At 72.5% G+C, this 55,391-nt stretch carries 55 protein-coding genes, 1 pseudogene and 1 riboswitch; of the genes and pseudogenes, 29 read left to right on the top strand and 27 right to left on the bottom strand.

Annotated elements, in window-relative coordinates:
- Nucleotides 1-72: 72 nt before the first annotated feature.
- Nucleotides 73-678, top strand: a complete 606-nt coding sequence (locus O7620_RS10975; RefSeq protein ID WP_151488450.1) for a class I SAM-dependent methyltransferase — start codon at nt 73-75, stop codon at nt 676-678.
- Nucleotides 679-690: 12 nt separating this feature from the next.
- Here O7620_RS10975 and eccB read toward each other — a convergent pair whose 3' ends face one another.
- Nucleotides 691-2,076, bottom strand: a complete 1,386-nt coding sequence (gene eccB, locus O7620_RS10980) for a type VII secretion protein EccB (RefSeq protein ID WP_278122955.1) — start codon at nt 2,074-2,076, stop codon at nt 691-693.
- Between the two features lie 127 nt (nt 2,077-2,203).
- Between eccB and O7620_RS10985 the strand changes: the two genes are divergently transcribed.
- Together O7620_RS10985 and O7620_RS10990 are read left to right on the top strand one after the other, a co-directional pair.
- Complete coding sequence (locus O7620_RS10985) at nt 2,204-2,917, top strand: spermidine synthase (RefSeq protein WP_278122956.1); 714 nt, start codon at nt 2,204-2,206, stop codon at nt 2,915-2,917.
- 404 nt (nt 2,918-3,321) lie between these two features.
- Nucleotides 3,322-3,498 carry a hypothetical protein gene (locus O7620_RS10990; RefSeq protein WP_192580455.1) on the top strand — a complete coding sequence of 59 codons (177 nt, stop codon included), beginning with the start codon at nt 3,322-3,324 and terminating at the stop codon, nt 3,496-3,498.
- A 13-nt stretch (nt 3,499-3,511) separates the two neighbouring features.
- On the opposite strand, the gene O7620_RS10995 is transcribed toward O7620_RS10990, so the two are convergent.
- On the bottom strand, nt 3,512-5,314 hold the full coding sequence (locus O7620_RS10995; RefSeq protein ID WP_278122957.1) for an acyl-CoA dehydrogenase: 1,803 nt from the start codon (nt 5,312-5,314) through the stop codon (nt 3,512-3,514).
- Nucleotides 5,315-5,456: 142 nt separating this feature from the next.
- Between O7620_RS10995 and O7620_RS11000 the strand changes: the two genes are divergently transcribed.
- Nucleotides 5,457-5,867 (top strand): MmcQ/YjbR family DNA-binding protein, encoded by a 411-nt coding sequence (locus O7620_RS11000; protein ID WP_278122958.1) that lies wholly within the window; start codon nt 5,457-5,459, stop codon nt 5,865-5,867.
- 347 nt (nt 5,868-6,214) lie between these two features.
- On the opposite strand, the gene O7620_RS11005 is transcribed toward O7620_RS11000, so the two are convergent.
- Nucleotides 6,215-6,400, bottom strand: coding sequence for a hypothetical protein (locus tag O7620_RS11005; protein ID WP_278122959.1), 186 nt, complete (start codon nt 6,398-6,400; stop codon nt 6,215-6,217).
- A 56-nt stretch (nt 6,401-6,456) separates the two neighbouring features.
- Between O7620_RS11005 and O7620_RS11010 the strand changes: the two genes are divergently transcribed.
- The 4 genes from O7620_RS11010 (at nt 6,457) to O7620_RS11025 (ending at nt 8,659) form a co-directional block, all read left to right on the top strand.
- Nucleotides 6,457-6,837: a hypothetical protein gene (locus O7620_RS11010; protein ID WP_278122960.1), complete on the top strand. Its 381-nt coding sequence runs from the start codon at nt 6,457-6,459 to the stop codon at nt 6,835-6,837.
- A 77-nt stretch (nt 6,838-6,914) separates the two neighbouring features.
- Nucleotides 6,915-7,520 (top strand): DUF4291 domain-containing protein, encoded by a 606-nt coding sequence (locus tag O7620_RS11015; RefSeq protein ID WP_278122961.1) that lies wholly within the window; start codon nt 6,915-6,917, stop codon nt 7,518-7,520.
- A gap of 23 nt (nt 7,521-7,543) precedes the next feature.
- A complete protein-coding gene (locus O7620_RS11020) occupies nt 7,544-7,924 on the top strand; it encodes a VOC family protein (RefSeq protein ID WP_278122962.1) in 381 nt (126 codons plus the stop codon).
- Nucleotides 7,925-7,963: 39 nt separating this feature from the next.
- A complete protein-coding gene (locus O7620_RS11025; protein WP_278122963.1) occupies nt 7,964-8,659 on the top strand; it encodes an alpha/beta hydrolase in 696 nt (231 codons plus the stop codon).
- A gap of 19 nt (nt 8,660-8,678) precedes the next feature.
- Here O7620_RS11025 and O7620_RS11030 read toward each other — a convergent pair whose 3' ends face one another.
- The 3 genes from O7620_RS11030 to O7620_RS11040 are packed head-to-tail and all read right to left on the bottom strand — an operon-like array spanning nt 8,679 to nt 12,170.
- Nucleotides 8,679-9,935 carry an MFS transporter gene (locus O7620_RS11030; RefSeq protein ID WP_278122964.1) on the bottom strand — a complete coding sequence of 419 codons (1,257 nt, stop codon included), beginning with the start codon at nt 9,933-9,935 and terminating at the stop codon, nt 8,679-8,681.
- Entirely contained in the window at nt 9,932-10,528 is a 597-nt protein-coding gene (locus O7620_RS11035; protein ID WP_151492423.1) for a helix-turn-helix domain-containing protein, read from the bottom strand. The genes O7620_RS11030 and O7620_RS11035 overlap by 4 nt, the downstream gene beginning before the upstream one ends.
- Before the next feature lie 49 nt (nt 10,529-10,577).
- Entirely contained in the window at nt 10,578-12,170 is a 1,593-nt protein-coding gene (locus O7620_RS11040) for an LLM class flavin-dependent oxidoreductase (RefSeq protein ID WP_278122965.1), read from the bottom strand.
- Nucleotides 12,171-12,272: 102 nt separating this feature from the next.
- Here O7620_RS11040 and O7620_RS11045 point away from each other — a divergent pair, with 102 nt between their 5' ends.
- Nucleotides 12,273-12,833 carry a MarR family winged helix-turn-helix transcriptional regulator gene (locus tag O7620_RS11045; RefSeq protein ID WP_278122966.1) on the top strand — a complete coding sequence of 187 codons (561 nt, stop codon included), beginning with the start codon at nt 12,273-12,275 and terminating at the stop codon, nt 12,831-12,833.
- 110 nt (nt 12,834-12,943) lie between these two features.
- On the opposite strand, the gene O7620_RS11050 is transcribed toward O7620_RS11045, so the two are convergent.
- Both O7620_RS11050 and O7620_RS11055 read right to left on the bottom strand, forming a co-directional pair.
- Nucleotides 12,944-14,452 carry a phosphoesterase gene (locus O7620_RS11050; protein ID WP_151492425.1) on the bottom strand — a complete coding sequence of 503 codons (1,509 nt, stop codon included), beginning with the start codon at nt 14,450-14,452 and terminating at the stop codon, nt 12,944-12,946.
- 214 nt (nt 14,453-14,666) lie between these two features.
- Nucleotides 14,667-15,329 carry a hypothetical protein gene (locus O7620_RS11055; RefSeq protein ID WP_278122967.1) on the bottom strand — a complete coding sequence of 221 codons (663 nt, stop codon included), beginning with the start codon at nt 15,327-15,329 and terminating at the stop codon, nt 14,667-14,669.
- Nucleotides 15,330-15,706: 377 nt separating this feature from the next.
- On the opposite strand from O7620_RS11055, the gene O7620_RS11060 reads away from it, so the two are divergent.
- A complete protein-coding gene (locus O7620_RS11060; RefSeq protein WP_278122968.1) occupies nt 15,707-16,669 on the top strand; it encodes a helix-turn-helix transcriptional regulator in 963 nt (320 codons plus the stop codon).
- Between the two features lie 57 nt (nt 16,670-16,726).
- Entirely contained in the window at nt 16,727-17,389 is a 663-nt protein-coding gene (locus tag O7620_RS11065; RefSeq protein WP_278122969.1) for a DUF6624 domain-containing protein, read from the top strand.
- A 12-nt stretch (nt 17,390-17,401) separates the two neighbouring features.
- Here O7620_RS11065 and O7620_RS11070 read toward each other — a convergent pair whose 3' ends face one another.
- On the bottom strand, nt 17,402-18,790 hold the full coding sequence (locus tag O7620_RS11070; protein ID WP_278122970.1) for a PLP-dependent aminotransferase family protein: 1,389 nt from the start codon (nt 18,788-18,790) through the stop codon (nt 17,402-17,404).
- On the opposite strand from O7620_RS11070, the gene O7620_RS11075 reads away from it, so the two are divergent.
- Entirely contained in the window at nt 18,789-19,742 is a 954-nt protein-coding gene (locus O7620_RS11075) for a DMT family transporter (protein ID WP_278122971.1), read from the top strand. The genes O7620_RS11070 and O7620_RS11075 overlap by 2 nt on opposite strands.
- Here O7620_RS11075 and O7620_RS11080 read toward each other — a convergent pair.
- The gene (locus O7620_RS11080) at nt 19,739-20,125 is read right to left on the bottom strand and encodes a helix-turn-helix domain-containing protein (protein WP_151487897.1); all 387 of its coding nucleotides are present in this window, start codon (nt 20,123-20,125) and stop codon (nt 19,739-19,741) included. The two genes, O7620_RS11075 and O7620_RS11080, sit on opposite strands and share 4 nt — an antisense overlap.
- Before the next feature lie 96 nt (nt 20,126-20,221).
- Between O7620_RS11080 and O7620_RS11085 the strand changes: the two genes are divergently transcribed.
- Nucleotides 20,222-21,079 (top strand): SDR family oxidoreductase, encoded by an 858-nt coding sequence (locus tag O7620_RS11085; protein ID WP_278122972.1) that lies wholly within the window; start codon nt 20,222-20,224, stop codon nt 21,077-21,079.
- Between the two features lie 241 nt (nt 21,080-21,320).
- Here O7620_RS11085 and O7620_RS11090 read toward each other — a convergent pair whose 3' ends face one another.
- Nucleotides 21,321-22,019, bottom strand: a complete 699-nt coding sequence (locus O7620_RS11090; RefSeq protein ID WP_278122973.1) for a helix-turn-helix domain-containing protein — start codon at nt 22,017-22,019, stop codon at nt 21,321-21,323.
- Nucleotides 22,020-22,097: 78 nt separating this feature from the next.
- Between O7620_RS11090 and O7620_RS11095 the strand changes: the two genes are divergently transcribed.
- Nucleotides 22,098-23,003: an ion transporter gene (locus tag O7620_RS11095; protein WP_278122974.1), complete on the top strand. Its 906-nt coding sequence runs from the start codon at nt 22,098-22,100 to the stop codon at nt 23,001-23,003.
- A 35-nt stretch (nt 23,004-23,038) separates the two neighbouring features.
- The gene (locus O7620_RS11100; protein ID WP_278122975.1) at nt 23,039-23,392 is read left to right on the top strand and encodes a TraR/DksA C4-type zinc finger protein; all 354 of its coding nucleotides are present in this window, start codon (nt 23,039-23,041) and stop codon (nt 23,390-23,392) included.
- 45 nt (nt 23,393-23,437) lie between these two features.
- Here the strand turns inward: O7620_RS11100 and O7620_RS11105 are convergent, their stop codons facing one another.
- Together O7620_RS11105 and O7620_RS11110 are read right to left on the bottom strand one after the other, a co-directional pair.
- Nucleotides 23,438-24,832 (bottom strand): NAD(P)-binding domain-containing protein, encoded by a 1,395-nt coding sequence (locus tag O7620_RS11105; protein ID WP_278122977.1) that lies wholly within the window; start codon nt 24,830-24,832, stop codon nt 23,438-23,440.
- Between the two features lie 14 nt (nt 24,833-24,846).
- Entirely contained in the window at nt 24,847-25,344 is a 498-nt protein-coding gene (locus O7620_RS11110; RefSeq protein ID WP_278122978.1) for a GNAT family N-acetyltransferase, read from the bottom strand.
- Nucleotides 25,345-25,445: 101 nt separating this feature from the next.
- On the opposite strand from O7620_RS11110, the gene O7620_RS11115 reads away from it, so the two are divergent.
- The 3 genes and pseudogenes from O7620_RS11115 (at nt 25,446) to O7620_RS11125 (ending at nt 27,340) form a co-directional block, all read left to right on the top strand.
- Nucleotides 25,446-25,844 (top strand): metalloregulator ArsR/SmtB family transcription factor, encoded by a 399-nt coding sequence (locus tag O7620_RS11115; protein ID WP_225854110.1) that lies wholly within the window; start codon nt 25,446-25,448, stop codon nt 25,842-25,844.
- A pseudogene (arsB, locus tag O7620_RS11120) lies at nt 25,841-26,905 on the top strand (ACR3 family arsenite efflux transporter); the annotation flags it as partial. The gene O7620_RS11115 and the pseudogene arsB, both read left to right, overlap by 4 nt.
- 33 nt (nt 26,906-26,938) lie before the next feature.
- Nucleotides 26,939-27,340 carry an arsenate reductase ArsC gene (locus O7620_RS11125; protein WP_151487878.1) on the top strand — a complete coding sequence of 134 codons (402 nt, stop codon included), beginning with the start codon at nt 26,939-26,941 and terminating at the stop codon, nt 27,338-27,340.
- A gap of 33 nt (nt 27,341-27,373) precedes the next feature.
- Here O7620_RS11125 and O7620_RS11130 read toward each other — a convergent pair whose 3' ends face one another.
- The 3 genes from O7620_RS11130 to O7620_RS11140 all read right to left on the bottom strand — a co-directional run bounded on the left by O7620_RS11130 (nt 27,374) and on the right by O7620_RS11140 (nt 31,684).
- Nucleotides 27,374-28,834, bottom strand: a complete 1,461-nt coding sequence (locus O7620_RS11130; protein ID WP_278122979.1) for a hypothetical protein — start codon at nt 28,832-28,834, stop codon at nt 27,374-27,376.
- A complete protein-coding gene (locus O7620_RS11135) occupies nt 28,831-30,687 on the bottom strand; it encodes a dynamin family protein (protein ID WP_278126949.1) in 1,857 nt (618 codons plus the stop codon). The genes O7620_RS11130 and O7620_RS11135 overlap by 4 nt, the downstream gene beginning before the upstream one ends.
- A 115-nt stretch (nt 30,688-30,802) precedes the next feature.
- Nucleotides 30,803-31,684, bottom strand: a complete 882-nt coding sequence (locus O7620_RS11140; RefSeq protein ID WP_225854109.1) for an IniB N-terminal domain-containing protein — start codon at nt 31,682-31,684, stop codon at nt 30,803-30,805.
- Between the two features lie 289 nt (nt 31,685-31,973).
- On the opposite strand from O7620_RS11140, the gene O7620_RS11145 reads away from it, so the two are divergent.
- Genes O7620_RS11145 through O7620_RS11170 form a run of 6 tightly spaced genes read left to right on the top strand, consistent with a single transcriptional unit; the run spans nt 31,974 to nt 39,335 of the window.
- Nucleotides 31,974-33,251: an Hsp70 family protein gene (locus O7620_RS11145; RefSeq protein ID WP_278122981.1), complete on the top strand. Its 1,278-nt coding sequence runs from the start codon at nt 31,974-31,976 to the stop codon at nt 33,249-33,251.
- A 5-nt stretch (nt 33,252-33,256) separates the two neighbouring features.
- Entirely contained in the window at nt 33,257-35,821 is a 2,565-nt protein-coding gene (locus O7620_RS11150; protein WP_278122982.1) for a LuxR C-terminal-related transcriptional regulator, read from the top strand.
- Nucleotides 35,818-37,743, top strand: coding sequence for a nitrate- and nitrite sensing domain-containing protein (locus tag O7620_RS11155; protein ID WP_278122983.1), 1,926 nt, complete (start codon nt 35,818-35,820; stop codon nt 37,741-37,743). Before O7620_RS11150 ends, O7620_RS11155 begins: the two co-directional genes overlap by 4 nt.
- The gene (locus O7620_RS11160) at nt 37,740-38,189 is read left to right on the top strand and encodes a roadblock/LC7 domain-containing protein (protein WP_278122984.1); all 450 of its coding nucleotides are present in this window, start codon (nt 37,740-37,742) and stop codon (nt 38,187-38,189) included. The genes O7620_RS11155 and O7620_RS11160 overlap by 4 nt, the downstream gene beginning before the upstream one ends.
- A complete protein-coding gene (locus O7620_RS11165; protein WP_278122985.1) occupies nt 38,167-38,547 on the top strand; it encodes a DUF742 domain-containing protein in 381 nt (126 codons plus the stop codon). Before O7620_RS11160 ends, O7620_RS11165 begins: the two co-directional genes overlap by 23 nt.
- 56 nt (nt 38,548-38,603) lie before the next feature.
- Entirely contained in the window at nt 38,604-39,335 is a 732-nt protein-coding gene (locus tag O7620_RS11170) for a cellulose binding domain-containing protein (RefSeq protein WP_278122986.1), read from the top strand.
- Between the two features lie 22 nt (nt 39,336-39,357).
- Here O7620_RS11170 and O7620_RS11175 read toward each other — a convergent pair whose 3' ends face one another.
- From O7620_RS11175 to O7620_RS11185, 3 genes are all read right to left on the bottom strand, one after another.
- Nucleotides 39,358-39,954: a hypothetical protein gene (locus O7620_RS11175; RefSeq protein WP_278122987.1), complete on the bottom strand. Its 597-nt coding sequence runs from the start codon at nt 39,952-39,954 to the stop codon at nt 39,358-39,360.
- 115 nt (nt 39,955-40,069) lie between these two features.
- Nucleotides 40,070-40,423: a hypothetical protein gene (locus O7620_RS11180; protein WP_278122988.1), complete on the bottom strand. Its 354-nt coding sequence runs from the start codon at nt 40,421-40,423 to the stop codon at nt 40,070-40,072.
- Between the two features lie 209 nt (nt 40,424-40,632).
- Nucleotides 40,633-40,965, bottom strand: coding sequence for a hypothetical protein (locus tag O7620_RS11185; RefSeq protein WP_278122989.1), 333 nt, complete (start codon nt 40,963-40,965; stop codon nt 40,633-40,635).
- A 123-nt stretch (nt 40,966-41,088) separates the two neighbouring features.
- Between O7620_RS11185 and O7620_RS11190 the strand changes: the two genes are divergently transcribed.
- Nucleotides 41,089-41,928 carry a helix-turn-helix domain-containing protein gene (locus O7620_RS11190; protein WP_278122990.1) on the top strand — a complete coding sequence of 280 codons (840 nt, stop codon included), beginning with the start codon at nt 41,089-41,091 and terminating at the stop codon, nt 41,926-41,928.
- Nucleotides 41,929-41,992: 64 nt separating this feature from the next.
- Nucleotides 41,993-42,574, top strand: coding sequence for a dihydrofolate reductase family protein (locus O7620_RS11195; RefSeq protein WP_278122991.1), 582 nt, complete (start codon nt 41,993-41,995; stop codon nt 42,572-42,574).
- Nucleotides 42,575-42,706: 132 nt separating this feature from the next.
- Here O7620_RS11195 and O7620_RS11200 read toward each other — a convergent pair whose 3' ends face one another.
- The 3 genes from O7620_RS11200 to O7620_RS11210 all read right to left on the bottom strand — a co-directional run bounded on the left by O7620_RS11200 (nt 42,707) and on the right by O7620_RS11210 (nt 47,807).
- On the bottom strand, nt 42,707-43,702 hold the full coding sequence (locus tag O7620_RS11200) for a ribonucleotide-diphosphate reductase subunit beta (protein ID WP_278126951.1): 996 nt from the start codon (nt 43,700-43,702) through the stop codon (nt 42,707-42,709).
- A gap of 38 nt (nt 43,703-43,740) precedes the next feature.
- Nucleotides 43,741-46,095 carry a ribonucleoside-diphosphate reductase subunit alpha gene (locus O7620_RS11205; RefSeq protein ID WP_278126953.1) on the bottom strand — a complete coding sequence of 785 codons (2,355 nt, stop codon included), beginning with the start codon at nt 46,093-46,095 and terminating at the stop codon, nt 43,741-43,743.
- 191 nt (nt 46,096-46,286) lie between these two features.
- Nucleotides 46,287-46,504, bottom strand: a riboswitch (cobalamin riboswitch).
- A gap of 76 nt (nt 46,505-46,580) precedes the next feature.
- The gene (locus O7620_RS11210) at nt 46,581-47,807 is read right to left on the bottom strand and encodes an MFS transporter (RefSeq protein ID WP_278122992.1); all 1,227 of its coding nucleotides are present in this window, start codon (nt 47,805-47,807) and stop codon (nt 46,581-46,583) included.
- A gap of 41 nt (nt 47,808-47,848) precedes the next feature.
- On the opposite strand from O7620_RS11210, the gene O7620_RS11215 reads away from it, so the two are divergent.
- From O7620_RS11215 to O7620_RS11225, 3 genes are all read left to right on the top strand, one after another.
- The gene (locus tag O7620_RS11215) at nt 47,849-48,949 is read left to right on the top strand and encodes an ROK family protein (RefSeq protein ID WP_278122993.1); all 1,101 of its coding nucleotides are present in this window, start codon (nt 47,849-47,851) and stop codon (nt 48,947-48,949) included.
- 172 nt (nt 48,950-49,121) lie between these two features.
- The gene (locus O7620_RS11220) at nt 49,122-50,516 is read left to right on the top strand and encodes an L-fuconate dehydratase (RefSeq protein ID WP_151487861.1); all 1,395 of its coding nucleotides are present in this window, start codon (nt 49,122-49,124) and stop codon (nt 50,514-50,516) included.
- A gap of 8 nt (nt 50,517-50,524) precedes the next feature.
- Nucleotides 50,525-51,247, top strand: coding sequence for a FadR/GntR family transcriptional regulator (locus tag O7620_RS11225; RefSeq protein WP_151487860.1), 723 nt, complete (start codon nt 50,525-50,527; stop codon nt 51,245-51,247).
- Between the two features lie 10 nt (nt 51,248-51,257).
- On the opposite strand, the gene O7620_RS11230 is transcribed toward O7620_RS11225, so the two are convergent.
- Genes O7620_RS11230 through O7620_RS11250 form a run of 5 tightly spaced genes read right to left on the bottom strand, consistent with a single transcriptional unit; the run spans nt 51,258 to nt 55,284 of the window.
- Nucleotides 51,258-52,220, bottom strand: a complete 963-nt coding sequence (locus tag O7620_RS11230; RefSeq protein ID WP_225854107.1) for an aldo/keto reductase — start codon at nt 52,218-52,220, stop codon at nt 51,258-51,260.
- Nucleotides 52,217-52,369 carry a hypothetical protein gene (locus O7620_RS11235; RefSeq protein ID WP_278122994.1) on the bottom strand — a complete coding sequence of 51 codons (153 nt, stop codon included), beginning with the start codon at nt 52,367-52,369 and terminating at the stop codon, nt 52,217-52,219. Before O7620_RS11235 ends, O7620_RS11230 begins: the two co-directional genes overlap by 4 nt.
- Nucleotides 52,366-53,184: an ATP-binding cassette domain-containing protein gene (locus O7620_RS11240; RefSeq protein ID WP_278122995.1), complete on the bottom strand. Its 819-nt coding sequence runs from the start codon at nt 53,182-53,184 to the stop codon at nt 52,366-52,368. The genes O7620_RS11235 and O7620_RS11240 overlap by 4 nt, the downstream gene beginning before the upstream one ends.
- Entirely contained in the window at nt 53,184-54,236 is a 1,053-nt protein-coding gene (locus O7620_RS11245; RefSeq protein ID WP_278122996.1) for an ABC transporter substrate-binding protein, read from the bottom strand. The genes O7620_RS11240 and O7620_RS11245 overlap by 1 nt, the downstream gene beginning before the upstream one ends.
- 40 nt (nt 54,237-54,276) lie before the next feature.
- Nucleotides 54,277-55,284 (bottom strand): ABC transporter permease, encoded by a 1,008-nt coding sequence (locus O7620_RS11250; protein ID WP_278122997.1) that lies wholly within the window; start codon nt 55,282-55,284, stop codon nt 54,277-54,279.
- Nucleotides 55,285-55,391: the final 107 nt, after the last annotated feature.

A 55,391-nucleotide genomic window follows, 5' to 3' on the forward strand; every position in this document is an offset into this window, starting at 1 on the left:
GAGCTGCCACCGATCGGTGCGCCCGACCGGCCTCACCCGTCGCGCCCCGTCCGGCGCGGTTACCGTGGCCGTATGGCCAACCCGACCCGCTGGGCGACCGACACCGGTCCGGAGCACTCGCAGTGGTACATCGACCGGTTCCGCAAGCTCGCCGCCGAGGGTGCGGACCTGGCCGGCGAGGCCCGTCTGGTGGACACCCTGGTCGCGCCGGGGTCGCGGATCCTCGACGCCGGCAGCGGCACCGGCCGGGTCGGCGCCGCGCTGGCCCAACGCGGGCACACCGTGATCGGGGTGGACGCCGACCCCGCGCTGGTGGAGGCCGCCCGCGCCGATCATCCCGGCCCGCGCTGGCTGGTCGCCGACCTGGCCGAGTTGGACCTGCCGGCGATGGGCGAGGCGGAGCCGTTCGACGCCGCCGTGCTCGCCGGCAACGTCCTCGCGTTCGTCGCGGCCGGCACCGAGCCGGAGGTGCTGCGCCGGCTGGCCGGGCACCTGCGCCCGGACGGCGTCCTGGCGGTCGGCTTCGGCACCGAGCGCGGGTACCCGCTGACCGCGTTCGACGCCGACGCGGTCGCCGCCGGCCTGCGCCTGGAACACCGCTTCGCCACCTGGGACCTGCGTCCGTGGCGGGACGACGCGGCCTTCGCGGTCAGCGTCCTGCGCCGCCCGGCCGACTGACCCGCCACGTCCTCACCCGGGGGCGGCGACGGCCCGCGCGGCGGCCGGATCCAGGGTCGCACCGGCCGGCACGAGGCTCACCAGGCCGGCCGGCAGCCGCACCGGACGCACACCGCGGTAGCCGAGCATGGTGAGCACACCGCGGTCGGCCAGCACGTACCGCCGGCCCAGGTCGGTCACCACGGACACCGCGCCGCCGGACGCACCCGGCGCCGCGGCGGCCTCGACCACCGCGCCGCGACCCGGCTCCACCACCACGTGGTCGGCCAGGACCGCGCCGCCGGCCGGCGCGGTCCGTGGCACGGCCGCCAGGTCCGGCAGCGGTACGCCCCACCGCACCTCGCCCACCCCGCCGTCGTCGCCGACGCGCGTGCACAGGCCCGCGCCATCGGCCGCCGCGAGGCGGGGCGGGGCCGTCGGTGGGGCCGTCGGCCCGCTCGGAGCCAGGTCGGGCACCGTGGGAAGCGCGGCGAACTGACCGAGTGTCATGGGCGCGGGCTCGCCCTGCGCGGTGCTGGCCAGCAACAGCCCGGCCTGCAACTCGGTGATCCCGGCCAGCCCGGCGTCGAGCACCACCGCGTACTGCCGGCCGCCGCCGGAGTTGCGCACGAGGTAGACCTGACCGACCGTGGCACCCGGCACCCGGGTGCTGGGTCTGCCCAGGTCGGGCAGGGCGAGCGGGGCCAGGTCGACGCCCGCGGGCAACGAGTTGAGCAGCGCGGGCGCCACCGGCACCGCGCGCGTGCGGGTGGTGGCCAGGGCCGCCAGCACCCGGTTGGGATCGCGGATCAGATAGCGCCGCTGGTGCCAGACCAGGTGCAGCCCACCGTCGGGATGACGCAGCAGCAGCGCGTCCTCGCCCAGCGGCTGCCCGCCGCCGGGTTCGGCGCCGATCAACAACGCGGAGTGGGGCTCCGCACCGCCCGCGCCGGCCGGGACCGCCGAGCACACCGTCCACGCCGTGGTCGCGAGGCGGCCCGGAGCTGGCAGCGAGTCCGGGGCGTCGGCGATGCCCAGCGGCAGACCGCGCGGCACGCCGTCGATCGAGCGTCGGGAGACGAGCACGGTCTTCGCGGAGTCCGCGCCGACGATCAGCAGCGCCGAGGCGTAGTTGAGCACCGGGTGCAGCTTCTCCTCGCGGTAGACGAACCGGGCGCCGGACTCCTTCTCCACGATCACCGCGCCCGGGTCACGCCACCCCTTGCCGCCGCCGGCGAACAGGCCGTAGAGCGCGAAGCCACCCAACCCGATCGCCGCGACCAGGACGCTGGCCAGGCCGGCGCCCGCCAGCCGCCGAAACGGCGACTGCGCGGGGTCGGTCTCGCGCATGACCAGGGCGGCGACCGCCCGCTGGACGCTGAACTGGTAGGAGTGCAGCTGGTCCTGCCGCGACGGCATGAGGTCCCTTCCCGCTGGATCGGCCGGGCACAGGATATGCGTTGCGTCGATGTCCCGTGGACCCTGCGTGGCCGGGCCGATCCCGACGGGTACCATCCGGGGACGAATCCGGCGGCGAGAGGGCACCGTGGGCGCGCGTTTCGAAGAGCTGGCCTGGCGGGAAACTCCGATCGGCGAGATCAGCCTGCGCCGGCGTCTCGACCCGGCGCTCCAGGTCGAGGTGTACGAGGTCAAGCTCGACGACGAGTACCTGATGTCCAGCCTCTTCCCGGTCGCGGAGATCGAGCTGGCCCGACTGGGCCTCGCCGAGCTGGCCGGCGACGCCCTGGACGTGGTGGTCGGCGGCCTCGGCCTGGGCTACACGGCCAAGGCCGCGCTGGACGACCCGAGGGTACGGTCGTTGCTGGTGGTCGAGGCGATCGAGGATGTCATCGACTGGCACCGGCGAGGGCTGTTGCCGTTCACCGCTGGGCTCGCGGAGGATCCGCGGACCCGGTTCGTCCGGGCCGACTTCTTCGCGGCGGTCGCCGGCGACACCGGCTTCGACGCCGACGCGCCCGGCCGGCGGTTCGACGCCGTACTGCTCGACGTCGACCACTCCCCGCGCAACGTGTTGCACCCCAGCCACGCCTCCTTCTACACGCCGGTCGGGCTGCGCCGGCTGGCCGCGCTCCTGCGCCCGGAGGGCGTCTTCGCGCTGTGGTCGGACGATCCGCCGGACGCCGAGTTCACCGCGACCCTCAGCCAGGTGTTCACGACGGCGCAGGCCCACGTGGTCCCGTTCGCCAACCCCCTGACCGGCGGCCAGTCCGCCAACACGGTCTACGTAGCCCGCCCCTAACCTCCCACCCCACCCCACCCCCTCCCCGGCGTCACCCGCCCACGCCTCGCCCGCGCCCCCGCACCGCTCCCCCGCACCCCGCCCGCTCCCCCGCACCGCTCCCCCGCGTCGATCTTGCACATTCTGTCGCCGTTCTGCCCCGTAGGTACCTTCTGTCGGGACAGGAAGTGCAAGATCGGCCGCGGGTCGGGCGAGGCCCGCGTCGATCATGGAGTCGTGGTGGGCAAAATGTTCATCTATGCCCCATTTGTGAGGCACCACAACTCCATGATCGACGCGGGCGAGCGTGGGGCGCGAGGGCGCGTGGGGCGCGAGGGCGCGGGCTTGTGTTTTGGGGGGGCGGGATCGGGAAGGGGAGCCCTGGAGTCGCCGCATCGCGCCGCGGCTGGTCACTGGAGGTTCTGATGCGTGCCATGCTCTGGGTCGTCGGCGTTGTCGCCGGCGTGCTTATCCTGCTCGGGCTGCTCCTCGAAGCGGTCCGTTGGCTCATCATCATCGGGTTGATCGCGCTGGTCGTGGTGATCGTGCTGGGCGTCGTCAAGGGACGGCAGGCGATGCACCACCAGACCCGGCGACGCTGAGGCGCGGGTCGGCTCAGAACCAGTCCGCGCGCATGTCGAGGGCGGTCCGGTCCCGGCTGTCCAACAGGTCGAACTGCGGGCCGGTGCGGGCCAGCTCGACTGTGAGGAAGTAGCGCGCCGCCTGCCGCTTGCCGGCGTGGAACGCGTCCCCGGTGTCCGCCGAGGGCAGCGCCAGCGCCTGCTCCAGCCACATCCACGCCACCACCACGTGCCCGACGGCCTCCAGGTAGACGCTGGCGTTGGCCAGCGCCAGCACCGGGTCACCGTCGGCCCAGAGCCGGCGGGTGACCGCGACCACGCGGTCCACCGCGTCGGTGATCCGGTCGGCCCACTCGTCGGCCTCACCGCCGACCCGCCGGGCCCGCTCGATCGTGTCCCGGATCGTCCCGGTCAGCAGGTCGAGACCTGCGCCGCCGCCCATGGTCATCTTGCGGCCCAGCAGGTCCAGCGCCTGGATGCCGTGGGTGCCCTCGTGGATCGGGTTGAGCCGGTTGTCCCGGTAGTGCTGTTCCACGTCGTGGTCGCGGGTGTAGCCGGCACCGCCGAGCACCTGGATCGCCAGGTCGTTGGCGACCAGGCACCACTGCGACGGCCAACTCTTGGTGATCGGGGTGAGCACCTCCAGCAGCAGGTGCGCCCGTTCACGGTCGGCGTCGGCCGGAGCGGTCTTCTCCTCGTCGAGCAGCCGCGCGCAGTAGAGCACCAGCGCCAGCGCCCCCTCCACGTAGCTCTTCTGGGCCAGCAGCATCCGCCGGACGTCGGGGTGGTCGATGATCGGCACCTGCGGTGCGGCGGGGTCCTTGGCGCCGACCGGCCGGCCCTGCGGCCGTTCCCGGGCGTACGCCAGGCTCTTGAGGTAACCCGTGTAGCCGAGTGCGGTCGCGCCGGCCCCCACGCCGATCCGCGCCTCGTTCATCATGTGGAACATCTGGGCCAGCCCCTGGTGCGCGGCCCCGACGAGGTGGCCCACCGCACCGGGGCGGCCGCCCGGGGTGTGCCCGCCGTCGCCGAAGGTGAGCAGGGTGTTGGTGGTGCCCCGGAAGCCCATCTTGTGGTTGAGCCCGGCCAGCACCACGTCGTTGCGCTCGCCGAGCGACCCGTCCGGGGCCAGTAGCACCTTCGGCACGATGAACAGCGAGATCCCCTTCACCCCGGGCGGGCCGCCGGGGATCCGCGCCAGCACCAGGTGGACGATGTTCTCGGCCAGCTCGTGGTCACCACCGGAGATCCACATTTTGGTGCCGAAGAGCCGGTACGTGCCGTCGTCCTGCGGCTCGGCGCGAGTGGTGATGTCGGCCAGCGAGCTGCCCGCATGCGGCTCGGACAGGCACATGGTGCCGAAGAACCGACCGTCCAGCATGGGCCGGACGTACGCGTCGACCTGTGCGGCGCTGCCGTACGTGAGCAGCAGGTTGGCGTTGCCGAGGGTGAGCATCGGGTACGCGGAGGTGGCCACGTTGGCGGCCTGGAACCAGGCGAAGCAGGCTGCCGCGACGGCGTGGGGCAGTTGCAGGCCGCCGACCGACTCGTCCAGCCCGGCCGTGAGCAGGCCGGTGCCGGCGAAGCTGTCCAGCGCCTCGCGGATCTGGGGGATCAGCCGCACCCGCGGCCCGTCGAAGGTGGGTTCGGTGAGGTCGGCGGCCCGGTTGTGCGGGGCGAACTGTTCGGTGGCCACCCGCTCGGCGAGGTCCAGCGCGTCGTCGAAGGTCTCCCGGGAGTGCTCGGCGTAGCGGGGACGCTCGACGAGGTCAGACACCCGCAGCCAGTCGTACAGCAGGAAGTTCAGGTCGCGGCGGGAGAGCAGGTTGGACGGCACGGTACTCCTCAGCGGGCACGGGGTGTGTCGGTTCCGGGCGGCGGCCCGCGTCGCCACGGCCCATCCTGACGGATCTCTCGGGCGCACACCACCGCCCGCGGAGGCGGTGACGTGTCGTACCGGCCCGCTAGGGTCCCTGGCCGTGACCGCACCCGGAGACGTCGACCCCGAGGTCCTCGACCGGCTGCGCCCGGTCTGCCTCGGGCTGCCGGAGACCTACGAGGAGCCAGCCTGGGTGGGCACCCGCTGGCGGATCCGCAAGCGGACCTTCGCCCACGTGCTCACCGTCGACCCCGCCCGCCAGCCGGCGCACGCGCGCGCCGCCGCGCTGGACCGGCCGTCCTGTCTGCTGATCTTCCGGTCGCCGCCCGACGAGATCGCCGGTCTCCTGGGTTGCGGGTACCCCTTCTACAAGCCGGAGTGGGGTCCGAACGTGATGGGCATGGTCCTGGACGACGACACCGACTGGGGCGAGGTCGGCGAGCTGCTCACCGAGAGCTACTGCGTCCTGGCGCCGAAGCGGCTCGCCGCCCTGGTCGACCGACCCGACTGAGCGCTGGCGGTGCCCGTCGGCCGGCGTTCGCGGTGTCCGGCCCCGGGGATACCGCGCGGGCGGCGGCCGGGCCGACCGGCGCCGGCGTCGGCGACGTGAGGAGCGGGCCCGTGTCCATGCATCCCACCGAGGAGGATCCTCGGTGGACGCCGGTGCTCACCGAGGACCGGGTGTGCACGGGTGTGACCACGCTGCGGGGGCGCGTCTTCCTGAGCTACCCGTCGGCGGAGGGGCCGGGTGTGCAGGTGGTGGAGGCCCTGCCCGACGGTGGCCGGATCCCGTACCCGGACGCGACGTGGAATCGGGCGGACCAGTCGCCGGACGCGGCGTTCGTGCACGTCAACGGGCTACGGGCCGGCCCGGACGGCCGACTGTGGATCATCGACTCGGGGGCGCCGCAGATCGGCGGCCAGCAGGTTGCCGGCGGCGCGCGGCTGATCGTGGTCGACGTGGACGACGACCGGGTGGACCGCGTATACCGCCTCGATGCGGCGGTACGTCCGAGCAGCTACGTCGACGACGTCCGGTTTCACGGCGACACCGCGTACCCGACGGGCGGTGGCTGTACTACCAACCGGCGTCCGGCGGCATGTCCCGGATCGGCACGCGCTGGTTGGACGACCCGACGGTGCCCGCCGACGAACTGGCCCGCCAGGTGCAGCCGTGGTGCGAGACGCCCAGCACCGGCGGCACGGCGATCGACGCCACCGGCACCGTCTATCTCAGCGATGTGGAACGCCGACGAGTCCTCGCCGTGGCACCGGACCGCAGTGTGCGGACGGTCGTCGCCGACCCTCGCCTGGCGTGGGTGGACACGATGTGGCTCGACGCCGACGCACAGCTCTGGATGCCGGCGGCACAACTGCACCTCACCGCGGGGCTCAACGGCGGGCGGTCGGCGGTCGACTATCCGATCCGGATCTACCGGATGCCGGTGGAAGCTGGCCCACCTCCGGTGGACCATTCCTGAGCGTACGGTCCGGGCGCGCACCCCAGGGGTGCCGAATCTCGGTGGAGCGGTCGGGCCCGATCGGTGACCATCGGGGTGTGTCCGTACCCGTCCGTCAGATCCGTGCGCGCCACTCGGCCGACACGATCACCGTGTACCAGGCGTACCCCCCGGAGGTCGCGCTGCCGGCGGTCGCCGCCGGCCGATTCGTGGCGCCCTTCAAGCGGGACCGGATGACCTGGATCAAGCCGTCCTTCCGGTGGATGTTGTACCGCTGTGGCTGGGCCACGAAGCCCGGCCAGGAACGCGTGCTGTCCATCGACATCACGCGGGAGGGCTTCGAGTGGGCGCTGGCGCGAGCCTGCCTGAGTCACTACGACCGGGAGGTGCACGGCGACCGGGCGACCTGGTCGCGGCAGCTGAGGAGCAGCCCGGTGCGGGTGCAGTGGGATCCGGAACGGACACTGCACCTGCGTGCCCTGCCGTACCGGTCGTTGCAGGTCGGGTTGTCCGGCGAGGCTGTCGCGCGCTACGTCGACGACTGGGTCGTCGCCGTCACCGACATCACCCCGACCGTGCACCGCGTCCGCGATCTTCTGCGCGCCAGTGAGGAGCGGGCGGCCCGGGACCTGCTGCCGGTCGAGCATCCCTATCCCCTGCCGGCGCAGGTCGCTGCCCGCCTCGACGTGACGAGCGACGGGTAGGCGTCGTCGGTACCCTGTCCCGCATGCATCGAAGCCGCGTGTACGCGTTGCTGATCGACGCTCCCGAGGCGGAGGCCGCCCGCTCGGCGGAGTTCTGGTCGGCGGCCCTGGGCGTGCCCACCCGCACCCATCCCAGCGAACCGCAGTTCGTCGGCCTGCACGAGGCGCTGCCGGGGCTGGTCACGGCGGTCCAGGCGGTCGACGACGCCGCGCGCTATCACCTCGACATCGAGACCGACGACGTGGCGGCCGAGACCACGCGGCTGATCGGCCTGGGCGCCACCGAGGTGACGCGGTGGCTGGAGTGCCGGATCCTGCGGGCACCCGGTGGCCACCTGCTGTGCGTGCTGCCGGTGGAGAGCCCACCGGAGGTCTTCGCGGCGCAGGCCCGCACCTGGCCGTGAGACGCCGGGGTTGTCACCGGTCGACGCTAGGGTCGCGGCATGGCCGAATTCGTGTTGGTGGCGGGGGCGTGGTTGGGGTCGTGGGCATGGGACGAGGTGGTGCCGTCGCTGCGCGCGGCGGGCCACGGTGCCCATCCGCTGACCCTTTCCGGCCTGGCCGAGAGGCGGGACGCGCCCGCTGGGCAGCAGACCCACGTGCAGGACATCGTCGGTGAGATCGAGCGACGGGGCCTGCGCGATGTGGTGCTGGTCGGGCACAGCTACTCGGGCATTCCGGTGGGTCAGGCCGCCGAGCGGATCGGCGACCGGCTGGCCCGGGTGGTCTTCGTCGACTCGGAGGTGCCGGTCGACGGCGGGTCGTTCGCGTCCGGCTGGTGGCAGGGCCGGGAGGTGTTCGAGGCGCTGCTCGCCGACAACGGCGGCTACTGGCCGCCGGCGGGCCCGGCCGATTTCGACGGCCAGGGGCTCACCGACGGGCAGGTCGCCCGATTCCTTGAGGGTGCCACCCCGCACCCGGGAGCGACGCTGACCGAGCCGGCGGTGCTCGATCGTCCGCTGGGCGGGTTGCCGGCGACGTATATCAAGTGCCTGCTCGACGGCCCGGAGCCCAACGACACCGTGGCCGAGCTGTTGACCAGCGAGCACTGGCGGCTGGTCACCATGGCCACCGGCCACTGGCCGATGTTCTCCCAGCCCACCGAGCTGGCCGAGCTGCTGGTGGCGCAGGCCAGCTGACCAGCGGCGGCCGGTGTGGTCAGGTCGCCGGGTCGTCGAGGGTCCTGATGTGGCGTACCGGTGACGCGAGCAGCCAGAGCACGGCGACGGTGCCGCCCAGCCCGGCGACGGCCAGGGTCGGTCGCAGCCCGATGGTGGTGCCCAGCGCGCCGCCGAGCAGCGCGCCCAGCGGCCGGATGCCGTAGTTGACGGCGCTGTACGCACCGGCCCGACGGCCTCGCGCGTCGTCGGGCGTGACGGCGGCGATCAGGGCGTTGAGGTTGACGTCCATCAGCATCACCCCGATGCTGGAGACCAGCTCGATGGCCGCCAGCATGGCCACCTTCGCCCAGGTGGGGCCGGTGATCAGGGCGGTCAGCGCCAGCGGCGCGGGAAACAGCACCACACCGATCATCGCGGTGCGGCCGAGCCCGATGGCGCGCGAGATCCGTGGGGCGAGCGCGGCGCCGGCCAGCCCGCCGAGCGCGCCGACACCGAAGGCGACGCCGATGGCGCCGGGCGACAGGTGCAGGTCGTTGCTGGCGTACAGCACGAGCAGCGCGGCGGTGATGAAGGTGAAGAAGTTGACCGTGCTGGTGCAGCCGAGCGCGGCGCGCAGCACCGGGTGGCGCAGCACCAGCACGAGCCCTTCGCGGACCAGGCGGAGTGTGGACGGCTGGCTCGGCGGTGGAGGCGGCTCGGTGACCGGGATGCGACCGAGCAGCAGTGCGGAGCCGAGGAAGGAGACCGCGTCGGCGACGATCGCGACCGGCGCGCTGAGCGCCTGGACCAGCCCACCGCCGACCGCCGGGCCGGCGATGAAGGACAGTGACCGGCTCATGCTCAGCTTGCTGTTCGCGTCCACGTACGACGATCGCGGCACCAGGGCGACGAAGAACGCCTGGTGCGCCATGGCGAACAGCACCGCTCCGATGCCGGTGAGCAGCGCCACCAGGTAGAGCTGGGTGAGGGTGACCGCACCGAACAGGTAGGCCACCGGCAGGCTGAGCAGCACCCCCGCGCGGATCAGGTCCGCGATGATCAGGAGTCGGCGCTTGTGGGTGCGCTGGTCCACCCACGCGCCGAGGAACAGGCCCAGCAGGTTGGGCAGCCAGATCAGCGCGGTGAGGACGCTGACCTGCGCGGGTGTCGCGGCGAGCAGGGTGACGGCGATCAGCGGCAGGGCCAGTTCGCTGATCCGGTCACCGAACTGGGAGATCGTCTCGCCGGTCCAGAAGGTGCGGAACCGCCGGTCGCGGTGCAGGGCCGGTGGTGGCGCGGTGTCGACGGTGGTCATGACGCGGGCCGGTCGTCGCCGGGATCGGGCAGCAGGTAGCGCAGCATCCGCACGAGTTGGGCACCGGCCGGTGGCGTGTCGTCGTCCTTGCGTAGCACGTACGGGGCGAGCAGCTCCTCGATCGCGGTCTCCAGGTGCCGCAGCTCGTCGGGGGTGGCAAGGAACTGCGTGTCGGCCAGTCCGGCCAGCCCGCGCCACTCGTCGTTCAGCCGGGGTTCGTCGTGCAGCATCCACTGTTGTGGTGTCTCGGCGTACCGGGCGAACATCTCGCCGCGCAGCTGCCGGCCGGCGGCCTGCCCCTCGGCGTCGTCGGGCGGCGTGAAGCGGAAACCGCGGGAGGCCGCCCGCCACCAGCGTTCCCGCTTGTTGGCGGTGCCCTGGGCGTCGAGGACCAGGCCGAACGTGGCGAGGTGCCGCAGGTGCCAGCTGACCACCGACGGTGTGGCGCCGACGTGCGGCGAGAGCCCGGTGGCGGTGGCCGGGCCGTGCCGCTGGAGCCGGTCGAGGATGGCCAGCCGGACCGGATGGGCCAGTGCGCGCAGGGCCTGCGGCTCGGTGATCTCGAAATCCCCGTACGGATTCTTGAGAGACATGTTTCGAAAGTAGTCTCTCAGATCAGTCGGGGCAACCCCGGCACCGTCGTCAGCTCACCCCCAGTCGAGCCAGCGGCTCGACCAGCTCGCGCTCCTCGTAGCTCAGGTGCGACAGCAGGGTGTCGGTCAGCAGGTTCACCGCGGCGCGCAGCGCGGCCAGACCGTCCGGCGCTCCGACGTACGCGACCAGTGCCTGATCGACCCCCTCCAGCACATCGTGGATGACGTGGTGCTCCTGCTCCAGCCGGTCGATGACCGGACGCAACCGCGGGTCGGCCTGCCGCAGCCGCGGAAAGAGCGCCTGGTCCTCGATCGTGTGGTGGGTGGTGACGATGCGGCAGTACGACTCGCAGTAGGCACCGAGCGTCCACCGGTTCTGCCGCATGGTCATCGTGTTGATGTGGGAGCGGGCGGCACAGGCGTCGATCTCACCGGCGGCGACCTGCTCGATGAGGTCGTGGATCTGGGCCAACTCGCCGCGCAGGCCGTCGTGCACCTGTACCAGGTGCTGACCGTTGGCCTGCTCGTGCGCGGTGTAGGTGCGCGTCGGATCGGGCGCCGGCCCGGTCGGGCGGGCCGACTCGTCCCAGACCTGGCGGTCGCTGAGCCGCCGGCCGTCGTCGGGCGTCGGCACCACCGCGAAGGCCCCCGCGGTCACCCTCGCGCGGGCCGGCCGCGCGGGAGGCGCGACGACCGCCGCCGGCTGCGTCGCCGCGACAGGTTCGGCGGGGGTACGCGCCAAAGCGCCGCCACGATCGCGTTCGGCCGCCACCAGTTCGCGCACGGCGGGGGCCACCTCGCCGGCGAACCGGCGCAGGGCGTCGGGGTCGTCGCTGGCGAGGACGAACGTGCCGACGCCGTCGCCCAGCGCCAGCTCGGTCAGCTCCCGCACCCACTGCTCGGCCGGCCCGTCGAGCGGGCCGCGGCCGACGGTCGAGAACGTGCCGGAGATGTTGAGCAGCCGGCGGACGTCCCGGGGCGAGCGACCCGCCTCCCGCGCTGCCTCGTCGATGATCGCGTTGCCCTTGGCCAGGTCACCCGGCTGGAGGTAGCCCAGCGAGGGCAGCCAGCCGTCGGCCCGACGTCCGGTGAGCTGGAGCATGCGCGGCTTGTACGCGCCCAGCCAGATCGGCACCGCGTGGGCGGGGGCGGGACCGCGCTTGGCGCCGACGACCCGGTGGAACTCGCCGTCGACACGAACGCCACCGCGCGCCTCGGCGTCCCACATCTGCCGGATGACCTCAATGGCCTCCTCCAGCGCCCGTACACCCTCACCCGGGGTCAGCCGTCGACCGCCCATCGCCTCGATGGCGTCCCAGAACGCCCCCGCGCCGAGACCCAACGCGACCCGACCGCCGGTGAGCAGGTCGAGGCTGGCGATGCTGCGGGCGAGCACCGCCGGCGGGCGCAGCGGCAGGTTCGTGACGTTCGCGGACACGTGCACCCGACTGGTTCGCGCCGCGACGAAGCTCAGCAGCGTCCAGGTGTCCAGGAACCGCGGCTGGTACGGGTGATCCTGGAAGGTCACCAGGTCCAGGCCGGCCTGCTCGGCCAGGATGGCGAGGCCGACGGTGCGGTCCGGATCATCCGTGCCGGGTGTGGTGAACGAGCCGAAGAGCAGGTCGTGGCCGTAGTCGCTCATCTGCGAGCCTCCCGTTCCGGGTAACGCGTCATAACCTCAACCTTATGTCATACAGAACATCTGCTTCCAACAAGGTATGCCGAACTGCGGTATTGTCGGGGTATGACGGGTACCACTGACCGGCGGGACCGGCCCGATCCGCTCGACGACGACCTGGGCTGGATGCTCGGGATCGTCTTCCGGGGCTACGTCCGGGCGGCCGAGCACGCCCTGGCCGACTTTCCCAGCGGCCCGCGCGGCTACCAGGTGCTCACCGCCGCGGTCAACGGACCGGCCCGCAACCAGGGTGCGATCGCCGAGGAACTCGGCATCGACCGTACGGTGCTCACCTACCTGATCGACGACCTGGAGCGTCCCGGGTTCGTCGCCCGTCGCGCGGACCCGGCCGACCGGCGCAGCCGGCTGGTCGACGTCACCGACGCCGGGCGGGCGGCCTGGGAGCAGCGGCAGCGGGCGCTGCGGCAGGTCGAGTCGCACCTGCTGGGGGCGCTCACCCCAGCCGAGTCGGCGACGCTGCGGGCCCTGCTGCAACGGGTCGCCTGTTCGACCCAGGCGATCGACCCGCTACGCGACCTCTGCCAGGTGGTGGAGCAGGTGCAGCCCGAGCCGGCCGCGACCGGGGCCGGTGAGCGCAGGGCCGGACGCCGCCGCGGCACCACCTGAACCTCAGCGTCCGAGGGCGGCCGGCGGTCGGGACGGAGACGGCGGGGCCTGCCGGCGCCACCCGACCGTCGTACGGCGGGTGGCGCTGACGGGCCCCCTGGTGTGCCGGGTCAGCGAACGTGCACGAACACCGGGTTCGAGTAGAACCACAGGTCGTCCCACGGGCTCTCCAGCCCGTCGGCGAGCGGCTCGGCCTCGTCCGTGCTGGTGCCGCGCACCCGCGCGTACGTGTCGGCCTCGACGTCGCGCAGGGTGTGCCGGATGACGTAGTCCGCGCCCTGCCGACGCCAGTCGCGCGGACCGAACCGGGCCACCACCTTCGTGGTGGGGTTGGTGTCGGCGTCCAGGTTGGCGCTCGGCCCGGTGATCTGACCGACGATCAGGTCGACCCGGCGGACCTCGGGGCGGTCCCCGTTGGCGTTCACGCCGTCCAGCGGACGGAACCGGATCTCGATCTCGACATCGGTGCGGCTGCGGCGGCTGACCGTGATGGTCTCGCCCACCTCGGCCGTCCGCCCCTGCGACCTGGCGGTCACGTCGAGGCTGCGGATCAGGTCACCGGTGGTCACCCAGATCCGGCCGTTGCGCAGGCCGTCCATGATGTCGCCGTAGTCCTGGCGGGCGTGCACGTAGGTCTTGCTGTACTCGCCCGGCCAGAAGTCCGAGCCACCGCGCGTCCAGTGCACGTGCGAGTCCGAGGTCGCGGTGATCCACCAGCGCCGGCCCTCACCGAGCAGCGAGTCCCAGAGCCCACCGACCCGGGCCGTCATCTGGTCGAAGCCACCGTAGGTGGGGTGGTTGCCGTACCCGCCGCGCTTGCCGCCGTTGAGCGGACCGGCCTGGTGCCCGGGCGCGCCCTCGAAGCCGATGTAGACGTCCGGGGCGGCGTTGTTGCCGTTGCGGAACTCGCGCGGGGTGTCCTGGCCGTATACGCCGAGACCGGGCGCCGAGCGGGACGCGTGGTGGGCGATGACCAGCGGCTTGTGCGGCATCCCCCGCGCGACCTTGAGGAACTCCACCATCTTGGCCTCGGTGTCACGGGCCGGGTCGGTGGGGAACGCGTCGTACTTGGCGAACCGGCTCTCCAGCTCGAAGAGCTGCTTCGCCTCGTCGTCGTGGCGCGGGATCATCAGCGTGTGGTGGTCCAGCGAGGGCGCGTCGAACTCCATGCCCCAGAACTGGAGCACCTCGGGGACCAGCTTGCGCGAGCGCAGCAGGTCCGGGTACGCCTGCTCGATGTTCACCTTCGAGTGGGTCGGTCCACCGTGGTCGGTGCACATGGCCCAGGTCAGGCCGAAGTTCTTGGCCATGATGGCGTTCGTGACGATCGGGTAGACCGCGTCCGCGCCCTTGTGGAAGACGATCGGGCTCTTCGTGGTGTCGAACTCGCCGCTGTACTCGGAGTGGACGTGGTGGTCGCCGGCACGCCACGTCCGGTTGCGGGAGCCGCCCCGGTCGTTCGCCTCGTCGGCCGGCCGGCGCTCCTCGTCGGCCCACGCCGCACCGGCGCCCACCAGCGGGCTGGCGGCGGCCAGCGTCGCGCCGACGCCCGCGTACTTGACCAGCTTGCGCCGGGACAGCTGCGCGTGCTCGGTCTCTTCGGACTGCTTGTCTCTCACGTGAGAGCCTCTCCTCGATCAAGCGGATGCTCTTTCGATCAAGAAGCCTTGAAGAGGCCGATGAACAGCCGTTGTACGCGACGCGGGGCCACGATGAACACCCTGCTCCGGCCCCGGGTCAGGGCACCTGCCGGACGCCCTGGGCCGTACGGGCGGCCGACGGGTCATCACATCGATTTCCTTTTTGCCTGGTACCGACTGCGGCGCGTCGTGGTCAGATCCGGGCGCGCGGCAGCCAGCCCAGGAATCGGAGCCGCGCCCGGGGCAGGGGCAGCGTCGGCAGATCCTGGGCGGCGGCGACGAGGCAGGAGCCGAGATAGACGGCGAGGGAGGCCCGCGCGCCCCCGAACTCGGCGAGCAGTTGACTCTGCTTGGTCGCGCAGGGCCACTCCCGCCCACATCCGGTGCACGTCCAGCTTGGCGGGCTGGGCAGGTGTTCGGGCAGCGTCGTGCGCCGGTACCGGCCCACGACGCTGTTGTCCGCCCGCACGTCCCGCCGCCGGGGCTCGGGGCCCGTGTTGCGATGCGTCGCCGACCGTGGGGCGGGCAGATAGCGCCGGACGGTGCCGAGCAGCACCCCGACGCGGATCAGCGCGTCCGGCCCCACGTGGTGGGCCAGCAGCGCCGTGAGCAGGTAGTGCCCCAGCAGGTCGAACGAGTCACGGTTCAGCCGCAGGTCGCGGCACAGGTCCACGAAGTCGGGCGTGGTCAGTGGCACCCGGTCGTCGAGCGCGCGGCGGAGCACCGCGCGCAGGGCCGCTCCCAGGCTCTCCAGCGCCTCTCCCTCGCCCAGTCCCAGGCTGTCCTCGTCCGCCACCCGCGCCAACGCCTCGGCCACCGCCAGCCGTACGACGCGGTCCGGATCGGTACTGTCCAACGTTTACCCCCGCCAGTTGGCCGGCTTCCCCCCGGCAGCGTCCCGGGCGACGTATGACGTCCGGGAGATCGTGAACAAGATTTCGCTGCGCCGGGGCGGGTCGACTAGGACAGCAGGCGCAGGATCGCCTCGCGCGGTAGCCGAAAAGCGAAGCCGACTCACCGATTCTCCAAATTCGAGCGACAGGCCGACGGCTGTCGTATGGTGAAATTCCCATCAATAGATATTTGGATAGTTGGGATTCTTTACCGTCCAGCCCAGCTCATCCAGCCCGACGACGCTCGACCGCTACCGCCGCCGCGCGCCCCGACACGTCCCGACAACGCCGCCGGCCGATCCAACCACCCGGCGGAACCCTCACCGGACGGAGACAGCGGATGACGTCACCAGTGCAGACCCAACGGTTCGACAGCCGCGATCCGGCGGCCATCCACCGTTTCCTGGCCAGCACGTACGACACGGATCTGCGGATCCGTGCCGGAGAGACCGGATACCACCTCGTCCACCAGCGCGTCGACACCGGCCCGTTCGCCCTCGCCACCGCCAGTCAGACCGCACACCTCGACATCGAGGTGGAAGACCTCGGCGGGTTGGCCGTCTGTCGCGCCCGCACCGCCCTGATCGACCGCACCTGCGAAGGGTCGGCCCACCGGTTCGGCCCCGGCGACGTCTTCCTCGCCACCCGGCCGGGCCGGCCGTTCAACCTCCACTGGGAGCCCGGCCAGGTGGAACTGTGCGTCCTGGACCTCGGGGTGCTGACGCAGGTGGCGACCGCCGCACCGGCCCGGCGGCCCGGCCGGATCCGGTTCACCGACCTCGGTCCCGCCAACGCGCTCCTCGCGCGACAGTGGCGAAAGACCACCAGCTACGTCAGCGACGTGGTGCTGGGCAACCCGAGCGCCAGTGTCCAGCCCCTGGTGGTCGGCAACGCCGCGCGGATGCTCGCCGCGGCGGCACTCGCGATCTTTCCCAACACGGCGTTCACCGACGAGACCGCCGAGGACCGGCACGACGCCAGCACCGCCACCCTGCGCCGCGCCATCGCCTTCCTGGAGGAGAACGCCGACCGGGACATCAGCGCGGCCGACATCGCCGGTGCCGCCGCCGTCTCCCTGCGGGCGGTGCAGCTCGCCTTCCGTCGCCATCTCGGCACCACCCCGATGGCGTACCTACGCAGGATCCGGCTCGACCGGGCCCACCACGACCTGGTACGCGCCGACCCTCGACAGGAGACGGTGTCGGCGATCGCCAGTCGATGGGGGTTCGCCAGCCACAGCAGGTTCACCGCCCGCTACCACGCCAGTTACGGCGTGCCGCCCCGCGAGACGCTCCATGCCTGAGGTCACGCCCGGACGCACGCCTTGTGAGGCGACCCCGCACCGGCGAGAATCGGCGTCGTGAAGCTCCCGCCGCGGGTCGCGCTGCCGCTGGTGAGCCTGATGATCCTCGCCGCGTGCGACACCTCACCCGGGTCCGGGGCGACGGGCAGCACGCCCTCGGCATCCCCCGCGACCTCCTCGCCGACGACCCCGCCGACGACCCCGTCCGCCGTGCCGGCCTCTCCCGTCGCCTTCGACAAGGCGCTGCACGACGAGTTGATCGCGATGCTGGAGCGCGACCAGGCCGACCGCGAGGGCACCCCGCAGACCGAATCCGACCAGGACCGCACCGCCCGCCTCAAGGACATCCTGCGCACACACGGCTGGCCGACCTTCGCTCTCGTCGGCGCGGACGGCGGCAACGCCGCCTGGGCCATCGCCCAGCACTCCGACCTGGATCCCGCCTTCCAACAGGAGGCGCTGGGCCTGCTGCGCGCGGCCGTCGCCGCCCGCCAGGCGTCGCCGGGCAACCTGGCGTACCTGGAGGACCGGGTCGCGGCCGGCAGGGGCGAGCCCCAGGTGTACGGCACACAGATCCGCTGTGGACCCGACGGCCCCGTGCCGGCGACCCCGATCCGGGACGAGGCGGGTGTCGAGCGGCGCCGGGCCGACGCCGGCCTGCCGACGCTGGCGAGCTACCTGGCCGAGATGACCACGATCTGCGCCCAGGACACCAACTAGACCCGTGCCGGCTCAGCGCAGGGCGCGGGCGAGGCGGCGGACCGCCTCGTCCATGAGGTCGGGTGCGGCGGCCGCGTAGGTGAGGCGCAGGTGCGCGGCCGGGGGTTCGGCGGCGTACCAGGGGCGGCCCGGAAAGACGATGACGCCCTCGGCGGCAGCCGCTGCGGCCACCGCCGCGTCGTCGGCGCCGTCGGGCAGGCCGACCCAGAGATGCAGGCCCCCGCGCGGGATCGACCGCGGGTACACGTGGGGAAGGTGTCGACGCAGCGCGGCCAGCAACGCCTCGCGGCGGGCCCGGAGCGCCGTGCTCAGGGCCCGGCGGTGCCGCGGCCACGCCGGGGAGGTGAGGAACTCCAGCGCCGCCTGTTGCAGTGGACCGGCCACGAAGAAGTCGTCGAGCAGGCGGGCCGCCCGCAGGCGGGCACCGGCCGGGCCGCGGGCGCCGATCGCGGCGACGCGCAGCCCGGGCGCGGTCGACTTGGTCAACGAGCGCAGGTAGATGACGTGCCCGTCGGGGTCGTCGGCGGCCAGCGGCGGTGGGGCCGGACCGTCGATGGTGAGGTCGCGCGCGTAGTCGTCCTCGATCAGGAACGCCCCGGCGTCGCGGACCGCGTCGGCGACCTGCGCCCGACGGTCGCCCGCCAGGGTCGCGCCGTGCGGGTTGGCGTGCAGTGGCTGGCAGTAGAAGAGCCGCGCCCCGGTGCGGGCGAACGCCGCGACGAGCTGGTCGGGGCGTACCCCGTCGGCCTCCGCCGGCACCGGCACCACCCGGAGTCCGGCCGCCCGGGCCACGGCCAGCGCGCCCAGGTAGGTCGGCGACTCGACGAGCAGGGCGTCGCCGGGGGCGGCGAGCGCCCGCAGCGCCGACGACAGCGCGGCCTGCCCGCCGGGGCAGATCACCATGTCCTCGGCCCGCAGGCCGGCCCCGGCCTCGCGGGCGAACCAGGCGCGCAGGTCCTCGCGCCCCTCGACCGGCCCGCGCTGCCAGGTCGCGGGCTGACGGGCGGCACGGGTGAGGGCGGCGCCGAGCGCGGCGGCCGGCTGGAGATCCGCGTCCAGGTAACCACCGGAGAGCGGGATCGCACCGGCGCGGGGTAGCGCCAGTAGCGCCTGCATCTCGTCCTCACCGGCCGGGCGGGGGCCGAGCGCGACGGTCTGCCAGGACAGGTCGGGTACGCGCCGCTCGTCCGGCGGGGCGGCCACGAAGGTGCCCCTGCCGGGTCGCGCCTCGATCAGCCCCTGGGCCACCAACCGGCGGACGGCCTCGGCGACGGTGACCGGCGAGGCCTGGTGCCGGGCGGTCAGCTCCCGGACCGAGGGCAGCCGGGTGCCGGGTGCGGCGGCGGCCACCAGCCGGCGTAGATCTTGGATAACGCGCTGCGCTGCGTTATCGTTCTCCATGAGGGACAAGAGTAGCGCTACTGCAGCCGCCACGATAACAACGGATCGGGCCGGCGGCCTCGCCCTCGGCGCGCTGGGCGTGCTCGGTTTCAGCCTCTCGCTGCCCGCCACCCGCCTCGCCGTGCAGCAGCTCGATCCGTGGTTCGTCGCGTTCGGTCGGGCCGTCGGCGCGGGGCTGCTGGCGTGGGCGTACCTCCGGCTCACCGGCGCGCCGCGGCCCACCCGGGGGCAGTGGTGGCGACTGGTGGTCGTCGCCCTCGGCGTCGTGGTCGGCTTTCCGTTGTTCACCTCACTGGCGCTTCTCACGCAGACCGCGGCGCACGGCGCGGTCGTCATCGCCGCGCTGCCCGCCATGACGGCCGTGTTCGCGGTGCTGCGCGCCGGCGAACGTCCGCCACCGCTGTTCTGGGTCGCCAGCGCCGGCGGACTGCTGGCGGTGCTCATCTTCCTCGGTGCCAGTGGTGCGGTACGCGGCGCGCTCACCCGGCCCGACGCGTTCCTGCTCGCGGCGGTCGTGCTCTGCGGGCTGGGCTACGCCGAGGGTGGCGCGCTCGCCCGCGAGATGGGCGGCGCCCGGACGATCTGCTGGGCGTTGCTGCTCGCGCTGCCCGCGACGGTGCCCATCACGGTCGTCGCCGCGGTGGCCGACCGGCCGCACGCCGACGCCGTCGGGTGGTCGGCGTTCGGCTACCTGACCGTCGTCTCGATGTTCCTGGGCTTCTTCGCCTGGTACGCGGGCCTGGGCCGGGGCGGCATCGCACAGGTCGGCCAGGTCCAGCTCGCGCAGCCGGTGCTCACCCTCGGGTGGTCGGCGCTGCTGCTCGGCGAGAGCGTCACCCCCGCCTCGATCGGGGCGGCGCTGGTGGTGCTGGGATGCGTCGTGGTGATCCAGCGCACCCGCCGGTCGGCGCGCCCGGCGGGTGCGGACCGACCCAGTCCCGCTCGGGTCTAGTCCCGCTCGCGCTCGCGGGCCGTCTGCAACTCGGGAACCGCCGCCTCCAGCAGGTCGGCGAGGCCGCGTAGCTGCTCGGCGACCCGCGTGCCGAGGGGGGTCAGCGAGTATTCGACGCGCGGCGGGATCGCGGTGAGCACCTCGCGGGTGAGCATGCCGTCGCGTTCGAGGGTCTGCAGGGTCTGGGAGAGCATCCGCTCGCTGACCCCGTCGATGCGCCGGCGTAGCGCGTTGAACCGGTACCGGCCCTCGCCGAGCGCGAGCAGGGCGAGCGAGGCCCACTTCGAGGTGACGTCCTCGAAGGCGGCGCGGGAGGTGCAACCCCGCGCGAAGACATCGCTGACGAGTTCCTGGGTAGGCCCCGCCGGGTCCTGGGCCGGCATGTCGTTCACCTCACCAGCCTACCCGACGCTTACCAACCAATAGTGCTGTAGATTCGTAAGTGCTTGCAGATCATCATCGCCCTACCGGAGGTTTCCATGCCCACCTATGCCGTCACCGGCGCCACCGGCCGGCTCGGCCGCCTGGTGATCGAGCAGCTGCTCGACACCGGCGCGCCCGCCAGCGAGATCGCCGCCATCGTCCGCACCCCGGAGAAGGCCGCCGACCTGGCCGCACGCGGGGTCGAGGTCCGCCGGGCCGACTACGACGACCCGTCGACGCTGCCCGGCGCCGTGGCCGGCGTCCGCCGCCTGCTGCTGATCTCCGGTGACACGCCCGGCCAACGGGTCGCCCAGCACACCGCGGTCATCGACGCGGCCAAGCTCGCCGGCGTCGAGCGCCTGGTCTACACCAGCATCCTGAAGGCCGACACCACCACGAACCCGCTCGCGCCGGAGCACAAGGCCACCGAGGAGGTCCTCGCCGCGTCGGGCCTGCCGTACACGGCGCTGCGCAACGGCTGGTACACCGAGAACTACACCGACCAGCTCCCGCAGTACCTGCAGACCGGCGCGATCCTCGGCGCCACCGGCGGCAGCAAGGTCTCCGCCGCGCCCCGGGTCGACTACGCGGCCGCCGCGGCGGCGGCGCTGACCCGCGAGGAGGACGGCAACGCCGTCTACGAGCTGGGCGGCACCGCGTTCACCTTCGACGAGCTGGCCGACGCCGTCAGCGAGGTCACCGGCACCACGGTCGTCCACCGCGACCTGTCGGCCACCGAGCTGGCGTCAACCCTGCAGAACGTCGGGCTCGACGCCGGCACCGCCGGGTTCGTCGCCGCGCTCGACCACTCGATCGCCCTCGGTGAGCTGGCGACCGACAGCGACGACCTCAGCCGGCTGATCGGCCGGCCGAGCACTCCGCTGCGCGACGCCATCCGGGCCGCGCGGGCCTGACCCGGCCGCGGTTCGTCCGGGCGGGCCACGGGGGTACGCCCTCGTCGCCCGCCCGTCGCGCGGTCACTCCGCCTCGTCGTCCGGTTCGGTGAGGTCGGCCAGCATGTCGGCCGCGTCCCGGTTGCCGCTGTCGGCGAGCCGTCGAAGTTCGCCGACATCGGCCCTCTCGGCCGCCAGCTCGACGAGCTGGTCGACCGCGTCCCGGTCGCCCCGGACGGTGGAACGCCCGACCGCGCTCGGCTCAGGTCGCTTCCGGTTCCGGGGATGCGGTGAGCAACCCGGTCAGCAGGCTGCGCAGCGCCCGCTCGAAGAGGTCCGTGCGGGGCGGTGCCGCCGGGAGTTGGCGGAACGCCGCGACCAGATGCGGGTACGCCGCGAGGTCCGCGCCGGCGAAGCCGGGCGGCTCGGCCGCCTCGCTGCGGGCGAAGAGGCTCACCACACCGGTCATCATGGCGATCGCCTCGAACTTGGCGGTGACGGCGCACCCCGCGGGTTCCAGGATCCGGATGCAGGTGTCGAACCAGGCCAGGCTCTCGGGGCCGACGCCGGACGGCCGGTGAATCACGTCCAGCAGCCACGGGTGGGCGCGGAACAGTGCCAACTGCCGGCGGGCCAGCAGCAGCATCGTGTCCAGCCAGTCGACCTCCGCCCGCGGGTACGGCCGCAGCTCCCCCACGACCCGGTCCGTCATCAGGTCCAGGAGGTCGTCGCGGGACGACAGGTACCGGTAGAGCGAGCCGGCGCCGGTGCCGAGCACGTTGGCGACGGCGCGCATGGACACCGCGGCGATCCCCTCGGCGTCGGCCAGGATGATGGCGGCCGCGACGATGGCCTCGCGGCTGTGCGTCGGGGCGGGGCCACGGCTGCCCCGTTCGGGTCTGGCCCAGATCGGCTGCCGGTCGGTGTCGCGGTCGCCGGGTCTCCGGGGTGCGTCGGTCACCGACCACTCTAAATTGCGAACGATGTTCGCAGTTAACGGGTCCGTCCGCGTTCCCTGATCTTGGCTAGGCTGGCGGCCATGCCCCCGCACCGCCGGCCCGCGCTGGCCGACGCCTGCGCGCGGCTCGCCCGATCACGTCCCTTCGAGATCGGCATCGTCGTCGTCATCCTCGCCAACGGGATCGTCCTCGGCCTGGAGACGTACGACGGGCTGATCCCCGCGGGCACCGCGCTGCACGGACTGGAGCTGCTGTTCCGCGCCGTCTTCGTCGTGGAGATCGGCATCCGGCTGGCGGCCTACGGCCGACGTCCGCAGGACTTCTTCCGGCACGGCTGGAACGTCTTCGACTGCGTCGTGATCGCGGCCATCTTCATCCCGGGCCTGCACGGCGACTCGGCGCTCCTGCGCGTCGTGCGGGTCGCCCGGATGGTCCGGCTGGTGCGGTTCTCGCCGGGCCTACGCACCATCGTCTCCGCGCTGTGGCGCAGCCTGCCGGGTGTCACCGGGTTCCTCGCGCTGGCCGTGGTGACGCTCTACGTGTACGGGATGGCCGGCTGGCTGATCTTCGGCAACCGCTACCCCGACGAGTACGGCGACATCGGACGGTCGCTGCTGACGTTGTTCGTGCTGCTGTCGCTGGAGACACTGCCCGACCTCATCGAGCAGGGCCTGGCCATCTCACCGTGGACGGTGTTCTACTACGTCAGCTACGTGGTGATCACCGTCAACCTGCTGCTCAACATCCTCATCGCGGTCATCGTCAACTCGATGGAGGAGGCACGCCGGCTGGAGATGACCGAACGGCTGGCCCCCGGCTACGACGAGGACGGCGACGGCGTACCCGACGAGGTGGACCGCATCGCGCTCACCCAGCGACTGGACGACCTGCGGGCGGTCATCGCCGAGCTGGAACGGGAGCTGCGCATCGACCGGGAGGACGGGCACGGCCGGGCGCACCGCGAGGACGCCCACTCCAGGCGGTGATCCGGCGCCGTCCTGCGGCGTACCGTGGAAGCGCCATGACCTCCGAATCCAGCGCCATCCGTGCGGACCTCCGTCGACGACGTGACGAGACCGCGGCCCAGGTGGCCGCACTGGAGGACGACCTGCGGAGCCTCTTCGAGGCGTCCCGGTCGTCCAACGCCGACGACGAACACGACCCCGAGGGCAGCACGATCGCGTTCGAACGGGCACAGCTCACCGCCGTCCTGGACGCGGCACGCCGGCGCCTCGCCGATCTGGACGCGGCCCTGGACCGCGTCGACGCCGGTGGCTACGGCGTGTGCGAACGGTGTTCCCGCCCGATCCCCGCCGAGCGGCTGGCCGCCCGTCCGTCGGCGCGTACCTGTGTGGCCTGCGCCGAGCGACGGTGACGGCGCCCCACCGGACCAGGCGGGCCGCCGTCACCGTGCAGGTGGTCAGCTGGCGCAGCAGCCGCCGGCGGACGCGCTGTCGACGGCGACGAGGCTGAGCAGCCCTCCCGTGACGCCGGTCGCCAGCCCTCGTCCGGCCGGCTCGGGCTCCGCCGCCGACGCGCAGCAGCTGTCGCTCGTCGCCGAGTCGGCCGCGGTGCTGGTGCACACGCCGGTCTCGGGAAGGTCGAGCTGGACGTCGCGGGCGGCGGCCCAGTCCCCGGCGAGGGCCGCGACGACGGAACGGACCTGCTCGTAGCCGGTGGCCATGAGGAACGTCGGCGCCCGACCGTAGGACTTCATGCCGACGGCGTGGTAGCCGCTCTCCGGGTGGGTGAGTTCGTCGACGCCGTGCGGAGGCACGGTGCCGCAGGAATGCTCGTTCGGGTCGATCAGCGGGGCGAGCGCGCGGGTGGCGCCCAGCACCGGGTCCAGGTCCAGCCGTAGCTCGGAGGTGATCGAGTGGTCGGGGCGGAAGCCGGTGGCGGCGACGACCCGGTCCACGAGCACCGACTCCTCGCCGCCGTCGGCGTGCCGGACGACCACCTTGACGCGCCCGCCGGCCGGGGTGAGGGCGTGCACCCAGAAGCCGGTGAGCAGCCGGATCCGGCCGGCGTCGACGTGCTCGCGCAACCGCGAACCGAGCGCACCGCGCGCCGGCAGCGCGTCGGCGTCCCCGCCGCCGTATGTCCGGGCGGGCGTGGCGGTGCGGATCGCCCAGGTCACCTCGGTGTCGGGCTCGGCGGCGGCCAGGTCCGCCAGGGACAGCAGGGTGTTCGCCGCGGAGTGGCCGGCGCCCACCACGAGGGTGTGCCGGCCGGCGAAGCGGTCCCGGTCGACGCCGAGCACGTCGGGCAGCGCGTGCTCCAGGTACGCGGCGACATCGGCCTCACCCCGGGCGGGCAGGCCGGACGCCCCGAGGACATTCGGGGTGCCCCAGGTGCCGGAGGCGTCGATGACGGCGCGAGCCAGCAGCTCGGTGCCGTCGGCGAGGCGGACCAGGAACGGGGTGGTGTCGCGGCCGGCGCTGCGCAGCCGGTCGAGGCCGAGGCGGCTGATCGCCTGGACCCGGGCGCCGTAGCGCACGTGCGGCTTGAGCTGCGGCAGCTCCGCGAGCGGCTGGAGGTAGGCGGTGGCCAGCTCCGCCCCGGTCGGCAGTGCTTCCGGGTCGGGGGCGACCCAACCGGCCTCGTCGAGGAGCCGACGGGCGGCCGGGTCGATGTTGTAGCGCCAGGGCGAGAAGACCCGGACGTGCCCCCACTGCCGCACGGCGGCGCCGGGGGTGTCGCCGGCTTCCAGAACGGTGTACGGCAGGCCGCGTTCGTGCAGGTGAGCGGCGGCGGCGAGACCGGTCGGGCCGGCACCCACGACCAGGACGGGAAGATTGTCCAGAGCGTTCATCGGGAGACTCCTTGTCAGGTGACGGTGGGGCTGCGGCGTTCCAGCAGGACGACGTCGCGCCAGCGGCCGTGGTGGCGGCCGACCCGCTCCCGCACGCCGATGACGCGGAAGCCGGCCCGCTCGTGCAGGGCCAGGCTCGGGGTGTTCTCCGGGAAGATGCCGGACTGGATCGTCCAGATGCCGGCGGCCTCGGTCGACACGATCAGCGTGTCGAGCAGCAGTCGGCCGACCCCGCGCCCCTGGGCTGCCGGGCCGACGTAGACGGAGTGTTCGACCACTCCGGCGTAGACCGGGCGGCTCGATGTCGGGGTGACGGCGATCCAGCCGAGGATGGTGTCGTCGGGCTCGACGGCCACGAAGCGGTGCTCGGTCAACCGGCTGGCGTCGAACGCGGCCCAGGTCGGGGCGGTCACCTCGAAGCTGGCGTTGCCGGCGTCGAGGCCGGCCTGGTAGATCGCCAGGACCCGGTCGGCGTCACGGGTGGCCATCGGACGCACGGTGAGGGTGGCCATGGGCGGGCTCCGTTCGGTGTCGGCGCGCTTCGCGGGCACTGTCTCGACGTCTGTCGAATCAGACACTTGCACACTGATTAGATCTCTGTCAACCTAGAGCAATGTCGAAACAAGCGGCCGTGGACGCGCCCTGCTGCCCGCCCCTGACCGAACGGCGTGTGCCGGCCGAGACCGCCGCCGTGCTCGCCCCCGCGTTCAAGGCGCTCGGCGACCCGGTCCGTCTCCAACTGATGTCGATGATCGCCTCGGCCGAGGGCGGGGAGATCTGCGTGTGCGACCTGACCCCCGCGTTCGACCTGACCGGCCCGACCATCTCGCACCACCTGCGGACGCTGCGCGAGGTGGGGCTCGTCGACGCCGACCGCCGCGGCACCTGGGTCTACTACCGCGCTCGCCCGACCATCCTGCGCCAGCTCGCCGGGTTGCTCGGCGCCCTGCCCGCCGGTGACACAGTCGACGAGCCGCCGCACCAGGCACCGGCCCGACGGGATTGTTCGTGAGCACCGGCACGATCCCCCGGACCGACCCGGCCGGGAGTGCGGTGGTCGGTCGCCTCTCCCGACTCGACCGGTTCCTGCCGGTCTGGATCGGGCTGGCCATGGTCGCCGGGCTGCTCCTCGGCCGGCTGATCCCCGGCCTGGACAGCGCGCTCGACTCGGTGACGATCAGCGGCATCTCGCTGCCCATCGCGATCGGCCTGCTGATCATGATGTACCCGGTGCTGGCGAAGGTCCGCTACGACCGGCTCGACACCGTCACCGGTGACCGGCGGCTGCTGGTGTCCTCACTGGTCCTCAACTGGCTCGTCGGTCCCGCCGTGATGTTCGCCCTGGCCTGGATCTTCCTGGCCGACCAGCCCGCGTACCGCACCGGTCTGATCATCGTCGGCCTGGCCCGCTGCATCGCCATGGTCATCATCTGGAACGACCTCGCCTGCGGCGACCGGGAGGCCGCCGCCGTCCTGGTCGCGCTCAACTCCGTCTTCCAGGTCGTCGCCTTCGGCCTGCTCGGCTGGTTCTACCTCTCGGTGCTTCCCGACTGGCTGGGGCTACCCGGCGCCGAGCTGACCATCTCCGCCTGGGACATCGCCCGCAACGTGCTCATCTTCCTCGGCATCCCGCTGCTCGCCGGCTACCTCACCCGCCGCCTCGGCGAACGCGCGAAGGGCCGCACCTGGTACGAGGCCCGCTTCCTGCCCAGGATCGGTCCCGCCGCCCTCTACGGCCTGCTGTTCACCATCGTGATCCTGTTCGCCCTCCAGGGCGACGCCATCACCAGCCGCCCCCTGGACGTCGCCCGCATCGCCCTGCCCCTGCTGGTGTACTTCGCGCTCCTGTGGGCCGGCTCCTACGCCCTCGGCCGGGCCATCGGTCTCGGCTACGAACGCTCCACCACCCTGGCCTTCACCGCCGCCGGCAACAACTTCGAACTCGCCATCGCCGTCGCGATCGGCACCTTCGGCGTCGCCTCCGGCCAGGCCCTCGCCGGGGTCGTCGGCCCGCTGATCGAGGTGCCCGTCCTGGTCGGACTGGTCTACGTCTCGCTGTGGGCGCGCCGCCGTTTCTTCACCACCGGACGATCGAGAGGCACCATCATGAGCGACAAGCCCAGCGTCCTGTTCGTCTGCGTGCACAACGCCGGCCGGTCCCAGATGGCCGCCGGCTGGCTGCGCCACCTCGCCGGTGACGCCGTCGAGGTCCGCTCGGCCGGCTCCGCGCCGGCCGAGACGGTCAACCCCGCCGCCGTGCAGGCCATGCGGGAGGTCGGCATCGACATCACCGACCAGACCCCCAAGCTCCTGGAGTACGCCACCGCGGAGTCGTCGGACGTCATCATCACGATGGGATGTGGGGACGCCTGCCCGGTCTTCCCCGGCAAGCGCTACGAGGACTGGAAGCTCGATGACCCGGCCGGCCAGGGCGTCGAGGCCGTCCGACCGATCCGCGACGAGATCCGTGACCGGGTGGAGAAGCTCCTCGCCGGGCTTGCCCGCTAGGACCTCCCGCACACCACGCGCCGGGACGGCGTCTCAGCGGCCACCGGCGGCCAACTCGGCGAGCATCCCCTCGCAGCTGCGGACGACCACCTCCGCGCCGCGTCGCTGGGCCAGCGGGAGCACCGGATCCTCCGCCCGGTCCCGCCACCGCCACTGCGCGTCGGCGGCGACCTCCCAGAGCCGTTGCGCGGTCGCCTCGTGCTCGACGCCGAGTCGGGCGGCGAGCCCCACCCCGTCGCCGCCGATCAGCCGCTGCGCCTCCGCGGCCAGCTCGGCGTCGAACCCGAGTCGGGTGTGGCGCAGCGCCACCAACAGGCGCAACTCCCGGAACTCGTGGGCGCCGGCGAGGATCTGCTCGATCGCGCCGGCCAACTCGTCGGAACCCCGCACCGGTTCGGCCCGCAGCAGGGCCTCCACGGCGGCCAGCGCCGACCGGGCCTTGAGCGTGTCGCGGCGGTCGATGAAGCAACGGGTCATCGACTCCCGCAGCTCGGTGAGCCCGCTGCGCCGGATGAGTTCGGCGGAGAGCTTCACCCGGTCGTCGAAGCCGGACCGGATCAGGGTGGTCGCCAACCGGATCCCGAAGAGCCCGAAGCGGTCCAGCAGGGCGGTGCGCGACTGCGGGTCCATCGCGACCGGCAGCTCGCCACGGCTGAAGCGGTCGGCGGAGAGCAGGTGGGCGTCCAACTCCGCCCGGGGCACCCGGGCCAGCGTCGCGAGGGCGGCGACATCCGACTCACTGAGCATCCGACCGGCCAGGCCGATCGACCCGCTGCACGCCACCACGTTCACGGCGAGGGCGCCCACCCGGGGATCGCGGTAGTGCCGTCGAGCCAGTTGACGTGCGGTGAGCAGGCCGTCGATCCGGCCACCGCCGGTCTCGTCGGCCCGGGACAGCACCATGATCACGTTCACCGGGGCGGCCTGACCGACGGCGCTGTCCCGGCCGGACTCCAGCACCCGCAGATCGCTGTCACGACCATCGCGGGTCAGGAACAGCACCGCGTCCGCGTCGCGCAGCACCCGATCCATCACCGACACGCGGCCCCGCTCACCGGCGCCGGTCAACGCCGGGGTGTCGATCAGCGTGACCTGGCGCAGAGCCCGCGTCGGCCACTGCACCACGATGTCGCGTACCTCCCCCGCGCGCCAGCCCAGATCCACCCGCATCCCGGTCGCCGACTTCACCACGGTCAGCTCCTGCGCGGGCTGACCGACCGGGTACGCGGTGGCGCGCGGCGCGGCGCCGTCCTCGTACCAGGTGAAGGCGCCATCGGCGCCCTCGACCGGCGCGACCTCCTCACCCATCAGCGCGTTGAGCACCGTCGACTTCCCGCACCGCCAGGGGCCGGCGACCGCGATCCGCAGCGGCTCCTCCAGCCGGGCCACCTGGTGGCGCAACTGCCCGACGGCCCGGGGATTGTCCCGGTAGAGGTCGAGGGCCTGGTGCAGCAACCCCCACGCCGCCTCGTCCAGACGCACCCCGACGGTCATGCCCGAGGCTCCAACTGCACCCCAGTGGCACGGGCACCGCTCAACTGTTGGGCCTGCTCGTAGAGCGCGGCCAACCGGGTCATCTTCAGTCGGATCTCGCGCTGCCGCTGCTCGCGGAGGGCGACGTCGGTGTCGGCCTCCTGCTTCGCGCTGCGGAACGACTGGACGATGGCCTCCTGAAGCTCCTCGGTGAGCCCGGTGAAGTGGTCCCGCAGCATCCGCTGCACCTGCCGCACGGCGTCGCGGCAGTCCCGGATGACGCGTACGAAGACGTCGTCGACGTGCCGCTGGATGGCCGTCTTCACGGTCGCCTGCCGACGGCGCAGCAGTTGCTTGCTCTCGTCACGGATGCTCTTGCCGCCGAACAGCGCGCCGATGCCGACCGAGACCGGGTTGATCATCGGCATTCCGGCCAGGGTCGTCGCCAGGCCGAACATCAGCATGCCGCCGTACGAGCCCTTCATGCCGGTGAACAGCTTCTGACCGGTGGTGAACCGGTCGACCTTCGGCCGCTCCAGCTCGGGCAGTCGTTCGCCGATGTCGTCCGGCATCGTCATCGACCACGGTGGCAGCACGTCGTAGCCGTAGCGGGTGAAGTTGGCGGCCACCCGGCGGGCGATCCAGTCGCAGCGCTGGATCAGCCACTCGTGGTTCGCCTCCGCCGCCTCCACCAGGCTGCGCTCCAGCCAGTCCTGGAAGGTGTCCCAGGCGACCAGCGGATCCGCCGTGTCGAACGCCTCGTCCACCGCCCGCAGGATCTGCCGGGTCCGGTCACGCAGGTCGTACTCGATGTCGGAGAGCAGGTCGGCGACCTCGTCGTTCAGGGTGTTCTGCCAGCGGGTGGAGCAGCGGCGCAACTCGTCCACCTCACGCTGGGCGGCGTGCAGACGGGAGATCGGCCCGGACTGCTCCTCGGCCTCCTGGGTCGCCAGCTCGGCACGCAGCGGCGCCGCCAACTGCTCCACCACCGTCCGGGCCACCGCCTGCACCGCCACCCGGGCCACCTGATCGGCCTTGCCGGACATGTCCCGCTGCAACCGGGCGATCAGCGCGGGGAAGCCGGACTCCGCATTGAGGACCCGGTCATCGGCGGCGGCCGCGCGCAGCCGCAACGCCGCCGAGACCGGGATGACCGGCGCCGGGATGCCGGCGTCGGCCAGGTGCTGCCGGTTGCGCTCGGCCACCGCACGCCAGTCCGCCACGAGGTCGGTCTTGCTCTGCACCACCACCACGTTCGGGTGCGAACGCATGACGTGCAGCAGCATGTCCAGCTCGGTGACGGAGAGTTCCCGGGTGGAGTCGGTAACCAGCAGTACCGTGTCCGCGCGGCCGGGAGACGCGACCGTACCCGCGCCACCGACAGCGGCGACCTCGTCGGTGCCGGGAGTGTCCACCAGCACCAGTCCGGCACTGAGCAGGGCGCGGGGCACGCCGATCTCGACGTACGCCGGACCGCCCCCCGGCCGACGCCCGACGGTGCCGGCCACCCCCGCCGCGACCTGGTTGAGCGCCACCGGCGTCCGCTCGATGGCGACGGCGGCCGCGGTGCCGGCGGGCCGCCCCGGCGCCGGTGGCGGAGCCTGGGCCACCGCGGCGTACGCGGCCTCGGCGTGCTGCACCACGGTCGGCAGGACGGTGGTGCGACCGTCGCCCACCGGGCAGGCCGGCGCGTTGATGATCGCGTTGATCAGCTGACTCTTGCCCTGGTTGGGCTCGCCGACGACCAGGACGCGCAGCTTCGGGTCCAGCAGCTGGGCACGCTTCTGCCGCACTGTCTGGAGCAGGTCGTCCCGCCCGTGAGAGCTGCACGTACGGGCGATCTCGTCCAGCACGTCCAACCAGATCCCCGCCATCACCGCACCAAGTGTGCTGATTTCGGCTCAATTATCAAGAGGGACCGGTTGGGGAACTGGAGAGGGCCGGACCGCCCGATACGGTCCGACCCCCCGCTCCAGGTGGGAAAACCCGTCAGAGCAGGCCCCCGGTGATACCGAGCAGGCCGTGGTCCGACGAGGCGGGGCCACCATCGTGCGTGTCGCCGAGCACACCGTCGGTGACGCCGCCGGTCACGTCACCGACCGTGCCGGTGACACCGGGGAGGAGACCCTCCACCTGGTGCGTCACACCATCCACAGTGGACGGAACATCCAGCGGCGGGACGACGCCGCCGTGGTCACCGAGGCCCAGGCCGCCCAGAGTCTCGCCGACACCGAGGGAGCCGACGACACCGCCGAGGTGACCCTGGGTGCCGGACAGCACGCCACCGGTCACGTCGCCGCCCAGCAGGCCGTGGTCGGTGGTGTCGAGCAGACCGGCCGGGTGGCCGACGGTGCTGGTGACGTCGCCGAGCACCGGGTCCGCGATGCCGTCCACCGGCTGCACCACGTCGGCGTCGAGGGTGTGCGCCACGTCGTTCACGCCGGTCAGGTCGGTGTCCAGGCCGCTCGGGCCAACGCCCAGCCCGATCCCCGGCAGCACGGTGACCCCGGCCGCGACGGTGTTCGGGTCGACCGCGATGGCACCCAGCACGCCCGCCTTGACGTCCACTCCGCTGGGCGAGCTGGTGATGCTGATCTGCTGGGCCACACTCTGCAGCTGGCCGACCACGTCAGTGGTGTCGGTCACCAGCGGGTCCAGTCCGAGGTGGCCGATGGCCGGGGCGAGCGGCGCGACCGCCCCCGGCGCGTAGTCGACCACCAGCGGGACGACGTCCTGCACGTCCGCGGCGGTGATGTCGGTGAGCCCCGCGGCGTGCAGCGCACCCTCCGGGTCGAGGTCGAACGCCGACCGCGCGTCAGGGTTGGTCAGCAGGTCGAGCACGAAGTCGTGGAGGGTCTGTTGCGAGTCCATGTGCCGGTTCTCCTCGGATGTGGCGTCAGCGACCGTCTTGCGTCGACACGAACGCTACGAGTGGGGGGCGCCCCCGGACATCGGGGCTCGACCCGCATCCGAACCGGCTGAACTAGGGGCTCCGTCGCCTCGTACGTTAGGGGGAGATGGGGAAACCGTCCGAGCCAGATTAGGGTCCCGACCAGGGAGCGATCTCTGGTACGAACGTAGGAGCCCGCGGGGGGTCGCCGGGGGTGGTCGTCGGCGCGAGCGCCACCGACCGGCCACCTCACGGGGAGAGAAGAGACGGATGCGGTACGTCCTGGGGATAGACATCGGAAGCACCAACACGGCCGCCGCCGTCGCACGGCGTAACGGCACGACCTGGACGCGCCCCGAGCCCGTCGGGCTGGGCGCCGACTCGCCCCTCGTCCCGTCGGTGCTGTACCTGTCGGAGGACGGCTCGTTGCGCGTCGGTGAGCCGCCGACCGACGACGGCAGCCGCACCACCCGGGACTTCGTCCGCCGGATTGGCGACGACGTGCCCCTGCTGCTGGGCGGCGAGGCGTGCGCGCCGCAGACACTGACCGCCGAACTGGCGGGGTGGGTGGTGGAGCGGGTGCACGCCCTGGAGGGCGGGCCCGCCGAGGCGATCGTGCTCAGCCACCCGGCGGGTTGGCGCCCGTTCCGGCGGGATCTGCTGCACCGGGCACTGTCCGACCTGGGCCTGCGGCACGTGACGCTGCTGCCCCGCACGGTGACGGTAGCCGAGAGCCACGCCGCCCGCGGGTTCGCGGGTACGACGGCCGCGGTCTACGCCCTCGGCGGCAACAGCTTCGAGGCGGCGCTGGTGCGGCGTACCCCGCGCGGCACGTACGAGGGGTTCGGCACGCCGCAGGGCCTCGACCCGATCGGCGGCGCCGACTTCGACGAGGCGCTGGCCACGCACGTCCGTACCGTGCTGGCCCGGGAGTTGGCGGCCACCGCGCGCCGCGGCACCCAGGCCGCGCTACGCGGGCTGCGCGCGGAGTGTGACCGGGTCAAGCGGGAACTGACCGTCGACCTGACCGCCGACGTGGTGCTGAGCCTGCCGGGCGGCGCCGCGCGGATCCCGGTGACCCGGGCACAGTTCGAGGACATGATCCGCCCGACGGTGCAGGCCACCGTCGACCTCCTGCTCCGCACGGTGCACGGCGCCGGCCGGGCACCGGAGCAGCTCGACGCCGTCCTGCTGGCCGGCGGTTCCGCCCGCATCCCGCTGGTCACCGAGCTGATCGGCGCGGCTCTTCCGGTGCCCGTCGAGGTCCAGCCGGACGCGCAGTTGACCGCCGCGACCGGGGCTGCCATGGCCGCCTGCCAGGTGGTGTCGCCGCGCCGGCCCGCGCCGGCCCGCGACCCGGCACCGGTAGGGCCCCGGGCGGGCGGTGCCGGTCCCTCGCGGGCCAGCCTCCCGGTGCCGCGCCGCCCGCACCACGACACCACCGTTCCCGCTGCTCCCCCTCCCCGTCCGCCGGTCCGGATCCTCCCCCTGGACCTGCCGAAGGCGTCCCGTCTGGCGTTGACCCTCAGCCGGGGACGCGAAGGATGACCACAATGATCATGAACGACGTCGCCGAGTCCCGACTGCTGCTGGGCAGTGGGCCACGCTCCCTTCTGGACCTGGTCGCCCGGGATCCGAGGGCCGCCCTCACCGTCGGGGTGTCCGGGCCCGGCGGCCACGGCAAGACCGCGCTGCTCGCCGAGGTCGCACGGCTGCACCAGCGGGCCGGCGTCACCGTGCGGACGAGCGCTCCCGAGCCGGGTGAGACGGTCGACCCGGACGCGCTGGTGCTGGTCGACGACGCGCACCTGCTCGACGACGACCGCCTCGGCGCGCTGCTGCGCCTGGTGGCCGGCCGCCGCCACCGGCTGGTGGTGGCGTACCGCCCGTGGCCCCGGTCGGCGGCGCTCACCGAGCTGGCCGACGTGCTGCGCCGCGACGGGCAGGCGGTGCTGCTCGGCCCGTTCAGCCGGGAGCAGACCGCGGCCCACCTCGCCTCGATGCCCGAGCTGGGCCGACGCGACGACCTGGTGGACTTCGTCCACACGCAGACCGCCGGTGTGCCCCGCGACGTGGAACGGCTGGCCCGAGGGCTGGCCGGGGCGGACACTCCGGTGGAGCCACCACGGTCCGTCCTGCTCGAGTTCGGTCCGGATCTGGACGCTCAACCCACCGCCGTGCGGCGGCTGCTGCTCGCCGTCGCGGCGGGCGTACCGCTGCCGGTGAGCATGCTCGGCGCCCTCCTCGATCAGGAGCCGGAGGCCGTGGACGGACTGATCGCCACGACCAGGGCGGCCGGGCTGATCGGCGCGGACGGCCGGCTGGCGCCGATCGTCCGGCGGGTCGTCACCACGCTCAGCCCGGCCACCGACCGCACCGCCGTGTGGCGCCGCCTCACCGAGTTGCAGCTGGCACGCGGCGGCGCGGTGCTGCCGCTGGTCCGATCCCTGCGAGCGGTCGGCGCGCTCGCCGACTGCCCGGCTACGACGCTGACGGCCGCCGCCACGGAGGCGCTGGCCGACGAGCCGGCGTTCGCCGCCGACCTGTTCGCGGCGGCCACGGCGGCGGGCGCGCCGGCGAGCGCCCAGCAGGCGCTCGCCACCGCCCTCGCCGGCAACCTCGACGAGGCGCTGCGCCTGGCGGATCGGCTGCTCGCCACCGCTGCGCCGACCGACCGCGCCGAGGCCGCCGTGGTGGCCGCAACCGCCCTGGCGCACCGCGGGCACGTCGGTCGCAGCGTGGAGTTGTACCGGTGGTCGGGCAGCGCCTCGTCGGTCGCGTTCGCCACCGTCGGCGGTCTCGCCGGCGGCGATCTGAGCGCCGCCGCTACGGCGCCGGCCGGCGACCCGGCCGGCGAGCCACCCACGTTGCAGGCCAGCGCCGCCCGGTTGATGGCCGACGGGGTACGCGACAGCGTCACCGGCCCGCCGACCGCCGCCCTGTCGGCGCTCGTGCAGGCCGCCGCTCTGCTGGAGCCGGACGGCCGGGCCGCGCTCCTGCCGGACAGCCCGGCGGCGCTGGCCGCCCTCACCGCCGTGCACTGCGGTGAGCTGGAGATCGCCGAGCGGGTGCTGCACCGGGCCCTGGCCGCCGGGGTCGGGGGTCCGCTGATGACCCGCCGGCACCGACTGCTACAGGCCTGGATCCTGATGGTGCGGGGCCAGACGGCCGCCGCCGCCGACCGTCTCGCCGCCGCCACGGTCGACGGGCGGCCGCTGGAGTCCCGCGATCTGCTCTTCGCCGCCGCGCTGCGGATGGGCATCGCCCGGCGCAACAGCGACCTCGGAGCCCTCAAGAACGGTTGGGGGCAGGCGCTGGAGGCGGTGGTGCGGCACCCGGTGGACCTGTTCACGCTGCTGCCGCTGGGTGAACTCGCCATCGCCGGCGCCCGCCTGGGTGACCTGGCCCGACTGGAACCGTACCTGCGGGAGGGCCGCTCCCTGCTCAACCGACTGGACGATCCGCCACTGTGGAGTGTCCCGCTGCACTGGAGCGGCCTGCACGCGGCGATCCTGACCGACGAGCCGGCCGTCGCCGACGACCACGTCGCGGCGCTGCTCGCCGCCGCCGACCACAGCCGGTACGCGGCCGTGGTCGCGGCGGCCGGCGAGAGCTGGGTGGAGGTGCTGCGGGGCGCGGTCGACCCGGTGCGGGTGGAGGCCGCCGCCCGGGGGCTGCACGACACCGGGCTGTGGTGGGACGGCGCGCGACTCGCCGGGCAGGCCGCGATCCGTACCGCGGACCGGCGGGCCATGACCACCCTGCTCGAATGCGCGCGAGCGTTGCAGGGCCGCCCGGCCGGCGCCGACGCCGGGCAACGGCCGACCGGCGGCGAGAGCACCGCGCGGGTCGCCGACGCCATCGCCGGTCCCGCCCAGCCGGGGCTCAGCGACCGGGAGTACGAGGTGGCCGAACTGGTGCTGGCGGGGCTGACCTATCGGGAGATCGGCGATCGGCTCTTCATCTCGGCGAAGACCGTCGAGCACCACGTCGCCCGGATGCGTCACCGACTGAACTGCGCCAACCGCGCCGAGTTGCTGGCACTGCTGCGTACCGTCGTCGCCGACCGGGCCAACAGCACGGCCGGTCAGCCGTGGCCCCGGCGGTCGACCCGATGACCCGAGGAGGGATCCGGGCCAGACTCGTCGCGTTGGCGGCCGTGCTGATCACGCTCTGGTCGTACGCGGCCTACCTGACCGGTCAGGACGCGGCCGACCTGCTGCGGGTCCGGGCGCTGGCCGAGACGCTGGGCCAGCCGATCGACCGGCTGGTCCTGGGCCTGCAGACCGAGCGGAGGCTGACCGTCGAGACGATCGCCGGGGCCGCGTCGACGGAGTCCGCGTTGGCGGGGGCACGCGCCGGGACCGACCGGGCGGCGGCCGAGGTTCGCGCCTTCACCGACGGCCACGACCTTCGGCTGCTCACCGCCGACGCGGTCCGGGACCGGGCCGACGAGCTGGTCCGGCGGCTGAACGGCCTGGGCACCATCCGATCCCAGGTGGACGCCGGGCGGCTCGACCGCGCCGGGGCCGTCGACGGGTACGACCAACTCGTCGCCGTCGCCTTCGCCGTGTACGGCCCGGAGTGGGGCGCCTACGAGAGCGACCTGGCCGCCGACACCCGCACCGTGATCGCGCTGGCCCACGCCCGCGAACTGCTCGCCCAGGAGGACACCCTGGTCAGTGCCGCGTTGGCCGGTGACCGACTCGATCTCGACGGGCGGCGTCGACTGGCCGCGCTGGTCAGCAACCAGCGCTACGCGCGCGCCGAGGCGGTCGCGGCTCTGCCGGGCGGGCAGCGGCGGTTCACCGAAGGGCCGCCGTTCGGGGACCTGCTCGCCCTAGAGGACGTGCTGTCGCGCACGGACACCGCCAGCGCGGTCGACGGGATCACCCGGGCGAAGTGGCGTACGACGGCCGACGGTGTGCTCGGCGCGCTGCACGAGCTGGTGACGACGGCGGCCCGGGACAGCGTCGAGCGGGCCACGCCGGGTGCCGCCGTGCTCGTCGCCCGCACCGGCGCAGTGCTGGGGCTCGGGCTCATCGCGGTGCTCGCGGTCCTGCTGAGCTGGGTCGGCCTGGCCCGACGGCTGACCGAAGGGCTGGTCCGCTCCCCCGCCGATGCCCCGGCGCTGCCCGTGCCGCCGCCATCGGTCGACGACGCGCCGGCCCCCACCCGCGAGGCCCCGGCCACCGACGGCGCCGCCGCCCGGGAACTGGTGCTGCGGCTGACCCGCCGCAACCAGGTCCTGCTCCGCGAGCAGCTCAGCCTGCTGGACGGGATGCAGCGGCGGGAACGGTCCGCCGAGGAGACCGACGAGCTGTTCGCGCTCGACCACCTCACCACCCGGGTCCGCCGCAACGTGGAGACGGTGATCACCCTGAGCGGCGCGACGCCGGCCCGCCGCTGGCGGCGACCGATGCCACTGCTCGACGTCGTCCGCGGCGCGGTTGCCGAGGTGGCCGACTACCACCGGGTCCTCATCGCGCCGCACTGGCCGTGGTCCCTCGCCGGCCCCGCCGTCACCGACGTCGTCCACCTGCTTGCCGAGCTGGTCGAGAACGCCCTCGCCCACTCACCGACGGACACCACCGTCCGCGTCGGCGGCGAACAGTGGCCACAGGGCTGCGCCGTCCTGGTCGTCGACGACGGCCCCGGCCTCGACGCGAGCGCGATGGCCGACGCGAACCACCTACTGGGCGGTCCTCCGTCAGCCGACCCGCCGGCCGGCCCGGCGGGCCTCTACACCGTCGCCGTACTGGCCGCCCGCTGTGGCGCGCACGTCTCGCTGCGGCGCAGCCAGCGCGGCGGGACAGCGGCGGTGGTCCTCCTCCCGACCGGTCTGGTCACGGTGCGCGACACCGACGACGAGCCGGCGAGGCGTCATCCCGGTGCCCCGCCCGCGCGGGACGGGGGCACCTCGGGCGCCCACCTACCGACGCGGATCCGCCAACCCGGGCCGATGGCGCCCATCCCCGGCAGCGCCGGCCCCGACACCGTCGAGTTGCCGGTCGCGAGAACAGCAAGGAGACATCGATGACGCACGCAGTGGCCACCGAGGACAGCCTGACCGGTGCCCTGGACCGGCTGGTCGATCGGGTGCACGGCGCGGAGTTCGCCGTGGTGCTCTCGCCCGACGGCCTGCCACTCGGCGGTTCCCGCCAGGTGGGGGCGAAGCTGGCCGAGCAGATCTCCGGCATCGTCGCCGGCCTGCTGGCGCTGGGGCTGGCCGCCACCCGCACCTGCGACGGGGGTGGGCTGCGGCAGATCGTGGTGCAGATGTCCCGGGCGTTCCTGTTCGTCGCCACCATCCGCAACGGAACCATCCTCACCGTACGGATCGCCGGTGACGACGCCGAGGTCGGCGACATGGCGTACGAGGTGGCGCTGTTCGTCGGGCAGGCCGAACGGCACCTGCCGGTCCGCCTCGAACCGGCCTCCTCGGTGAAGAGCGGGGACGCCGGTGTCCACCAACGACTCCGCTGACGAGGCGTGGTACGACGACGACGCGGGCCCGGTGGCTCGGCCGTACACGATGACCGGCGGGCGTACCGCCCCCGAGCGTGGCCGGTTCGATCTGATCTCGCTGGTCGTCGCCCGGCGGACCGCCAACCGGCGGACGCCGCTCTTCCCCGAACAGGCGCGGATCGTCGAGTTGTGTCACCATCCAGTGTCGGTGGCCGAGCTGGGCGCCGAACTGGACCTGCCGTTGGGGACCGTCCGGGTGCTCCTCGGTGACCTGCTCGCGGCCGGCCTGATCGAGACGCACGAACCGCCGACGCTGTCGGAGCTGCCGTCCGCGGAGCTGCTCGAGTCGATACTCGTCGGGCTACGCGCCCTGTGAGCGACCGGGCGGAGCGCAGTCGCGCGTCCGGTGACGAAGTGAGGGGGAGAAAGGCAGTGCCGGCACCACCGCCGCAGCCACGTCGTACCGTGGCGATCATCCTGCTGGACCGGGTCGTGGCCCTCGCCGCGGCCACACGGCGGGTGTTCACCGGTCAGGGCGACATCTCGCGGGCCACCTGGGTGGCGGTGATCTCGGCGCTCGGGGTGCTGGTCGCGACGACGGTCTCCGTCGTCGCGGTGCTGCGGTCACCGGAGAAACTGGCGCCGGTGACGCTCAACCCGCCACCCTCGGTCGACCAGGTCGGGACACCGCCGGCCGGTACGCCCCGGGCGCACGCGATCCCGGCGGCCACCAGCCCACCGGCCGTACCGCCGGGCTCCCCCACCGTGGCGCCGACCGCCGGAGCCGCGACCACCGGGCCGTCGCCGTCGGCCGCCACGACCGCGCCGAGCCCGGGCGCCCTGGGCGCCGAGTTCGCCATCGCGGACACCGCCCTGCTCAGCTACGGCGCCAGCGTGACGATCAGCAATCCCGGCCAGGTGCCGGTGCCGCAGTGGAAGCTGGCCGTCACCCTGCCCCGGAAGTCGCTGCGGGTGAGTGAGGTCGAGGGCGCACGAGCCGTCCAGGATGGTGCGGTGTGGACGTTCGTGCCGGACGGCAGCGTCGGGCTGGTGCCCGGTGGCGCGTCGGTGCGGGTGACGTTCCGGGTGAACGGCGCACCGGTCGGCGCCGCCCCGACGGCCTGCACGATCGACGGGGCGGCGTGCACCGGCCTGCCGGACTGACGGCGGGGCCACACGTCCGGCCTCAGCCAGCGACCACGGACGGCTCGGTCCGCACCGTCTCGCGCGGCAGAATCGGCAGCGCCGGCGCGAGAGCCGCCAGCATGAGCAGGCCACCGACCGCGAGCAGGTCGAGGGTGACAGCCGGCAGCACGATGCCGACGAGCAGCAGGGGAACGCTCCACCACGGCAGCCGCCGTCGGGCCGCGAGCATGCCGGTGAGGACGAGCAGCCCGACGAAGAACAGCTGGGGTACGACGTCGTAGACGGCCATCTCGACGCCGGGGATGTCCTTGAAGTCGCTGCTGAGCGCCGACATCTCGGCCCGGTCCGCCGCCAGCAGCCCCTCCACCATGTCGGCGCCGAACTGCACCATGGTCGCGGCGAGCCCGACCAGCGTCACCGCCACCACGCCGGTGCGCCACCGACCGGCCGGCAGCAGACGGGACAGCGCGACGACGGCCGGCACGAAGAACACCATGCCGGCGAGGCCGGCCAGGTGCGCGGCCTGCCAGTCGAGCCCCGGGCCGTACACGTCGTCGGATCTCCCCCACAGCCGGACGAGCCCGTAGGCCACGATGCCGACCGGGCCGGCGACCACAGAGAGCGCAGCGTGTTTCATGCCCGCCATCATCTGGCCGCCGGTGCCCGCCCGACCTCCGGGCGCAGCCCGGGTCCGACCCCTGATCCTGGTGTCAGGTCTTCCACCGAGCAACCCTGAGCCCTGGCACGCCCCGCTACGCGCGTGGCCACACCTGGATCAGGAACTTCTCGTGACCGGCCGGGAAGCTCGGCCTCCCGTCGTCGTCCATCGACGCACACAACGCCTCATCGATCTCGACAGGCTCAATGTGCCACCTGTCGAACGCTCGGCCGAGCTCCTGCCTCCCACGGACGTAGAGACGCGCACGGTAACCACCCGCCGCCGGGATCTCGATGAAGAGGCCGGTCGGTCCTTCGGTCACGATGCTGGCACGGAGGTCACCCGCGAATAGCTCGCAATCACTGGCGTCCTGCTCCTCCCACCCATCGTTCGCCGCGGGCGAGACCGGTTGCTGGGGAGGCTCCCCTGTCCACAATTGCAGGGTCACCTCGGCCTCGTGACTGCTCCCGGCACTCCTGACGGCGAGCCAACCCGTGCCGCCGCTCAATCGGCCTTCGATCGGAGGGCGAGGGTGTTCATATGTGGTGGTTGCAGGGGTTTGAAGGTAGAAAGATGAGTATTCAACGAAGACGAGCCCGGACGAATGAGCCGCCGGCGTGGGTGGCGAGAGATGCACGAGCCGTCGCGGCCGGCTAATTAGCGGGCCGAGGTGTCCCGGACGGGTCGCACGTGCCGGAAGGCGGCCAGCAGGGCGGTGACGAGGCCGGCCGCCAGCAGAATCCTGACCACGTTGAACAGCACCGTGTCGCCCGTGGAGTGCGGCGGGAAGATGTCCTTGACGAGCCAGCCGACGCCCAACCCCAGCCCCAGGCAGGTGTGCATAGCCGCCCGCAGGCGCGGCGAAGGCTGCGGACGCCCGAAGATCCGGGGCACCCTCGTGCCGCCACGGCTCCTGGCGAAGAGCACAGCGGCGAGGGCCAGATTGGCCGCGGCGACCACCCCGGCCAGAACCACGTCCACGGATCCCATGAGGCCACACGCTAGCGGAGGGACGACAGCGGCCAGGTTTCCGGAGATCGGCTCATGCCGACCGAGCGCGTGGGTGGACCATCCCGGCGGGCGATGCGGCGGGACGTCGGCGATGCTGGGCGCATGGAGTACGTGTCCAGAGTGCCGCGACCGCCGCTGGACGGGCTGATCGACGACCTTTACTACCTGGAGGGCGCGTCGCCGTACGCCCGGCTGATGCTGCCGGCAAGTCCGGCGGCGTTCCTCATCGTCAACCTCGGGGCACCCTTGCGCATCCGCGCGGGCACCGACATCGAGACGGCCGAGTACGCCGACGGCTGCGTGGTCACCGTGCCCACCCGCGCGTTGGAGTTCGGCTACCCGCCCCGGACCCGGTCCGTCGGCGTGCACTTCAAGCCGTGGGGGGTGGCGCCGTTCCTGCCGATGCCCGCGGCCGAGCTGTGTGACCGGCCGGTGACGATGGAGCAGGTGTGGGGTCGATCGGCCGTCGCCGAGCTGCGCGACCGGCTGGCCACGGCCGACGGACCGCACGAGATGCTGACGGTGCTCGAGGAGGGGCTGATCCGCCGGCTGCATGAGACCGCCGGCCTGGGGCTGGTCCGCCACGCGGGCAGCGTCATCGCGGCGACCGGCGGCGCGGTGGCGATCGGCGACCTGAGGGTTTCCGCCGGTGTCAGCAGCACTCATCTGGCACAGCGGTTCAAGGAGCTCGTCGGCGTCACGCCGAAGCGGCTGGCCCGCTCCTACCGTTTCGCCGCCGCCGTGTTGGCGATCAACCCCGCCGTACCGATCGACTGGGGCGAGCTCGCCAGTCGCGCTGGCTATTTCGACCAGGCCCACTTCGGCCACGAGTTCCGGGCCTTCACCGGCCTGACACCGACCCGGTACGTCGACGTCCGGCAGCGGTTCCTGCGCGAACATCCCGGCCACGTGCTGGACAACTGGCCGCTGCCGGCCGATTGATTTCGTACAAGAGCGACGGCTCACGGCACGCTAATTTGGGGGCACCCAACGCAGAGGAGAGCCCGTGGGCACGGTGGTCATGTACAGCTCGGTGTCCGTGGACGGCTTCATCGCGGACGAGACGGACCAGCCCGGGCCGCTGTTCGACTGGTTGTCCAGCGGTGACGTCCCGTTGGACGAGAGCGGCGTGGTGAAGGTGTCGCAGACGTCCTACGACCACACCCGGCCGTACTGGGACTCGATCGGGGTGACAATCGTCGGCCGCCGCGTGTTCGACATGACGGACGGCTGGGACGGGAAGCCTCCGGGCGGGATCGACCACGTGGTCGTCGTGACGCACCGGCCGGCGCCCGAGGGCTGGGACCCCGAGGCGCCGTTTCACTTCGTCGACGGCGTCGAGGCAGCCGTGGCCAAGGCGCAGGAACTCGCCGGTGACCGCATCGTCGAGGTCGCCGCCGGCGACGTCGGCGGCCAGGTTCTCGCGGCGGGCCTGATCGACGAGGTACGCATGGACGTCGTACCCGTGGTGTTCGGCTCCGGCAAACGCTACTTCGGGTCGGTCCACGCCCAGCACCTGCTGGAGGACCCGGACCTGGTGATCCAGAGCAACCGGGTGCTTCACCTGCGCTACCGGGTACGCCGTTGACCGACCTGAGCGGGCACACGAAGAGCCCGCCGCGCTCGTGCTCCTGCGCGCGTCCTCGATCACGTGATGCTCAGCAGTCGTCGACGAGCCGATTCACCTGCTGAGCATCACGTGATCGAGGATCTGCGGCGGTCAGAAGTCGTCGTCGAACGCCACGGTGCCGGTCACTCCGACCTGGTACGCCGACACCCGCCGTTCGAAGAAGTTGGACAGTTCCTGCACGTCCTGCAACTCCATGAAGGCGAACGGGTTGGCCGACCCGAAGTGCGGCGCGATGCCGAGTTGGGCGAGGCGCCGGTCGGCGACGTGCTGGAGGTACTCCCGCATGTCCGCGAGGGTCAGCCCGGGTACACCCTGGCCCACCAGGTCCTCGGCGAACTGGACCTCACACTCGACGGCCTCGGTGAGCATCTGGCGGACCTGGTCGGCGAGGTCGTCGTCGAACAGGTCGGGCTCCTCGGCGCGGACGGTGTCCACCACGTCGAACGCGAACGCCATGTGCATGGACTCGTCGCGGAACACCCAGTTGGTGCCGGAGGCGAGGCCGTGCAGCAGGCCCCGGGAGCGCAGGAAGTAGACGTAGGCGAACGCGCCGTAGAAGAACAGCCCCTCGATGCAGGCGGCGAAGCAGATCAGGTTGAGCAGGAACGTGCGCCGGTCCTTTCGGGTCCGCAGCTCGCGCAGGTCGTGCAGGGAGTCGATCCAGCGGAAGCAGAACTCGGCCTTGCGGCGGATCGACGGGATGTTCTCGATGGCCGCGAAGGCCGCGTACCGCTCGGTCTCGTCGGGCACGTACGTGTCGAGCAGGTTGAGGTAGAACTGGACGTGCACCGCCTCCTCGAACAGCTGCCGGGACAGGTAGAGGCGGCCCTCGGGGCTGTTGACGTGCTGGTAGAGGTTGAGCACCAGGTTGTTGGCGACGATCGTGTCGCCGGTGGCGAAGAACGCCACGAGGCGGCTGACGAGGTGCCGCTCGGCCGGCGAGAGCTTGTCCAGGTCGGCGAGGTCGGCGTGCAGGTCGACCTCCTCGACCGTCCAGGTGTTGCGGATGGCGTCGCGGAACCGGTCGAAGAAGTGCGGGTAGCGCATCGGGCGCAGGGTGAGGTCCATCCCGGGGTCGAGCAGCATGTGCGTGGTCCTCGTGTCGGTGGTGGCGTCGGCGGCGGTCACTGGCAGGCCTCGCACGACTCGGGATTCTCCAGCGAGCAGGCCAGCGCATCCGCGTCGACAGCACCGACCGCGCCGAGGGCGCCGAGGGCGCCGACAGCGGTGGCAGCGCCGACGGCGACGGTGGCCTGCTGGATCCGCGTGGCGGGGCGCGAGCGCAGGTAGTAGGTGGTCTTCAGGCCGGCCTTCCAGGCGTACAGGTACATCGAGGAGAGCTTGCCGATGGTGGGCGAGGCCAGGAACAGGTTCAGCGACTGGGACTGGTCGATGAACGGCGCGCGGGCGGCGGCCAGGTCGATCAGCGCCCGCTGCGGCAGCTCCCACGCGGTGCGGAACAGCTCCCGGACGCCGGCGGGCAGCTCCGGGATGTCCTGCACCGAGCCCTCGGCACGCTTGATCGCCGAGCGGATCTCCTCGGTCCACAGGCCACGGGCCTTCAGCTCACCGACCAGGGCCGTGTTGACCTGGAGGAACTCCCCGGACAGGGTTTCGCGCTTGAACAGGTTGGACACCTGCGGCTCGACGCACTCGTAGCAGCCGGCGATCGAGGCGATGGTGGCGGTCGGGGCGACAGCCACCAGCAGCGAGTTGCGCAGCCCGTACGCCTCGACCCGCTCGCGCAGCGCGTCCCACCGCGCGGTCTGCGTACCCTCGACGCCCCACAGGTCCGGCTGGAGCTGGCCCCGCGCGGCGCGGGTCTGCGGGTACGCCGGGTGCGCGCCGAAGCGGCGCGCCACATCGGCGGAGGTCTCCAGCGCGGTCAGGTACAACTCCTCGCTGACCCGGGTGGACAGCTCCCGCGCGGCCGGCGAGTCGAACGGGAGCCGCAACGCGAAGAACACGTCCTGAAGGCCCATCAGCCCGAGCCCGACGGGGCGCCAGCGCGGGTTGCTCGCCGCCGCCTGTGGGGTCGGGTAGTAGTTGATGTCGATGACCCGGTCGAGGAACGTCACGGCGGTGCGGACCGTGGCGCGCAGCCGCTCCCAGTCGAGGTCGCCGTCGGCGAGGTGGGCGGCGAGGTTCACCGAGCCGAGGTTGCACACGGCGGTCTCGGCGTCGCTGGACACCTCGATGATCTCGGTGCACAGGTTGGACAGGTGCACCACGTTGCCGTCTTCGGCGGTCTGGTTGCACAGCCGGTTGGCGGCGTCCTTGAAGGTCATCCACCCGTTGCCGGTCTGGGCGAGGGTGCGCATCATCTTGCCGTACAGCTCCCGCGCCGGCACCTGCCGCACGTAGCGGCCCTGTGCCTCGGCGGCCCGGTACGCGGCGTCGAACCGCTCCCCCCACAGGTCGGGCAGCTCGGGCACCTCGTGCGGGTCGAACAGCGACCACACCTCGTCGGCCTCGACCCGGCGCATGAACTCGTCCGGGATCCAGTTGGCCAGGTTCAGGTTGTGGGTGCGGCGGGCGTCCTCGCCGGTGTTGTCCCGCAGTTGCAGGAACTCCTCGATGTCCGGGTGCCACGGCTCCAGGTAGACGCAGGCCGCGCCCTTGCGCCGGCCGCCCTGGTTGACCGCGGCCACGCTGGCGTCCAGCGTGCGCAGCCACGGCACGATCCCGTTGGACTGCCCGTTCGTGCCACGGATCAGCGCGCCCCGGGACCGGACCCGGGAGTACGCGATGCCGATGCCGCCGGCGAACTTGGACAGGTTCGCGACCTGCGCGTACCGCTGGTAGATGGAGTCCAACTCGTCGCGCGGGGAGTCGACCAGGTAGCAGGAGGACATCTGGGTGTGCCGGGTACCGGAGTTGAACAGCGTCGGTGAGCTGGGCAGGTAGGCCAGGCTGGACATCAGCCGGTAGAAGCCGACCGCCTCGTCGGGGGTGGTGGACAGGCCGCAGGCCACCCGCAGCAGCCAGTACTGCGGGGTCTCCAGCACCAGCCGGGTGCTCGGGTGGCGCAGCAGGTACCGGTCGTAGACCGTGCGCAACCCGAAGTACTCGAAGCGCCGGTCGCCGTCCGGGTCGACGGCGTCGTCGAGCATGGTGGCGTGCGCGGCGACGAACGCGGCGGTCTCGTCGCCGATCAGGCCCTCGGCGTGACCGGTCCGGATCGCCGCGCTGAACGAGGTGACGCCCTGGCGGCGGACCTCCTTGTCGACGTAGACGGCCAGCAGGCGGGCGGCGAGGCGGGAGTACTGCGGCTCTTCGCCGATCATCTCGGCGGCGGTCTGGATGGACAGCCGGTCCAGCTCGGCGGTGGTCGCGCCGTCGTAGAGGCCGCTGATCGTGCGGGTGGCGACCCGCAGCGGGTCGACGTCGGTGAGGTCGTCGGTCCACCGCTCGACCGCCCGGACGATCCTGTTGACGTCCACCGCCTCGGTGGCGCCGTCGCGCTTGCGGACGCGCATCTGCGTCCGGCGGGGGGCCGCGCCGCTGGCGGCCGGGGCTACCTCGGTAACTGTCACCACTCGCTCCTCGGAGTTCGAGACCTGATGGTCCGGACACGAGGAGACAGACACCGGCGGACGCCACGCCGCGACGGCGTGGGTCAGGTGGCGTCGGCCGTCCCACGCGGCCTCGGACCGCCGTACGCCCGGGTGTGGGCGTACGGCACGCTGGCAGGTCTTCGGACTCGCGGGCACGACCGGGTTCGCCGGTCTCCTACTGGCCGTCGCTTCCCAGGCCGTGTGGTGGCCCAGTGCTGATGACGGCGGTCGTTCCCACTCACCGCTGCGGGACAGTCCCGGATTTCCACCGGGTTCCCTCTTGCCTCGACCACTCCGGGTGAGCGGCCGAACCAGCTGCGCTCGACACCATATATAGGGACGCCGTGGTTGTCACACCCCACATGTCGGGCCGGGCGTGTCGGTGACGCCCGTCACCGGAGGGCGGGTCAGTTCCCGACGGTGACCGGCTGCGGCACGCGCGAGCGGCGTTCGACCGCGAAGCTGACTGCCGCCAGGCCCAGTCCGAGGATCGCCAGGACCACGCCCACCCAGGCCGGCGCGAGGTAGCCGAACCCGGCGGCGATGGCGACGCTGCCCAGGGCGGCGCCGAGGCTGTTCGCGATGTTCATGGCCGACTGGTTCATCGCCGCGCCCATCAGCTGGGCGCCCGGCGCCACCGTGATGAGGCGGGCCTGCAGGACCGGCCCCAGGTAGAGGCTGGTCGCGCCGACCAGGAACGCGCCCACGAACAGGCCGGCGGGGTTCGACGCGACGAGGCCGAACACGGCGATGCTCACGATCATCGCGACGAAGCCGACGATCATGCTGCGGCGCAGGTCCCGGTCCGCGAGCCAGCCGCCCAGGGCGTTGCCGACGGTCATGCCGAGACCCACCGCGACGAGCGCCCACGGCACGGTCGCGGCGGAGAGGCCGGCGACGTCGGTGGTGACCGGAGCGATGTACGTGTCGACCGCGAAGAAGCCGGCGAAGCCGATCGCCCCGGTGGCCGCGACCAGCCACACCTGCCTGGTCCGCAGGGCCCGCAGCTCGGCGGCGGGCGAGCCCTCCACCGCCGCGGCGACCTCCGGGACGACCGCCAGCACGGCCAACAGGGTGAGCACGAAGACCCCGGCGATGACCAGGTACGCGGTGCGCCAGCCGGCCGCCTGCCCGAGCCGGGTGATCAGGGGTACGCCGACCACGTTGCTCACGGTCAGTCCGCTGAGCACGGCGGCGAAGCCGCGGGCCTCGTTGCCGGGGCCCAGCAGGGTCGCTGCGAGCAGGCCGGCCGCCCCGAAGTACGCGCCGTGCGGCAGGGCCGCGACGAACCGTGCCACCAGCACCAGGTCGAACGTCGGGGCGGTCGCCGACGCGACGGTGCCGACGGTGAAGAGGACGAGCAGGCCGAGCACCAGCTTCTTGCGGGGCAGGCGCGCGCTCAGCGCGGCGATGAGCGGGGCGCCCACGACCACCCCGAGCGCGTATGCGGTGATCATCCAGCCCGCGCGGGCCACCGCGTCGGACGGCGACCGCGCGTACTGCTCGGACAGCAGGTCGCGGCCGATGTCGGGCAGCAGGCCCATCGCCACGAACTCGGTCAGCCCGACGGCCACACCGCCCAGGGCCAGGGCGGCCACCGCCGAGAGCCGTCGATTTCTGCGCAATCCATCCACCGGGAGAATTTAGCAACAGCGTTGCGTAATAGGGTGGCGAGATGACGCGCACCACAGCCGACGTGACGTTCCTGCGCGGCTACAACCAGGCGCTGGTCATGGCGGTGGGGCGTACCGTGCCGACGTTCGAGCGGTCGACCATCGTCCAGGCCACCGGCCTGACACCACAGGCGGTCTCCAAGGTGATCGCCCGCCTGACCGCCGACGGCCTGATCCGTACCGCCGGCGTCCGCCGCCCGGGCATCGGCAAACCCGCGGTCGTCTACGAGCTGGTCCCCGACAGCCGGTACGCCATCGGCGCCCACGTCGCCCGGCGCACGCTGCGCCTGGTGCTCGTCGACCTGGCCGGCGCGGTGCACCACTCAGCGGTCAGCCCGCTGCCCGACGACTTCACCCCGGAGCAGCTGCTGCACGCCCTGCGCACCGGCATCGGCGCGGTCACCGCGGGCCGGGATCTGCGGGGCCGGCTCACCGGCGTCGGCATCGGGATGGTCGGCCCGCTGGACCACGAGCACGGCCTGGTCCGCGACGCCCACGGTCTGCGGCACTGGCACGACGTACCGCTGCGCGAGCTCGCCGAGGCGCACCTCGGCCTGCCGGTCCACCTCGACAAGGACGTCACCGCGGGGGTCACGGCCGAGGCCTGGCGGCACGGCGGAACCTTCGGCGACGCGGTCCTCATCATGGTCGAGTCCGGCATCGGCGGCGGCTTCTGGCTGGGCGGCACGGCCCACCGGGGCGCACACACCAACGCCGGCGAGTTCGGCCACACCGTCGTCGACCTCGACGGCCCGCTCTGCGTGTGCGGACGCCACGGATGCCTGGAGATCGTGCACAACCGGGCCGCCGAGGCCGGCGACATCGCCCGGGCCGCGCGGGTCCTGGCGGTCGGCGTCGTCAACCTGCTGCAGACCCTCGACCTCGCCCACGTGGTGCTGGCGGGCGCCGACCTGCTGCGGTACGCGCAGCCCTACCTCGCGGCGGTCGAGGAGGCCGTGCACACCGACGTGCCGCGCGCCGACTGGCTCACCACCGACGTCACCCTCTCCAGCCTGGGCGCCGACGTGATCGCGGCGGGCGCCGCCATGCAGGTCCTCGACCGGCACTACGGCGTGCCGGAACTCGCCCTGCTCCAGGGGTGACGATCAGCGGTTCAAAGATTTGATGTATCGGGCCAATCGGCGAGGCGGCCACAGCTCGCGATCCCTCATCAAAACGCACGTCCGAGTCCATCGACGTCGTTGACGCACCGGATCAAGCCTCCGTATACTCCCAGTGATCATCCGATCTTTCCCCGAGCCGGGCGAGGAGCGCATGCCGCAGATCACTGCCGTCACCGTCGAGGACGTCCGCTTCCCCACCTCCCTGACCGCTGACGGGTCCGACGCCATGAACAAGGACGGTGACTACTCGGCGGCCTATGTCGTCCTGCACACCGACGGCGTGGACAGCGCGGGTGCGCCGCTCGCGGGTCACGGGCTGACCTTCACCATCGGCCGAGGCAACGACATCGTCGTCGCGGCGGCCGTTCACCAGGCCCACCGCCTGGTCGGCCTGGACGTGGCGACGATGGCGGCGGACATGGGGGCGGTCTACCGCCTGCTCACCTCCGACTCGCAGCTGCGGTGGCTCGGGCCGGAGAAGGGCGTCGTCCACCTGTCCCTCGCCGCCGTGCTCAACGCCTCGTGGGATCTGGTGGCCCGTGCCGCCGACAAGCCGCTGTGGCGGCTGCTCGTCGACATGTCCCCCGAGCAACTCGTCGACATCGCGGACCTGCGTTACCTGTCCGACGCGCTGACCCGGGACGAGGCGCTGGCCATCCTGCGCGCCAAGGAGGGCACGAAGGCCGATCGCCTCGCCGAGCTCGACCGGACCGGCTATCCCGCGTACACCACCTCGGCCGGCTGGCTCGGCTACGGCGACGACAAACTGCGCCGGCTGTGCCAGGAGGCGGTCGACTCCGGCTACGGGTACGTGAAGCTCAAGGTCGGCGCCAACCTCGACGACGACATCCGCCGCTGCGCGATCGCCCGGCAGATCCTCGGCCCGCACCGCAGCCTGATGATCGACGCCAACCAGGTGTGGGACGTCGGTCAGGCCATCGAGTGGGTCAAGGCTCTCGCCCAGTTCAACCCGCTCTGGATCGAGGAGCCCACCAGCCCCGACGACATCCTCGGCCACGCGGCCGTTCGCCGCGCCGTCGCGCCCATCGGGGTCGCCACCGGCGAGCACTGCCACAACCGGGTGATGTTCAAGCAGCTGTTCCAGGCCGAGGCCATCGACTTCTGCCAGTTGGACACCGGCCGGCTGGCCAGCATCAACGAGATCGTCGCGGTGCTGCTCCTCGCCGCGAAGTTCGACGTCCCCGTGTGCCCACACGCCGGCGGCGTCGGTCTGTGTGAGATGGTCCAGCACGTGTCGGTGCTCGACTACGTGGCGATCTCCGGCGATCTCACCGGTCGTGTCACCGAGTTCGTCGACCACCTGCACGAGCACTTCACCGACCCGTGCGTCATCCGGGACACCGGGTCGGGCAGCGGTTACGTCCTGCCCGAGCGGCCCGGCTACTCCACCCGGATGCGGACCGAGTCGGTCGCGCTCTACCGGTTCCCCGACGGCCACTACTGGGCCGCGGCGGACCCGACTACCGTGTCATCTCCGGAGCCGTACGTGATCGCGGGTGGAACGGCCACCCCCGCCGGCCGCTAGGAGGTGTCATGTCCCGCACCGACGAAGTGGTCAACGGCATCAAACGGATGATCCTCGAAGGGCAGTTCAAGCCCGGCGACCGGTTGCCCATCGAGAAAGACCTCGCCGAGTCGCTCGGCGTCTCACGGGGATCGCTGCGCGAGGGCATGTCGGCCCTGTCCATCCTCGGCATCGTCAACATCCGCCAGGGCGACGGCACCTACGTCACGAACCTCGACGCGCCGCAACTGCTGGCCCCGATGGGCTTCGTCGTGGACTTCCAGGGCCAGGGCGACCCGCGGCACATCCACACCGTCCGACGGCTGTTGGAGTGCGAGGCCGCCCGGCTGGCGGCGACCAGGATCACCGACGAGGCCCTCACCCAGGCAGGGGAACTGCTCGACGAGGCGGCCCGGATCGCCGGTCAGTCTCCACAGGACCACGAACGAATCATGGAGATCGACATCGCCTTCCACCGGATCATCGCCGTGCACGCCGAGAATCCGGTGCTCGTCGGCCTGATCGAGGCGTTCGCCGGGCGCACCCTGCGGGGGCGCTTGTGGCGGAGCCTGCACGAGGAGGGCGCGGACCGGCGTACCCACGACGAGCACGTGGCGATCCTGAAGGCCCTCGTGGCACGCGACCCCGAACGGGCCCGCATCCGGATGGCCAACCACCTGATCGGGGTGGAGGAGTCGTTGCACTGGTTGCCCGACGAGGGTGACGCGACCGCCGAGACCCCCCGGACGTGAAGGTCCACCCTCACGACTGCACGTCGAGCAGCCCCACCTCGTACAGCGCCGTCCAGAGCTGATCCGGGACGTCGGCGTCGGTGCGGCGCAGGGTTTCGGTCACCTGGGCCGCGTCGCGCATGCCGACCACCGTGGAGACCACGGCCGGGTGCCGGCGGACGAACGCCAACGCCGCCTCGGGCAGGGTGACGCCGTACGCCCGGCACACCTGCGCCGCCCGCCGCGCGTGCTCGATCACCTCCGCCGGGGCCTGCTGATAGTCGTAGACGGCGTCGGACGGCGGCATGTCCCGGGCCAGCAGCCCGGAGTTGTAGACCCCCGCGATCACCACACCGACGCGGCGGGCCTGCGCGGCGGGCAGCAGGTCGGTCAACGCACCCTGCTCCAGCAGGGTGAACCGGCCGGCGCACATCACCACGTCCACATCGGTCTCCGCCACGAACCGGGCCAGCATCGCGGACTGGTTCATCCCGGCCCCGATTGCCCCGATCACACCCTGCTCGCGCAGCTCCACCAACGCCGGCACCGCCTCGTACGCGGCCTGCTCCCAATGCTCGTCCGGGTCATGCAGGTACACCACGTCGATGCGGTCCAGGCCGGTACGCCGAAGGCTGGCCTCCAGCGAGCGTCGTACGCCGTCCCGGCTGAAGTCCCAGACCCGCCGGTGCTCGGCCGGCACATCGAACCCGTCCGGATCCCGCAGATGCGCGGTCTCCGGCGACGGCACCAGCAACCGGCCGACCTTCGTCGACACCACGTACTCGTCGCGCGGGCGGGAGCGCAGCGCGGCACCCAGGCGCCGCTCCGACAGGCCGAGCCCGTAGTGCGGCGCCGTGTCGAAGTACCGGATCCCGCCGTCCCACGCGGCGTCCACCGCGGCGGCGAAGTCCTCGTCCGACGTCACCCGGTAGAGGTTGCCGCCCTGCGAAGCGCCGAAGCCCAGCGCGGTGAGGTGCGGCTGACGGCCCGTCACCGGCCGAGCCAGCCGCCGCCGACGGCCGGGACGATGCCGCAGATGCCGGTGTATGCCACCGCGATGCGGACCTGCCCGGGGCCGGGCGGCTGCGGGGCGCGGTCCACGATCGCGGGATCGGGCGCGCCCCGGCAGACGACTGCCGTCACCGATCCTCCCGTTCCGTACTGGTGCTTCCGGTCATCGCGGCGACCAGGTCGTCGGTGGTCACCTCATCGGCGCGCAACCGGGCCGCCCGCCGGCCGAGGCGCAGCACCTCGACCCGGTCGGCGATCTCCAGCACCTGCGGCATGTTGTGGCTCACCAGCACCACCGACATGCCGGCGTCACGGGCGCGCCGGACGACGTCGAGCACCCGTCCGGTCTGGACGACGCCGAGCGCCGCGGTGGGCTCGTCGAGGATGACCACGTTGGTCGCCCAGATGATCGCCCGGGCCACCGCCACGCACTGCCGTTGCCCACCGGACAACATGGCGATCGGGGTGGTGACCCGGGGAATTCGTACGCCCAGCTCGTCCAGCGCGGCGGCGGCGCCCTGCCGCATGGCCCGTTTGTCGAGCAGCCCGAGCCGGCCGAGCGGCCCGGAGCGCAGGATCTCCCGCCCCAGGTACAGGTTGGCCGCCACGCTGAGGTCGTCGGCGACGGCGAGATCCTGGTAGACGGTTTCCACCCCCGCGCGCCGGGCGTCGACCGGGTTGGAGAACTGGACGGGACGACCGCCCACCCGGATCTCACCCTCGTCGGGCGGGTGCACACCGGACAGCGTCTTGATCAGCGTGCTCTTGCCGGCGCCGTTGTCGCCGATCAGCGCGACGACCTCACCCCGGTGGACCGTGAAGTCGGCGCCGCGCAGCGCCTCGACGTGCCCGAACCGCTTGACGATGCCGCGGGCTTCGAGGACCGGCGGTTCCGCGGCGGCCGGGCTCTCGTCGGTGTCGGTGAATGCCGTTGGGGTCGCGCCCATCACTGCACCGGGGGGTTGGCGCAGCTGGGCTCGAGCACCGCCTTGATCTCCGCGGAGTCGATGTTCTCCTTGGTGACGAACGTGACCCCGGTGTCGGCGGACGCCAGCGGCGCCCTGTCCCGGAGGTGCTTGACCATCTTGTCGACCCCGAAGTAGCCCATCTTGAACGGGTTCTGCACGACCAGCGCCGAGATCTGACCGCTGCGCACACCGGCGATCTCGTCGGGGGCGGCGTCCCAGCCGATGATGACCACCTTGCCGGACTTGCCGGCGGCCTGGATCGCCTGCGCGGCGCCGAGCACGCTCGGCTCGTTGGCCGCGAAGACGCCGGCGAGGTTGGGGTTGGCGGTGAGGATGTTCTCGGTGACCCGCCGTGCCTCGTTGACGTCACTGCGGCTGGGCTGCTGACCGACCAGCTTCAGGTTGGGGAACTGGGCCAGGCCGGCCTTGAAGCCGTCGACCCGCTCGGTGTTGGTCTGCGATCCGGGCTGGAACTCGACCAGCGCCACCTCGTGGTTGCCGGGGCCGAGTTCGGTGGCGAGCAGCTTCGCGGCCTCGACCGCCGATGCGCGGTTGTCGGTGGCGAAGAGCGGAACGGCCGACGGCTGCGGGCTGGTGCCGGAGTCGATCATCGCGACCGGGATGTTGGCGGCGAGCGCCTGGTCGGTGGCCGGCGCCAAGGCGCGGGAGTCGGTGGCCGCGTAGACGATGCCGTCGACCTTCTTGGTGACGAAGTTCTGGATCAGGTTGACCTGGCCCTCGACATCGGTCTCGGTCGTCACCCCGTCCCACTGGACGGTGACGTTGCCGGCGCGTTGCGCGGCGCACTCGGCACCCGCCTTTACCGTGTTCCAGTAGTCGGCCCCGACGGCCTTCGGCACCACGGCGAGCTTCAGCGGCCCGCTCGCGTCCTTGGTCGCGCCGTCGCCTCCGTCGCGGACCTCGACCCCGCCGCAGGCGCTGAGCAGAGCGGTCGCCGCGGCGGCAGCCAGGATGGCTCGTGTGCGCAGGAGGTGCCCTCGCGCGCGCCGGCTGGTGGTGGTGTGTGCCATGGTGTGTGTCCTTCCTCGTTCGGACTCTCGAAATGGCATGTCAACCCCGTGCTTCCAGCCGCTGGCGGCGGTACTGGTCGAAGTAGACGGCGGCCCAGATGATCAGGCCGACGATCACCTGCTGGTAGTGGATGCTGATGTCGAGCAGGACGGCGCCGTTGCGCACCAGGGCGATGAGGAAGGCGCCGATGATGGTCCCGACGATCCGGCCCTGCCCGCCGAAGAGGCTTGCGCCGCCGATGACCGCGGCGGCGATGACGTCGAGTTCCAGTGAGATGCCGTAGTTCGGCTGACCCGAGTTGACCCGGGAGGCGGCGATCATGCCGCCCAGCCCGACCAGGACCCCGGCCAGCACGTACACCCCGGTCAGGTAGCGACCCACCCGGATGCCCGAGCGGCGGGCCGCCTCCAGGTTGGAGCCCATCGCGTAGGTGTACTGACCGAACCGGGTCTGGGAGAGCAGGAAGGCGACTCCGACGGCCACGAGGGCGGTGATCACCACGGCGAACGGGATGCCGATGATCTCGCCGTTGCCCAGCATCTGGAAGGACCGGGGCAGGCCGTAGACGCCGACCGCGCCGGTGATGATGAAGACGAGACCGCGACCCACCGACATCGTCCCCAGCGTCGCGATGAACGGCGGAATTCGGGCGACGGTGACCAGCAGCCCGTTCACCAGCCCGGCCAGCGCGCCGACGCCGATTGCGACCGCGGTCGCGGCCCAGAGCGGGAAGCCGAGGTCACGGACAACCATCGCCCCGGCGACGCCGGCGAGGGCGGCGACCGACCCCACCGACAGGTCGATGCCCTTGGTGATGATGACCATCGTCTGCGCCGCGGCGATGATGGCGATCACCGCCGTCTGCGCCCCGATGTTGAACAGGTTGTCCGCCGTCAAGAAATAGGGACTGGCGAAGCTCAACGCGATGAACAGGACGACGAGCGCGGTGGCGGCGGTGAACTCGGAGACGGCGTGCGAGATCCGTTCCCGGAACCAGTCGCTGAGTTCGCCGCGCTGCCTGCCGGCGGTTGCCTCGACGGTACTCATCGTCGGACCTGACCTCCCCAGCCGTGGCGCCGACACCCGACGGATGACCGCCGGTGAGCGGAGCACCTGTGAGAACCGAGCCTCCTCGGCAGGGAGAGCACGAACCG

This window comes from Micromonospora sp. WMMD710 (assembly GCF_029626045.1).
In the GTDB taxonomy this organism is placed as follows: Bacteria; Actinomycetota; Actinomycetes; order Mycobacteriales; family Micromonosporaceae; genus Micromonospora.

Coding starts and splice junctions, on each gene's coding strand:
- O7620_RS10975 (WP_151488450.1), top strand. CDS start 73: ATGGCCAACCCGACCCGCTGGGCGACCGACACCGGTCCGGAGCACTCG.
- eccB (WP_278122955.1), bottom strand. CDS start 2,076: ATGCCGTCGCGGCAGGACCAGCTGCACTCCTACCAGTTCAGCGTCCAG.
- O7620_RS10990 (WP_192580455.1), top strand. CDS start 3,322: ATGCGTGCCATGCTCTGGGTCGTCGGCGTTGTCGCCGGCGTGCTTATC.
- O7620_RS11010 (WP_278122960.1), top strand. CDS start 6,457: ATGTCCCGGATCGGCACGCGCTGGTTGGACGACCCGACGGTGCCCGCC.
- O7620_RS11020 (WP_278122962.1), top strand. CDS start 7,544: ATGCATCGAAGCCGCGTGTACGCGTTGCTGATCGACGCTCCCGAGGCG.
- O7620_RS11025 (WP_278122963.1), top strand. CDS start 7,964: ATGGCCGAATTCGTGTTGGTGGCGGGGGCGTGGTTGGGGTCGTGGGCA.
- O7620_RS11030 (WP_278122964.1), bottom strand. CDS start 9,935: ATGACCACCGTCGACACCGCGCCACCACCGGCCCTGCACCGCGACCGG.
- O7620_RS11035 (WP_151492423.1), bottom strand. CDS start 10,528: ATGTCTCTCAAGAATCCGTACGGGGATTTCGAGATCACCGAGCCGCAG.
- O7620_RS11040 (WP_278122965.1), bottom strand. CDS start 12,170: ATGAGCGACTACGGCCACGACCTGCTCTTCGGCTCGTTCACCACACCC.
- O7620_RS11045 (WP_278122966.1), top strand. CDS start 12,273: ATGACGGGTACCACTGACCGGCGGGACCGGCCCGATCCGCTCGACGAC.
- O7620_RS11060 (WP_278122968.1), top strand. CDS start 15,707: ATGACGTCACCAGTGCAGACCCAACGGTTCGACAGCCGCGATCCGGCG.
- O7620_RS11075 (WP_278122971.1), top strand. CDS start 18,789: ATGAGGGACAAGAGTAGCGCTACTGCAGCCGCCACGATAACAACGGAT.
- O7620_RS11070 (WP_278122970.1), bottom strand. CDS start 18,790: ATGGAGAACGATAACGCAGCGCAGCGCGTTATCCAAGATCTACGCCGG.
- O7620_RS11080 (WP_151487897.1), bottom strand. CDS start 20,125: ATGCCGGCCCAGGACCCGGCGGGGCCTACCCAGGAACTCGTCAGCGAT.
- O7620_RS11085 (WP_278122972.1), top strand. CDS start 20,222: ATGCCCACCTATGCCGTCACCGGCGCCACCGGCCGGCTCGGCCGCCTG.
- O7620_RS11095 (WP_278122974.1), top strand. CDS start 22,098: ATGCCCCCGCACCGCCGGCCCGCGCTGGCCGACGCCTGCGCGCGGCTC.
- O7620_RS11100 (WP_278122975.1), top strand. CDS start 23,039: ATGACCTCCGAATCCAGCGCCATCCGTGCGGACCTCCGTCGACGACGT.
- O7620_RS11105 (WP_278122977.1), bottom strand. CDS start 24,832: ATGAACGCTCTGGACAATCTTCCCGTCCTGGTCGTGGGTGCCGGCCCG.
- O7620_RS11110 (WP_278122978.1), bottom strand. CDS start 25,344: ATGGCCACCCTCACCGTGCGTCCGATGGCCACCCGTGACGCCGACCGG.
- O7620_RS11115 (WP_225854110.1), top strand. CDS start 25,446: ATGTCGAAACAAGCGGCCGTGGACGCGCCCTGCTGCCCGCCCCTGACC.
- O7620_RS11125 (WP_151487878.1), top strand. CDS start 26,939: ATGAGCGACAAGCCCAGCGTCCTGTTCGTCTGCGTGCACAACGCCGGC.
- O7620_RS11130 (WP_278122979.1), bottom strand. CDS start 28,834: ATGACCGTCGGGGTGCGTCTGGACGAGGCGGCGTGGGGGTTGCTGCAC.
- O7620_RS11135 (WP_278126949.1), bottom strand. CDS start 30,687: ATGGCGGGGATCTGGTTGGACGTGCTGGACGAGATCGCCCGTACGTGC.
- O7620_RS11140 (WP_225854109.1), bottom strand. CDS start 31,684: ATGGACTCGCAACAGACCCTCCACGACTTCGTGCTCGACCTGCTGACC.
- O7620_RS11145 (WP_278122981.1), top strand. CDS start 31,974: ATGCGGTACGTCCTGGGGATAGACATCGGAAGCACCAACACGGCCGCC.
- O7620_RS11150 (WP_278122982.1), top strand. CDS start 33,257: ATGATCATGAACGACGTCGCCGAGTCCCGACTGCTGCTGGGCAGTGGG.
- O7620_RS11155 (WP_278122983.1), top strand. CDS start 35,818: ATGACCCGAGGAGGGATCCGGGCCAGACTCGTCGCGTTGGCGGCCGTG.
- O7620_RS11160 (WP_278122984.1), top strand. CDS start 37,740: ATGACGCACGCAGTGGCCACCGAGGACAGCCTGACCGGTGCCCTGGAC.
- O7620_RS11175 (WP_278122987.1), bottom strand. CDS start 39,954: ATGAAACACGCTGCGCTCTCTGTGGTCGCCGGCCCGGTCGGCATCGTG.
- O7620_RS11185 (WP_278122989.1), bottom strand. CDS start 40,965: ATGGGATCCGTGGACGTGGTTCTGGCCGGGGTGGTCGCCGCGGCCAAT.
- O7620_RS11190 (WP_278122990.1), top strand. CDS start 41,089: ATGGAGTACGTGTCCAGAGTGCCGCGACCGCCGCTGGACGGGCTGATC.
- O7620_RS11200 (WP_278126951.1), bottom strand. CDS start 43,702: ATGCTGCTCGACCCCGGGATGGACCTCACCCTGCGCCCGATGCGCTAC.
- O7620_RS11205 (WP_278126953.1), bottom strand. CDS start 46,095: ATGCGCGTCCGCAAGCGCGACGGCGCCACCGAGGCGGTGGACGTCAAC.
- O7620_RS11215 (WP_278122993.1), top strand. CDS start 47,849: ATGACGCGCACCACAGCCGACGTGACGTTCCTGCGCGGCTACAACCAG.
- O7620_RS11220 (WP_151487861.1), top strand. CDS start 49,122: ATGCCGCAGATCACTGCCGTCACCGTCGAGGACGTCCGCTTCCCCACC.
- O7620_RS11225 (WP_151487860.1), top strand. CDS start 50,525: ATGTCCCGCACCGACGAAGTGGTCAACGGCATCAAACGGATGATCCTC.
- O7620_RS11240 (WP_278122995.1), bottom strand. CDS start 53,184: ATGGGCGCGACCCCAACGGCATTCACCGACACCGACGAGAGCCCGGCC.
- O7620_RS11245 (WP_278122996.1), bottom strand. CDS start 54,236: ATGGCACACACCACCACCAGCCGGCGCGCGCGAGGGCACCTCCTGCGC.
- O7620_RS11250 (WP_278122997.1), bottom strand. CDS start 55,284: ATGAGTACCGTCGAGGCAACCGCCGGCAGGCAGCGCGGCGAACTCAGC.